Genomic DNA, 57671 nt, shown 5'->3' on the forward strand with positions numbered 1-57671 from the left:
GGCCGGGCAGCCGGGTGAAGCGGGTACAGCGGGCGCGGTGACTCTTCAGCGGCTGTAATCCAGGCAAATTGTGGGAGCAAGCCTGCTCCCACACACATCGAAGTTAACCGTCAGACTCAGAAACCCGGCCGTGCCGCTGCAATGGCCACCAGTGCCAGGCCCACAAGCAGGTTGCACCCCACCAGTCGCCGGATCCGGCCCATCACCGCTGCGCCTTCTGCCCACGCCTGGGTCTCTACGGCCTTGCGCAATTCAGGCAATTGCAGCGACTGGATCCGGATAAACAGCGCCACCATCACGATGTACAGCCCCATCATGATCTGTACGTAGCGCGGAGCCGTTTCAAAACCGTTGAAGCGCATCTGCAGCAGGCCGACACCGCTGATCGGCAAAATCACCACCGCGACCCATACCCAGACAAAAAAACGTTGAAACACTTCAACCCACAGTTTTAACCGCGCAGGGCCTTCCAGGGCTGCGATTGCCGCCGGGCGCAGGATCATCCAGGCGAAAAACATGCCGCCCACCCAGATCAGGGCGGCCAATACATGCAGGCTGTAGGCGAGGGCAAAGGCGGTCATTGGGGTACTCCGTTCGGCGCGGGATGAATTAGCGGGGTATGATAGCGGCCATTCGAACCACTGAAAATTTATCCAGCGTTTCTTGCGCCCGAAGAATCATGATTAGTACCGAACTCAAAACCCAGATCCAGGGCGCTTATTCGCGTTTTCTCGAATCCAAAAGCCTTAAGCCCCGTTACGGCCAGCGTTTGATGATCGCTGAAGTGGCCAAGGTGCTGGGTGATATCGACACCGACGAAGAGAACCACCGCAGTGGCGATCCGGCTGTGGTCGCTGTAGAAGCGGGCACCGGCACCGGTAAAACCGTGGCCTATTGCCTGGCGGCCATTCCAGTGGCCAAGGCGGCAGGCAAGCGACTGGTAGTCGCCACCGCCACCGTCGCGCTGCAAGAGCAGATCGTCTACAAGGACCTGCCGGACCTGATGCGCAACAGCGGGCTGAATTTTACCTTCGCGCTGGCCAAGGGGCGTGGCCGCTACATGTGTCTGTCCAAACTCGACATGCTGCTGCAAGAGGGCCACGCGCAAACCGCGACGGCGCAGCTGTTCGAAGAAGAAGGCTTCAAGATCGAAGTCGATGAGGCCAGCCAGAAGCTGTTCACCAGCATGATTGAAAAACTGGCCGGCAATAAATGGGACGGCGACCGCGACAGCTGGCCCCAGGCGCTGGAAGACCAGGACTGGGCACGCCTGACCACCGATCACAGTCAATGCACCAACCGTCATTGCCCCAACTTCGGACAGTGTGCCTTTTACAAGGCCCGCGAAGGCATGAGCAAGGTGGACGTCATTGTCACCAACCACGACATGGTCCTGGCTGACCTCGCCCTGGGCGGTGGCGCTGTATTGCCTGACCCCCGAGACACGGTCTACGTGTTCGACGAAGGTCATCACCTGCCAGACAAGGCTATTGGCCATTTCGCCCATTACACCCGTTTGCGTTCAACGGCCGACTGGCTGGAGCAAACCGCCAAAAACCTCACCAAACTGCTTGCCCAACACCCATTGCCGGGCGACCTGGGCCGTTTGCTGGAGCAAGTGCCGGAGCTGGCCAAAGAGATCAAGGCCCAGCAGCAGTTCATGTTCGCGGCGTGTGAGCAAATTGCGGACTTTAAAGTGGGTGAAGAGCCAGAGGGCCGTGAGCGGCCCCGCCACCGCTTTATCGGCGGGTTGATTCCCGATCACATGCGTGAAATGGGTATCGAACTGAAAAAAGGCTTCTCGCGCCTGACGGATCTGTTCACCCGCCTGACCGAAATCCTCAAGGACGGCATGGACGGTGAGGTCAATATCGGCATCACCAGCAACCAGGCTGAAGAGTGGTATCCACTGTTTGGCAGCTTGCTGTCCCGTGCCCAGGGCAACTGGGAATTGTGGACTGCCTTTACCGTCGAAGACCCTGAAGACAACCCGCCAATGGCGCGCTGGCTGACCCTGGCTGAAAGCGGTTCGCTGTTTGATATCGAGGTCAATGCCAGCCCCATCCTTGCCGCTGAAATGCTGCGTCGCAACCTGTGGAACGTGGCTTATGGCGTCCTGGTGACATCGGCCACCCTGACCGCACTGGGCACGTTCGACCGTTTCCGCATGCGCGCAGGCCTGCCGAAAGCCGCCGTTACCGCCGTGGTGCCAAGCCCCTTCCATCACGCGGATGCGGGCGTATTGCGGGTGCCGGACCTTAAAGCCGATCCGCGTGACGCGACGACCCACACGGCGGCGATCATTCGTGAGCTGCCGGCACTGGTCGAAGGTTCGCGGGGCACCCTGGTGCTGTTTTCATCGCGCAAGCAAATGCAGGATGTGTTCGACGGCCTGGAGCGGGACTGGCGCAAGCAAGTGTTTATCCAGGGCAACCTGTCCAAGCAGGAAACCCTCAATAAACACAAGGCCCGGGTCGACGGTGGAGATTCCAGCGTATTGTTTGGCCTGGCCAGCTTTGCCGAGGGTGTGGACTTGCCCGGCGCCTATTGCGAGCACGTGGTCATCGCCAAAATCCCGTTCTCCGTGCCCGATGATCCCGTCGAGGCGGCGCTGGCGGAGTGGATCGAAGCCCGTGGCGGTAATCCCTTCATGGAGATCTCGGTGCCCGACGCTTCGCTGAAGCTGGTGCAGGCTTGCGGGCGGCTGCTGCGAACCGAACAGGATCGCGGCACGATCACTTTGCTGGACCGGCGACTGGTCACCCAGCGCTACGGCAAAGCCATCCTTAATGCATTGCCGCCTTTCAGGCGCGAAATTTCTTAAGTGCGAGTCGGCGTTATTGCCGACTTTGCTGTCTATGCTTTGACCTTCACCACCTCACAGGCCCGTTTTCGGCCGTTTGGGAGAGCCAGATCCATATGATTCGCCGTTCGCTGTCTGCTGTTTTTGCGTTGCTGGTTACGACCCCGCTGTTGGCGGCGCCTGCCGGTCAACAAACCCTGTTCAATTTCGTTCGCCCGGCAGATGTGGTGCAAGTGGCGACTACGGATGCGAGCTTGCCGCAATACAATGCGGAGCAAACGGCGGAAGGCGAAGTGCTGCGCCGCGTGATCTTCAACCCGGCCGCCGCGCCGAGCCTGCGGTTGACCCCGCAAACCGGAGTATGGGACTGGTCCCAGTCGGGGATGATGACCCTGCGCATCCAGAATGCGATGAACTGGGCGCTGACCCTGGACGTGACCGTGCAGAGCAGTAACGGCCAAACCCTGACCAGCCGTGTCGCACTGCCAGCAGGCCCGGCGCAGACTCTGCTGTTGCCATTGAAGGCCAATTCGCCTCGCAGCCAGGGCATGCGAGCCGGCCCGCCAATGCCGATGACAGTCGATGGCCAGCGCATCTTGCTGGCCGCCAGCACGGGTGACATCGATCTGAGCCAAGTGGTCTCGGTGAGCCTGTCGATCCCGCAACCGGCTGCTGCGCAAAGCATTCTGCTGGAGCGCTTCGGGGTGCAGGACGGTGAGGGCGTGATCAAAGCTGTTTATGGCTCGATCGTCGATGGCTACGGCCAGTCGACCCGTGCCAAATGGCCGGAGCGTGTGGCTAACGACGAGCAGCTCAAGGCGGCGGCAGCCAAGGAACAGCAACAACTCAAGGGCTGGCTGGCCGGACGTGCTGACCAGGATAAATATGGCGGCTGGCTCAAGGGACCAGGGTTTGAGGCGACCGGTTTTTTCCGCACCGAAAAACGTAACGGACGCTGGAACCTGATCACCCCCGAAGGTCATCCCTTTTACTCCTTGGGCCTGAACGCCGTGACGGCCAACGACAGTCAGACCTACGTCGCAGGCCGTGAGTGGATGTTCACCGACTTGCCCAAGGACGGCGCTGCGCTGGCCAGCTATTACGGTACCGCGGACAACAACAGCGGCAATGCGTCCACTCAGGGCAGGGGCTTCAACGCAGGTCGCTGGTACAACTTCTACGGTGCCAACCTGCAACGGATTTACGGCGAACCTTGCCCGTTGGCAAAAACCGAGCTAAAAACCGAGCCGGGCAGCGCCCCCGCCATTCCTTGTGCGCCTGAGGCCTTCGATGCCAAGCGCTGGCAAACCCATACCCTGGATCGACTGCAAGCCTGGGGGTTCAACACCATCGGCAACTGGAGCGACCCGCAGTTGGGCCTCAATGATCGCGTGCCGTATACCTTGCCGCTGTCGATTGTGGGTGACTACACCAGCATCAGTACCGGCGCCGACTGGTGGGGCGGCATGCCCGACCCGTTCGACCCGCGCTTTGCAATGGCCACCGAGCGCGCCGTGGCCATTGCTGCCCGTGACCATCGTGACGACCCGTGGTTGATCGGCTATTTCGCCGACAACGAACTGGCGTGGGCAGGCCCGGGTGATGATCCGAAATCCCGTTATGCGTTAGCCCTCGGCACGCTGCGCATGACCACCGACGCACCGGCCAAGCGCGCATTCCTCAAGCAATTGCGGGACAAGTACCGCAACCAGCAGGGCCTGTCCAAGGCCTGGGGTGTGGATATTCCGGCGTGGGAGCTCATGGAAGACCCGGGCTTCGAGGCGCCTTTGCCTAACGCCGAACACCCGGAAATCGAAGCCGATTACCAGTATTTCCAGAAAGTCTTCGCCGACACCTACTTCAAGACCATTGCTGACTCGCTGAAATGGCATGCCCCCAATCACTTGCTGCTGGGCGGGCGTTTCGCCGTCAGCACGCCAGAGGCCGTGGCATCCTGCGCCAAGTACTGCGATGTGCTGAGTTTCAACCTCTACACCCTGCAACCGCAGGACGGTTATGATTTTGCCAAGCTGCGCGAACTGGACAAACCGGTGATGATCACCGAGTTCAACTTTGGCTCCCGTGACCGCGGCCCGTTCTGGGGCGGTGTCACCGAAGTGGCCAACGAAGAGGCTCGCGGTCCGGCCTACAGCAAGTTCCTCAAACAGGCCGTGGCCGAGCCATCGATTGTCGGTGTGCACTGGTTCCAGTACCTGGACCAGCCGGTAACCGGTCGCCTGCTGGATGGCGAGAACGGTCACTTCGGCATGATCGGTATCACCGATTTGCCGTTTACCGGATTTGTCGACAGCGTACGCAAGTCCAACCTGCAAGCCCTCGACCAGTTGGGCCAGGAAGCGGCCAAAGCCCGGGCCGAGGAAGAAAAAGCCGCCAAGGCCCCCGTGCATGCAACCGACGACGGCAGCGGCGGACGCTCTGGCACAGGGCATGCGGGCGGTCATTCCGGCAAAGGTCACTGAGAGGTCAAACCCGATGGGCGGCGAAGTATTTCATCGCCCTGAAGGGTTTCTGCCTGTTCAATTCCCACTTTAAAACTAAGGTCCTTCACTCAACTGAATGGAGTCTTGGTCATGGAAGCTAAAGGGAAGTGTGCAAGTGGATTTGAGGCCGTTCAGCAAGCCTTCGAGGCGATCTTTGACGATCCGCAGGAACGTGGGGCAGGACTCTGTGTGCAGGTCGGTGGCGAGACGGTTGTCGATCTGTGGGCGGGTGTGGCGGACTTGGAGGGGCACAAGCCCTGGCGTCACGACACGCTGGTCAACACCTATTGCGGCATCAAGCCTTTCACCGCCATCGCGGCGCTGATGCTGGTCGAGGAGGGCAAGCTGGAGCTGGATCAGACGGTTGCCCACTATTGGCCGGAATTTTCCCAGGGCGGTAAAGGGCGCATCACATTGCGCCAGGTGCTGTGTCATACCTCCGGCATCCCCGCGCTGCGTTTGCCTAACCGCACGCCCATCATGTACGACTGGGATGCCATGGCCGAGGTCGTGGCAGCGGAGCCGCTGTGGTGGGAGCCCGGGACCGATGTAGGCTACGGCGCCACCACGTATGGCTGGATCGTTGGCGAATTGATACGCCGGGCCGATGGGCGAGACCCCTGCAGGTTTATTCGTGAACGGATTTCTGAGCCCAATGCTTTGGAAGTGCATATGGGCGTTGATTCGGAGCACTTTCATCGCATTGCTGCTTTTGAACGCGCTGAAGGGAGAACGGGCGATAACTACGCGCAAGACCTGCGCACCGTGATGGTCAGCGAGCCCGAGCATGTCGCGACCCTTGCCTTTACTAACCCCTCCAACGCGTCGAGGCAAACGTCGGACCCCCGTTGGTGGGCTTATCGCCATCCCGGTGTGAATGGCCACGGCACCGCTCATGGCCTGGCCGGGTTTTACAGTGCGTTGATGGGGGGGCGGCTGGTGGGGCCTGAACTGCTTGAAGAATTCACCCGCGAGCACAGTAACGATATAGACCGTACCCTGCTGCGGCCCATGCGCTATGGCCTGGGCTGCATGATGGAACAACCGGCCGATCCGGGAGCGTCACATCGCATGGGGCCAAAGGCTTTCGGCCATGTGGGGCTGGGTGGGCCGATATCCTTTGCCGACCCTGAGCGGGATGTAAGCTTTGGTTTCGTGACCACCACCATGGGCAGTCATGTGCTGATGGACCCGCGCGTGCAAAAACTGGCGCCTTTGGTCTACGCGGCACTTTAGGCCGGGTTGGCGATGTGTAGCCTCTGCCTTCTGCAGTGGCTACAAGCGTTCTATTTCACAAAAAATCCACTTTGGCGCTGATACTTTCAGCGCCGATTCAATAACGCCCAAAAATTGTGCGTCCAGAGCGCGTTGCTCTGTTTCAAAATCCTACCGGTGCTGGAACAATGCACGCCTTGTAGAGCCATGCAGATCCAGGAGGTGCGGGTGCAGATTCAGGGTTTTCACGACCTTAAGTTCGAAGCAGTACGCGAGGCGTTTGCTGATCTTTTCAATGATCCGCAAGAGCGCGGTGCGGCACTGTGCATCCAGATCGGTGGCGAAACGGTACTTGACGTGTGGGCCGGTACGGCTGACAAGGACGCAGAGCAACCGTGGCACACAGACACCATTGCCAATCTGTTTTCGTGCACCAAAACCTTTACGGCTGTCACCGCGCTGCAACTGGTGGAAGAGGGCAAGCTGGAACTTGATGTGCCCGTTGCCCGTTACTGGCCTGAGTTTGCGGCAGCGGGTAAAGAATCCATCACGTTGCGCCAGCTACTGAGCCATCGGGCCGGTTTGCCGGCGTTGCGTGAATTGATGCCGCCAATGGCATTGTATGAATGGCAGACCATGGTCGATGCGCTGGCCGCTGAAGCGCCCTGGTGGACACCAGGCGAAGGCCACGGCTATGCCGCGATCACCTATGGCTGGTTGGTGGGCGAGTTGATTCGCCGTGCCGACGGCCGCAGTGCGGGCCAGTCGATCATGGCACGAACGGCCAGGCCGCTTGGGCTGGACTTTCATGTCGGGCTGGCGGATGAAGAGTTTTACCGGGTGGCCCATATCGCCCGCAGCAAGGGGACGATGGGGGATGCGGCGGCGCAGCGTCTGCTGAAGGCGATGATGAACGAGCCCACCTCCATGAGCACACGGGCATTCACCAATCCGCCGTCGATCATGACCAGTACCAATAAGCCCGAATGGCGCCGGATGGAACAGCCTGCGGCCAATGGGCACGGTAACGCCCGCAGCCTGGCCGGGTTCTACAGTGGCTTGCTCGATGGCAGTCTGCTTGAAGCCGAAATGTTCGAGCAACTGACCCGCGAGCACAGCCTGGGCGAGGATAAAACCTTGCGCACCCAGACCCGTCTTGGATTGGGTTGCATGCTGGATCAGCCGAGCGTGCCTAACGCGACCTTCGGTTTAGGGCCCAAAGCCTTTGGCCATCCAGGTGCTGGCGGGTCGGTTGGCTTTGCCGACCCGGATTGTGAAGTGGCCTTTGGTTTTGTGACCAACACCATGGGGCCTTATGTTTTGATGGACCCAAGGGCTCAAAAGCTGGTCAAAGCCCTGGCGACGTGTATCTAGTCGGGTATTTGTAGGCCGTAGGTCGGAACCCTGTAGCTTTTATGAGTGCAACGTTTTTTTATGTAGGCTTATTGCCTCTTTATTCCTAATTCATTGTGTGGATATTCAATGTCATCTAATAAGACCCTAGCTCTGGCTCTCTGCCTGGCCATTACCGGTTGCGCACAAACTCCACAGAATGACGCCGAAGGTGGCCATAAGTGGTGGCAGTTGGGCTCATCCGACCAGGCGTCGACGCCTGCCGATAAAGGCACCAGTGCTGCGGCCAAACCGGCAGACGCCAAAGTAACGCCGCCCGTGGCCAAAGCTGCAGCTCCCGCTGCCAAGGCTCCGACGCCAGCACCGGCTGCCAAAACACCCGCTCCAGCTGCCGCTGCCGTTGCCCAAGACAGTGGCTCCAGCTGGTGGCCATTCGGTTCTGACTCCGCCAAGAAAGACGCCCCGGTTGAAAAGGAAAAAGTGGCAGCCGTTGTCGCACCTGCTGGCGCGTCAACCTCTACCAAAAATTGGTGGTGGCCGTTCGGTGGCGATGACAAAGCGTCCAAAACTGCCCCGGTTGGCGTGATCCCGATGCCAGACCCGAAAATCACTCAAGCCTGGCTGGATGAATACGAGCCGCGCCTGCGTGTCGCGATCAAGGACACCAACCTGCAACTGGAACGCCGTGAAAACCTGCTGATCATCGTGGCTTCGGCTGACAGCTCGTTCAAGGCGACCCGTCCTGACTTGCTGATGCCGTCGATGCTGGGCCCGTTCACTCGCGTTGCCAAAGTCGTTGAAGGCGATCCAAAAACTGCCGTGTTGGTGTTGGGGCATGCGGACTCTGCAGGCGCTATGGCCGCCAATACCCGTTTGAGCCTGGATCGCGCCAAGTCAGTGGCCGCCATCTTCCGCATGAGCGGTTTGCAAGGTAACCGCCTGACTTTGCGTGGCATGGGTTCTGTGATGCCGCGCGCAGCCAACGACAGTAATGAAGGTCGTGCGTTGAACCGTCGGGTTGAAATCCTGATGACGCCGCAAGCCACGATGGTCGCGCTGGTCAGCAAATACAGCCAGCCAGCCTTGTCGCCCGCTGAACTGGTTGCTGTGCAGCCTGCAGTTCCACCTTCTGTAGCCAAGAAGAACGCAGCGGCACCGGCCAAGAAAGGCGTTGTAGCCAAGAAGGCGGCACCGGCCAAAAAAGCAGTGAAGCCAGCGCCAGCCAAGAAGCCGGTCGTGGCTAAAGCCAAAGCGGCTGCGGACAAGAAAGTTGCCGCCAACGATCAGACCAAGAACTGATTGATTCAGGGAAGGATTGCGGCATGACTCAAGCATTGGCAGATATGCGACGTGATTACACCCGTGACGGGCTGGCCGAGGCTCAAGCCCCGGCCGAGCCCTTCGCGCTGTTTCATCAGTGGTTCAACGACGCGGTCAAAACCGAACAGCCACCGGTCGAGGCGAATGCCATGACCCTGGCCACCGTCGATGCCGAGGGGCGTCCGCATTGCCGTGTGCTTTTGCTCAAAGGTCTGGATGAACAGGGATTTACCTTTTTCACCAATTACACCAGCGCCAAAGGCCAGCAACTCGCTGAGCGCCCGTTCGCGGCCATGACTTTTTTCTGGCCAACCCTGGAGCGTCAAGTGCGCATCGAGGGGCAAGTGGTCAAGGTCACGCCCCAAGAGTCCGATGCCTATTATCAGGTTCGACCTCTAGGCAGCCGGATCGGAGCCTGGGCTTCGCCGCAAAGCCAGGTGATTGCGGATCGTGACGAGCTGGTCGGTTTGCTCAAGGCCACCGAGGCGCGGTTCAGCGACACCCAGCCCCATTGCCCCGAGCACTGGGGCGGCTACCGGTTGTTGCCCCAGCGCATTGAATTCTGGCAGGGGCGGCCAAGCCGTCTGCATGATCGCCTTAACTATCGGCGTGAAGGGACTGAGTGGACTCGAGAGCGCCTGGCGCCTTAACGACGTTACTTGCGAGGGTGGCGCGCAATGCAAGATGATTATTTCGCGCTACTCTTTGCTGAAGTTTTGAAACGGCGAAACGGTTCTGTTTTTACTGTACAGACGCTGAATAAAGCCTTTTTACCCGCGCTGTACCGTGACAGGTCCCCGGCTGCGGAGTTTAATGAATCCCTGATCTTTTGGAGTTGATCCTATGCGTAAGTCTGTTCTGTTGGTTGCCGCTTTTTCTACCATGACTGTCTTGTTGGGCGGCTGCACCTCCAACCTGACCGGCGATACCTACTCCCGTGACGAAGCTCGACGTGTACAAACCGTTCGTATGGGCACCATCGTTGCCTTGCGTCCGGTGCAGATTGAAGGCACCAAGACTCCGATCGGCGCTGCAACCGGCGCTATCGTGGGCGGTGTGGGCGGCAGCGCCATCGGCGGTGGCCGTGGCAGCATCGTGACAGCTGTTATCGGCGCAGTAGCCGGTGGCCTGCTGGGTTCTGCGGCCGAATCGGGCCTGACCAAGACCCAGGGCGTAGAAATCACCGTACGTGAAGACGACGGCAGCACCCGTGCCTATGTGCAGCAGGTTGAGCCGAACCAGGTGTTCCGTACCGGTGAGCGCGTGCGCATCATGACCGTTGATGGCACCAGCCGCGTTACCCAGTAAACCGGGCGGCAGCGCTAAAACAAAACCCCGGCCAGTGCGAACTGGCCGGGGTTTTTTCATGTCCGCTGATTCAACTCAGGACGAGTGCCTGAAGGCCTGGTCGGCCCCCGACAGCGTTATGGCGATGTGATCCAGCAAGCGTTCTGCCGTGTACTTGGGCATGGCGTCGAACGCCAGCACCACTGCCAGGCCCATCACCAGCGCTGGCCGTGGAACCTTGCTGAGGTTGTATTGCTTGACGCTAAACAAAAACACACACGCGGCAACCGAACCTATCAGTGCGCCTGCGATAGCCTCCGGCAATGGGTGAATGGTATGGGCAACGTAATGGATGGCAAACCACCAGGTCGCCACTAAACCGGCTCCCAGTACTGGCCAGCGCAAACGTTGATCGAGCTGTTGGCACAGCAGATTCAGCATCACGGTGAAGACCAGGCAAGCGTTCATCGCGTGTCCGCTGAAGACGGCAATGCCCAGGTCATGCAGGCCAATGCCCCACCCCTTGAACAGGATCTTGCTCGCGCCCACGATGAAGTAGGCACACACCAGCACGCCCAACCATAGACACGCGATTTTTTTCGACGCACCAACCCATAACCAGGCAGCAATGACCAACGCTGCCGGGAACATCACGGTGATGCCCGCGTATTGCACAATCTGAAATTTATCGACCACGTTTCCCTCTTTTGGCGGTTCAGTCGCGACAAAGGCAACGCAGATGATCTGCGTTGCCTTTGTCCGGGCCAGTCCGCTCCCGCATTAAAGCAGGGTCACGCTAATGATTGTTTGCGGCTGAAGAACAGTGTGACGCCATAGCCGATCAGCGCCGCCAGGATGGAGCCGGTCAGGATGCCCATGCGGTCCATGCCCACATACTCGCTACTGCCTGCTACGAACGCCAGTGACCCCACGAACAGGCTCATGGTGAAGCCGATGCCGCACAGGATGGCGACGCCCAGCACCTGGCCCCAGTTTGCCCCAGCGGGCAGGGATGCCATGCCGGTCTTGATGGCGATCCAGGTCAAGCCGAACACGCCCACGGTCTTACCGATCAGCAAGCCCGCCGCAATGCCCATCGGCACGTGACTGACGAAACTGTGCAGGCTGACACCCGCCAGCGATACACCGGCATTGGCGAAGGCAAACAACGGCAGGATCGCGTAAGCCACCCACGGATGCAGTGCATGCTCAATGGTCATCAATGGTGACGGTTCTGAGTTCTTGGTCCGCAGCGGGATACAGAACGCCAGCGTTACACCCGCCAGCGTGGCATGCACACCACTTTTGAGCACGCACACCCAGAGGATCAGGCCGATGATCATATAAGGCGCAACTTTGATCACGCCCATGCGGTTCATCGCAATCAGGGCAATCAGGCATGCCGCTGCCAGCAGCAGCGACAGGCCGGACAGCTCGCTGGAGTAGAACACCGCGATCACGATGATCGCCCCCAGATCGTCGATGATCGCCAGGGTCATCAGGAACAGCTTGAGAGACACCGGTACGCGTTTGCCGAGCAAGGCCAGCACGCCGAGGGCGAAGGCGATGTCAGTGGCCATGGGGATTGCCCAGCCGCCCAGCGCGTCGGGGTAGTCTTTGTTGATGTACCAGTAAATCAGCGCAGGCACGACCATCCCGCCGATGGCCGCGGCCCCCGGCAGCACCACTTGCGAGGGCTTGGACAGCTGGCCTTCGAGCAGTTCGCGCTTGACTTCGAGGCCGATCAGCAGAAAGAACAAGGCCATCAGGCCATCGTTAATCCACAGCAGCGAAGGCTTGGCAATTTGCAGGGCGCCGATTTGTACCGCTACCGGCACGTCCAGAAAGGCCGTGTAGTAATGGGAAAGCGGTGAGTTATTGATGATCAAAGCCAGAGCGGCCGCGGCAATCAACAGCAGACCGCTGGCAGCTTCCAACTGAAAGAAACGAGTGAAAGTACTACGCAGAGGCAAGGTCGCTCTCCATCGATTAAGTAAAAGGTGCGACACCCTAACCTGTGGGGTTAGGGGTTAAAACAAAAACTATATTCTTTTTTGTTATAAGCAGGGGTTTGCTCTCGCATCGCCAAAGAGCCTAGCAGTTGTGTGTCAAATTGAGACAGTTCTGTGCCTGTGGCGACTGTAGGAAATGTCTTAGGATTGGTCGTTGCACACCGCACGCACATGCTGTGCTTTCCCTTTTGCTATCACGAGCCACCCTCCATGAACCAAGACCGCCAGTGGGCACGCGAAGCCATTCGTACGATTGAAGCAGACTTTCAGCGCTGTGCTGACACCCATCTGATTCCTGTGTCGCTGCCGGGTTTTGCGGGTATCGAGTTGTACTTCAAGGACGAGTCAAGCCACCCGACGGGCAGCCTCAAGCACCGTTTGGCGAGGTCATTGTTTTTATATGCGTTGTGTAATGGCTGGCTAAAGGCCGGCTCACCGGTGATCGAAGCGTCCAGCGGTTCGACGGCAGTGTCTGAAGCCTATTTCGCCCGATTGCTGGGTTTGCCCTTTATTGCCGTGATGCCTGCCAGCACCTCGCCTGCCAAGATCGAGCAAATAGCCTTTTATGGTGGCCAAAGCCATTTGGTGGAAGACCCTACCCGGATCCATGCCGAGTCCGAGCGGCTGGCCCGGGAAACCGGTGGCCATTTCATGGACCAGTTCACCTATGCAGAGCGGGCTACGGACTGGCGAGCGAACAACAACATCGCCGAGTCGATCTTCCAGCAACTGCGTTATGAACGTCACCCGGAGCCGAGTTGGCTGATCTCCAGCCCGGGCACGGGCGGTACGACCGCAACTCTGGGGCGCTATGTCCGATATCGCCAGCACAACACCCGCGTGCTGTGTGCCGACGCCGAACGTTCGGTGTTCTTCGACTTTTACCTGAGCGGTGATGCCAGTTTGCGACTGGACTGCGGCTCGCGCATTGAGGGTATCGGCAGGCCCAGGGTCGAGGCCTCATTTTTGCCGAAGGTGATCGACGCGATGGTCAAGGTTCCGGATGCCTTGTCATTGGCGGCCATGCACTACTTGGCGCAGCGCATGGGGCGACGGGTCGGAGGATCGAGCGGGACGAATCTGATTGGCGCATTGATCGCGGCGCAGCAGATGGTTGCCAACGGTGAAAGCGGCTCGATCGTTGCGATTTTGTGTGATGGCGGTGAGCGGTATGCCACGACCTACTACGATGCGCAGTGGCTCAAGGCTCAGGGTTATGAACTGGACGCGTTGATCGGTGCAGTCAAAGCCTGCGTGGAGCAGGGCGCTGCGTTGCCTGAAGGGGTGTTGCGGGCAGGCCTCTGATGCGGGGTTTGTGGGAGGGGGCTTGCTCGCGATGCAGGCGCTGCGGTTTGTCAGGCAAACCGCAGTGATGCAATCGCGAGCAAGCTCGCTCCTGCTGCGTCAAAAACCTACGCTTCGATACCCAGAATGTCGCGAGCGACAGCCTCGGCAATCCGGATGCCGTCGACACCGGCCGACAGAATGCCACCTGCATAGCCTGCGCCTTCGCCTGCCGGGAACAGGCCCTTGACGTTGAGGCTTTGCATCGACGCATCACGGGTCATGCGCAGAGGCGACGAGGTACGGGTTTCGATCCCGGTCAGGATCGCATCATGCATCGAGAAGCCCTTGATCTGCTTCTCGAACGCCGGCAAGGCTTCACGGATGGCTTCAATGGCGTAGTCCGGCAAGGCCAGGGCCAGATCACCCAGGGATACACCCGGTTTGTAGGACGGCTCGACGCTGCCCAGGGCCGATGAAGGTTTGCCCGCAATGAAGTCACCCACCAGTTGCGCCGGTGCCTCGTAATTGCTGCCACCCAACACGTAGGCGTGGGCTTCCAGGCGTTCCTGCAGTTCGATACCGGCCAATGGCCCACCTGGATAGTCCTCAGGTGTGATGCCGACCACGATGCCCGAGTTGGCGTTGCGTTCGTTACGTGAGTACTGGCTCATACCGTTGGTCACAACACGACCCGGCTCGCTGGTAGCCGCAACCACGGTGCCGCCTGGGCACATGCAGAAGCTGTAAACCGAACGGCCGTTTTTGGCGTGGTGAACCAGTTTGTAGTCGGCGGCGCCCAGTTTCGGGTGGCCCGCGTACTTGCCCAGGCGTGCGCTGTCGATCAACGACTGCGGGTGTTCGATCCGGAAACCTACCGAGAACGGTTTGGCTTCCATGTACACGCCACGACCGTGGAGCATGCGGAACGTGTCACGGGCGCTGTGGCCCAGGGCCAGGATCACGTGGCGCGAGTTCAGCTGTTCGCCGTCGGCCAGTACCACGCCGGTCAACTGGCCGTCGTCGATCAGGACGTCAGTCACACGCTGTTGAAAACGGACTTCACCGCCCAGCGCGATGATCTGCTGGCGCATGTTTTCGACGACACCGGTCAGACGGAACGTACCGATATGCGGCTTGCTGACGTAGAGGATCTCGTCCGGGGCACCGGCTTTGACAAACTCGTGCAGCACTTTACGGCCGTGGTGCTTGGGATCCTTGATCTGGCTGTAAAGCTTGCCGTCCGAGAACGTGCCTGCGCCGCCTTCACCAAACTGTACGTTGGACTCGGGGTTGAGTACGTTTTTACGCCACAGGCCCCAGGTGTCCTTGGTGCGCTGGCGAACTTCGGTGCCGCGCTCAAGAATGATCGGCTTGAAGCCCATTTGTGCCAGCAGCAAGCCGGCGAAAATACCGCACGGACCAAAACCCACCACAATCGGGCGCTGGCTCAAGTCTTGTGGGGCCTGGCCGACGACTTTGTAGCTGACGTCTGGCGCTGGATTGACGTTACGGTCGTCCGCGAACTTGGCCAACAGCGGCGCTTCATCGCGCACACTCAGGTCGATGGTGTAGATAAAGCACAATTCGGACGATTTTTTACGCGCATCGTAGCTGCGCTTGAACAAGGTGAAATCGAGCAGGTCATCACTTTCGATGCCCAGGCGCTGCAGGATGGCAGGGCGCAGGTCTTCTTCGGGATGGTCGATCGGCAGCTTGAGTTCGGTAATTCGTAACATGACAGTGTCCAGTATCGGGGGGCCAGGTAAACCCTGGCAGAACCGCCAATTGTAAGCTGCTTCGGGGCACTATGCGGCAACAGTTGTCGGTTAGTCGTTGCGTGCGCCACCAAAATAGCCACAGCCGCGCTGGACCTGACCGTTGATCCGCAGCTCTGCACCCAGATGCTGCACGCTGCCGTCGACACTGTCAGTGCAACGTTGTGGGGCAACCCACAGTTCTATGCGTTGATTGTTGGCTTCAGTGGACAGCGAAAAACGACCGTCACCGATCTGTTCTTCAACATAAGGCAGTGCCAGGTCCGGCTGACCTTCGCGTTTAAGCACCATGCCCTTGCCGCCGGCCTGTACTTCCCATGCCGGGCCATTGCCGTTGGCGTGTACGGTCAGTTGCTTGAAGTTAAGGTCCTGGCAGGCGTTGCTGTTGCGTTCCAGGCGATAGAGCTGTTGCACCTGGACTTCACCGTCCGCACCGGGGGTTTTGCTGGCGACAAAACTGCCGCGAATATCGGCGAACAACTTGCCCGGTTTATTGGGCATGTAAGAAGCGTCCTGCACCAGGGTGGTGTTGTCGCCGTCGCGCACTTCATAGCGCTGCTGGCCGACGCACGGTTGGAACACCAACTGATCACCGGATGAAACCAGCTCACCTTGCAGGCGGGTCAGGCCGGCGGTGGTGTCAGCTGGCTTGCTGTTGAGCAGTTGGCAGCCCGCAAACAGGGGCAGCAGGGCAAACAAAACCAAGGGACGAACAGCACGCATCGTTGGGACTCCTGACTAGAGCCGCCACGTTACTCAGGCTGGCGGTGCATCACAAGAGGTTCACCTTCTGTAGTCGCTGCCGCAGGCTGCGATTGGAACTGTGGGTTCTTCAAGAAAACGGCTTGCTTCGCAACCCTTCGCAGCCTGCGGCAGCGACTACAGAGCTCGGCTCAACCCACGATGTAGGTTTGCCCGGTTTGCAGGCCTTCGACACTTTTGGCGTAGGCCAGAGCCACGTCGGCGCCTGCCACCGGCTTGAAACCGCGGAAGTACGGCGCGTACTTGCCCATCGCCTCTTCCAGTACCGTAGGGCTCACCGAGTTAACCCGCAGCCCCCGTGGCAGCTCGATGGCAGCCGCTTTTACAAAGCCGTCGAGTGCTGCGTTGACCAGTGCCGCCGAACTGCCCGTGCGAATCGGTTCGCGATTGATGACACCGCTGGTGAAGGTGAACGAGGCGCCATCGTTGGCAAACTCGCGACCGATCAGCAGCAGGTTGACTTGCCCCATCAACTTGTCCTGCAGGCCCAGGGCGAAGTCGCTTTCGCTCATGTCTTCCAGTGCGGCGAACTTGACGTTGCCAGCGGCACAGACCAGCGCGTCGAAGCGTCCGGTCTGTTCGAACAGGTTGCGAATCGATGAACTGTCGCTGATATCGACCTGAAAATCGCCGCTATTGCGGCCAATACGCACGATCTCGTGGCGCGACGACAGCTCGCGATCAATGGCTGAACCAATGGTGCCGTTAGCGCCGATCAACAGGATTTTCATGGGGTGTTCCTTGCAGGAAGAGGTGAGTGCTTAGTCTAGTGGTGGTTTTTTACCGGGATAAGCGCACTAATAGGCAACCTTTGGTTTTCATATGGAAACAATCCATGAGCGAAATGGATGACTTGGCGGCGTTCGCGGTGTTGATCGACGCGGGGAGTTTTACCTTGGCCGCCCAGCAGCTGGGTTGCAGCAAAGGGCAATTGTCCAAACGCATCAGCCTCTTGGAGGCTCAGTTTGCGGTGGTGTTGCTGCACCGCACCACACGGCGTTTGAGCCTGACGGCTGCTGGCGCAGCGTTACTGCCCCAGGCCCGGGCATTGGTCGTGCAAGTGGAGCGGGCGCGTCAGGCATTAGCCCGACTCAAGGACGATATGGCAGGCCCGGTGCGTATGACCGTGCCCGTATCCTTGGGCGAAACATTTTTTGATTCGCTGCTGATGGAATTTTCCCGCGAATACCCCCAGGTGCAGATCGAGCTGGAACTCAACAACAGCTACCGCGACATGGCACGGGAGGGCTTCGATCTGGCGATCCGTTCTCAGGTCGCCAATAACGAGCGACTGGTGGCAAAACTGGTGCTCAACTGGCAGGAGATCACCTGTGCGAGCCCGGCCTACCTTGAGCAATACGGCGAGCCAGTCACCCCGCAGCAACTGGTCGAGCACCGTTGCCTGCTCAACAGTCACTACAGCGGCCGCGAAGAGTGGCAGTACCACCTCCAGCACGAACTGCACCGTGTGCGGGTCTCGGGGCCGTTTGCCAGCAATCACTACAGCTTGCTGAAAAAAGCCGCGGTGATCGGTGCCGGTATCGCCCGCCTGCCTTCATACATGCTCAATGCCGAACTGGCCGATGGACGATTGCGCGCGTTGCTGCGTGACTATCAGACACGCAGTAACCCCATGTACCTGGTTCACCCCTATCAGGGCGGTTTGCCGAAACGCACGCAGGTTTTGGCGGATTACCTTGCAGGCTGGTTCCGGCGCAGCGGTGAGGCCATTGACGCGCGGTAACGAAAACGTCTGGCGATCAGGTGATCAATCGACAACGCACCGGGGCCTCTGGCCATCAGGTACAACAGAATCGCGATCCATGTCCCATGAGTGGGGTAGGCGTCCGGGTACACGAATAACTGAATGGTCAGCGTCATCCCCAGCAGTGCCAGTGCCGAAAAACGGGTGGCAAGCCCCAGCAGGATCAGCAGCGGGAAGACGTGTTCACTGAAAGCTGCTGCGTACGCGGCAATGTCCGGGGGCAGCAGCGGGAGTTTGTATTCCGTACTGAACAAGTACACCGCAGAGTCGGCCAAGTGTGGGGCATTGAGTTCAAAGGTGCCGTTCACCAGGTCGATCGCCAGGCCCTCGACTTTGGTCTGGCCGGACTTCCAGAACACCGCAGCGATAGAAAACCGTGCGACAAAGGCTATCAGCGTGTGGGGGATACGTTGCATCAGTCCGATTAAACGGCGTATCTGGCATGTGGGCGTTGCATGGGTGTTCATGGCGAAACCTCTGCGGTGGGGTGTAGGCCGGTGATGGCGTCATGGGTGATCAGCAGCGCCAGGGCCTGGCCCAGATCAAAATCAGGGGCGGCTTCCAGAGCCTGGCAAGCGGCCAGTTCCAGGGGCCGGCCTTCCTTGAGCCCGTCCACGAACGCTGCACACCCGCAGCCGACCGCGAACACTTCCACCCGTAATCCGTTGCGCAGCACCACGGCGCTTTGTGGCTGATGCGGGTCTAGGCCCTGAATTTGGCCCTGGTGTTGATGTGCGGTCCATAGAGCGGCTATGGCGTAGGGTGAATTCAGGCTTGCGACGCCGGGATGCAGTTGCAGGCACAACTGGCCAAGCCTGCCGGGGTTGTTGAGCGCGCGGATCAATAAGTGCGTGTCCACTGCGCAGGCGTCTGCGGCGTGAAAGGCCTGGACGCACAAACGTTCCAATCGTGCGACATCCGCCAGGTAAGGCACGCTGCTGGCAGGTGCGAAACCCTTGACAAAATCTGCGAACTGGACGCCATAGGTGCTCATTACAGGGCTTTTGGGCGGGAAATCTTGAATAAAAGCCCGCGCCATTGCCTGAAAGAAAACGTCGCCAACCAGCTGCGAAACGACCGGGTAGCTCGTGGCCAGTGCGTTGATCAGGCCACTGTGGACATTGTTGCGATAAACCGCAAAACGACGCTCAATGTCGCCGTTATGGCAGGAAATACCTTGCGGGTAAGGCGTATCAGGATCGAGCAGCGCTGCGCTGAAAGCCTCTTGCATATTCATGGTTGCACCTGTGTGCTGCTCAGGTAGTGCTCGGCAAGTCGTGCTTCCTTGACGAGTTCGGTGAGTGCAGGCAGATGGTTGTCGCGCTCGATCAGGGTGGCCATTGGGCCCGTTCGCTTCAGTGCTTGTCGGTACAGCGTCCACACGGCTTGATCGACGGGTGATCCGTGGTTGTCGATAAGCAGTCGCTCGCCAAGGCTGTCGGACTCTTCGGCAAAACCTGCCAGATGAATCTCTCCAACAGCCCGCAGCGGCAAAGCATCGAGGTAGGCCAGGGGATTACGGGCGTGGTTGATGCAGGACACGTACAGGTTGTTAACGTCCAGTAATAGGCCACAACCACTGCGGGTGATGACTTCGTGGATGAAGTCGGCCTCGTCGAAATGGGCCTCGTCGAACTCAATATAGGTTGCGGGGTTTTCCAGCAGGATCTGGCGCTGCAACAGGTTCTGGACCTGATCAATGTGCGCGCATACCCGCGTCAGCGTGGCGGTGTCATAACGCAAAGGCAGCAGGTCGTTCAAAAAATACGGCCCGTGGGAAGACCATGCCAGATGTTCGGAAAACATCTGGGGCCGGTAGCGGTCGAGCAATGTGCTCAAGCGTTGCAAATGTTCGGGATTGAGCGGGCTTTGGCCCCCGATCGACAGACCGACGCCGTGAATCGACAGGGGATACTGATCGCAAATCAGGCTCAGGTAGTGGTGGAACGGGCCTCCGGCAACCATGTAGTTTTCGGCGTGTACTTCAAAGAAGCCGACGTCAGGCCGGGTGGCGAGTACATCCTGGAAATGTTCGGCCTTGAGCCCCAGCCCCGCACGCGGCGGGAGCAGGGGCGCACGAGGCGCGATGAGCGAAGCAAGCGGGCTGTGCATCATCAGCACTCAGTGTGCGAATCAGGATTTGGCTTTGTAGGCAGCCATTTGGCCAAAGCCGGTAGGCGAGGTGCTGCTGGAGGTTGTTTCGCAGGTGCCTTTTGGTACGAGCTTCCAGGCATTGGCCTGATTGTCTACCTTGGCGGTTCCTGCACAGGTAGTGCCTGCCCCTGCGGCGCAATCGTTATGGCCTTTCATGGCAACCCCGAAGCACTTCTCCATATCGCCAGCAGCCTGAGCGGGCAGGGCGGCGATGCTCAGGGCGGAACCCAGAGCAAGTGTCAGTGCAGCGGCGGACAGGGTGCGGGTAGTTTTGCTGTTCATGGTGATTCTCCAGATCCCGGTAGCGATTGCTGCCGGCTTACCCAACTAGAGAAACGAGGGGGGCAGTTATTACAGCGCACCTGAATTATTTTTTGGTTTTTAACTGCAACCTCCCCCCGTTCCTACGGCAGCTACTACAGAAAGCCCGGTAGGGGGCAATAAAAAACGGCCCCGAAGGGCCGTTTTTTGTGTCGCAGGCAGCATTAGCCACCCAGATAGGCGTCACGCACTTTTGGATCGTTGAGCAGTTGCTCGCCGGTGCCTTGCATGACCACCCGGCCGTTTTCCAGCACGTAGGCGCGGTCAGCGATTTTGAGCGCCTGGTTGGCGTTTTGCTCCACCAGAAACACCGTTACACCCTCATCACGCAGCTGTTCGATGATGTCGAAAATCTGTTGAATGATGATCGGGGCCAATCCTAGCGATGGTTCATCCAGCAACAGCAGCTTGGGCTTGCTCATCAGCGCACGGCCAATGGCGAGCATTTGCTGCTCACCACCGGACATGGTGCCACCCCGTTGTGTGAAACGTTCTTTCAGACGCGGGAACAAGTGCAGAACCTTATCCATTTGCTCTTCGTATTCCTGCTTCTCGGTAAAGAATCCGCCCATGGCGAGGTTCTCTTCCACAGTCAAACGAGCAAACACCCGGCGCCCTTCAGGTACAACAGCGATGCTTTTGCGCATGATCTGCGCCGAGCTCAACCCCACCAGTTCCTCGCCCAGATAACGAATGCTGCCGCTCTGGGCTTGCGGGGAACCGCACAAGGTCATCATCAGGGTCGATTTGCCAGCACCGTTGGCGCCGATCAGGGTGACGATCTCGCCCTGGCGCACTTCGACGTTGACGCCGTGCAGGGCCTGGATCTTGCCGTAAAAGGTCGAAACGTTTTCAAATTGCAGCATTTTACGCTTCCCCCAAATAGGCTTTGATCACTTCAGGGTTGTCGCGGATCTGTTCCGGCGTCCCGTCAGCCAAAGGCGTGCCCTGGTTGATCACCACGATATGGTCGGAAATGCTCATGACCAGTTTCATGTCGTGCTCAATCAACAGCACGGTAGCGTTGTGCTCATTGCGCAAAACGCTGATCAGCGCTTTGAGGTCTTCGGTTTCCTTGGGGTTCAGCCCTGCCGCCGGTTCGTCGAGCATGAGGATGCGCGGACGCGTCATCATGCAGCGGGCGATTTCCAGGCGTCGTTGCTGGCCGTATGCCAAGGTGCCCGCCGGGCGGTTGGCGAACTCGGTCAGGTTGACCTTGTCCAGCCAGTACGCGGCGTAATCCAGGGCCTCACGTTCGCTTTTACGGAATGAAGGGGTTTTGAACAGGCCCGACAGAAAGTTGGTGTTGAGGTGGCGATGCTGGGCAATCAGCAGGTTCTCAACGGCTGTCATGTCTTTGAACAGGCGCACGTTCTGGAAGGTACGAACCACGCCTTTGCGCGCGATTTCATGACCCGGCAGGCCTTCAATCGACTCACCATCGAGCACGATGCTACCGGCAGACGGCTTGTAGAAACCGGTCAGGCAGTTGAAGACCGTGGTCTTGCCGGCACCGTTAGGGCCGATCATCGACACAACCTGTTTTTCCTTGACGGTCAGGGCCACGCCATTCACCGCCAACAAGCCGCCAAAGCGCATGCTCAGGCCGCTGACTTTCAGTAACTCGCGGCTCATTTTCGCAGCTCCAGGTGAGGACGTTGCATGGGCAGAAGACCTTGCGGGCGCCAGATCATCATCAGCACCATCAGTGCTCCGAACAGCAGCATTCGGTATTCGCTGAATTCACGCATCATTTCTGGCAGCAGGATCATCACCACGGCTGCCAGGATCACGCCCAGTTGCGAGCCCATGCCACCCAGTACCACGATGGCCAGAATGATCGCCGACTCAAGGAAGGTGAACGACTCAGGCGTCACCAGGCCCTGGCGTGCAGCAAAGAAGCTGCCGGCGAAACCTGCGAAGGTAGCGCCCAGGGTGAAGGCGGAAAGCTTGATCACGGTCGGGTTCAGGCCCAGAGCGCGGCAGGCGATTTCGTCTTCACGCAGTGCTTCCCATGCGCGACCGATTGGCATGCGCAGCAGGCGGTTGATCACGAACAGCACCAGCAGTACCAGCACCAACGCGATCAGGTACAAGAAAATGACCTTGTTGATCGAGTTGTAAGCGATGCCAAAGTACTCGTGAAAGGTTTGCATGCCTTCGGCAGCGGTTCTGTCGAAGCTGAGGCCGAACAACGTTGGTTTCGGGATGTTGCTGATACCGTTGGGGCCGCCAGTGAGATCGGTCAGGTTACGCAGGAACAGACGGATGATTTCACCGAAGCCCAGGGTCACGATGGCCAGATAGTCACCGCGTAAGCGCAACACCGGGAAACCGAGCAGGAAGCCAAAGGTAGCGGCCATCAACCCGGCCAGCGGCAGGCAGATCCAGAAGCTCAGGCCGAAGTAATGGGCGAGCAGCGCGTAGGTGTAGGCACCCACGGCATAGAACCCGACATAACCCAGGTCAAGCAGACCGGCCAGCCCGACCACAATGTTCAGGCCCAGGCCGAGCATCACGTAGATCAGGATCAGCGTGGCAATGTCCACGGCACCGCGCGAACCATAGAAAGGCCAGATCAGGGCAATCACGACCAGACCGAGAATGATCCAGCGCTGGGTGCTGGGCAGGGTCAGGAAGTTGGTGGCCTTGACAGGCACTTTTGGCAGGCTGGGAGAGTTCTTCCAGGCCGAGGTCAGTTGCTGGTTGAACAACACGCGCACAAACATCAGCAAGGAGCAGATCGCAATCACGCTCAGGATCAAGGGGCTGGTGTTGTGAACTTCGATGTTGATCCCGACGATAGTCAGTTTCAGGCCGAGTACCGGGTAGGCGACGGCCCAGACCAACAAGGCGCTGAAGAGCGCCGACTTTAGATTCCTAGTCATACTTTTTCAATCTCCGGACGCCCCAGAATGCCGGTCGGACGGAACAGCAGCACCAGCACCAGCAAGCCAAAAGCCACTACGTCTTTGTACTGGTCGCCGAAGATATCGGCACCAAAGGCTTCAGCTACACCGAGTACCAGGCCACCGAGCATCGCGCCAGGAATGCTGCCAATACCGCCCAATACCGCAGCGGTGAAGGCTTTAAGGCCCACCAGGAATCCTGCGTTAGGGTTGATTACGCCGTACTGGACACTGATCAACACCGCCGCAACGGCTGCCAGGGCAGCACCGATCACGAAGGTCAGCGCAATGACGTTGTTGGTATTGATACCCAGCAGGTTGGCCATTTTCATGTCTTCGGCACAGGCGCGGCAGGCGCGGCCCATGCGTGAGCGAGAGATGAACAGGGTCAGGCCAAGCATTGCGAGGAAGGTGACGACGAAAACCACGATTTGCATGTAGGAGACGATAACTTCACTAGCGCCTCCAGGACCAAAGGTGAAGCCGCCGGGGATCAGGTTAGGGATCGATTTGTCTTTTGAGTCCTGTGCCAGTAGTACGGTGTTTTGCAGGAAGATCGACATGCCGATGGCGGAAATCAACGGGATAAGGCGGTTACTGCCGCGCAAGGGACGGTAGGCAACCCGCTCGATGCTGTAGCCGTAGGCGCTGGTGACCACGATGCTGGCGATAAACGCGGCAGTCAGCAGGAGTGGCACGCTGTCCAGACCCATCATGGTCAAGCCTGCGATGGCGATGAACGCAATATAGGAACCAATCATGTACACCTCGCCGTGGGCGAAGTTGATCATTCCAATAATGCCGTAAACCATCGTGTAGCCGATGGCGATCAGGGCATAAGTGCTGCCAACGTTGAGGCCGTTAACCAGCATTTGGAAGAAGTGATAGATGTCAGGCATTACAAAGCTCCTAAAAACCTGAGACGCATTTCACTGGTGGAGTCATTTTCCGGCCCGGGCTGTATGGGTATTCACCCACTTGGAGCACGGGTCTTCTGCCAGCGAACCGCTGGTGACGGTTTTAAAGATTTTCAGGTGGGCAGACTTTCGGATCACGAAAGCGCAGCCCCATTTCCACGAACCAAGGACCCGTAAAACAAAACCCACCGCTTGTGCAGTGGGCTTTGTTGTCAGGTCGGGAACCGACCCTTACTGAGGGCTTACTTCAGTTTTAGGCTTGCCGAAGTGCCATTCGTAAACCACGAACTTGAAATCTTCCACGTCGCCTTTGGCGTCAAATTTCAGGTTGCCGGTTGGGGTTTTGTAAGTGCCTTTGTGGATAGCTTCAGCGACTTTGGTTGGGTCTTCGCTTTTGGCTTGCTCGATACCGCCGGCAATCACTTCAACCGCTGCGTAAGCCGGGAACACGAATGGGCCGGTAGGATCTTGTTTCTTGGCAGCAAAGGCATCAACCAGAGCCTTGTTGGCCGGGTCGGCGTCGAATGCTTTTGGCAGGGTAACCAGCAGGCCTTCGGAAGCGCCCTGGGCGATTTGCGAGATGGACTCGTTGCCCACGCCTTCTGGGCCCATGAACTTGGCGTTCAGGCCTTTCTCTTTGGCCTGGCGCAGGATCAGACCCAGCTCAGGGTGGTAGCCGCCGTAGTAGACGAAGTCGACGTTGGCTTGCTTGAGCTTGGCAATGACAGAGGAGTAGTCTTTTTCGCCAGCGTTGACGCCTTCAAAGACAGCGACCTTGACGCCTTTGTCTTCCAGGGTCTTTTTAACGGCGGAGGCGATGCCTTCACCGTATTGCTGTTTGTCGTGCAATACCGCGACGATTTTCGGTTTCACGTGATCAGCGATGTAGTTACCGGCTGCAGGGCCCTGGGCGCTGTCCAGACCGATGGTACGGAAGATCATTTTGTAACCGCGGGCGGTGATTTCCGGGCCGGTGGCGGCCGGGGTAATCATGATGATGCCTTCGTCTTCGTAAATGTCCGAAGCAGGCTGAGTGGAGCTGGAGCACAGGTGGCCGACTACAAATTTGATGCCGTCATTGACGACTTTGTTGGCCACGGCAACCGCTTGTTTCGGGTCGCAGGCGTCATCGTAGTCAACGGCTTCAAGTTTTTTGCCATCAACACCGCCTTTGGCGTTGATTTGTTCGATGGCCATTTTTGCGCCAGCAAACTGCATGTCGCCGTACTGCGTCAGAGGCCCGGTTTTAGGGCCGGCGATACCGATCTTGATGGTGTCTGCGGCAAATGAATGGCTGGCAAACCCGGCCAAAACCATAGCGGCAAACAGTTTAGTAATCTGCTTCGTAGCCATCTTTATTGGTGCTCCACTCTTCTGTTGTAATTTTTATAGTCCTGGAAGCCAAGGCAGCCGGACCGGGTCTTCTTCTTAGCGAAATGCCCGGTCAATCCCCCCTGCAACTGTACCGGTACAGTGTAGAGCGCCGGTTTAGCGCTTGAATAGCGGGCTGCCGGGGGAATAAACAGGAAATGTCGCTTAAACGTAAGAAAGAGACAGAATAGCGGCGGATTAGGCTGTTGATAGTTATCAGAATGTTGCCAGATCAACGCGGCGGTCCTGTGCCTTCTGCTCTTTCTTCGTTCCTTTGCCTGAAAAACCGGGTTTTTCTACCGGGTGTGCGGCGTTATCATTGCGCCGATTTTTTTTCCCGGTGAAACCCATGAACGAAGAACCTAGCACCCTCTATGCCAAGCTGCTTGGCGAGACCTCAACTATTGAATGGAAAGCCTTGCAGCCCTTCTTCGCCAAAGGTGATTTGCTGTGGGTTGAACCTGAGCTGGACTTGATTGAAGCGGCGCAGGCCGTGACTCAGGATGATGCAGAGAAAGTCGCGGCCTGGATGGCGTCTGGTGTTCTAGGCAAGATGACTGAGGCGCAGGCGCTAGACGTTCTTGAACGTGACCCGCAGCTCTGGGCAGTCGTGGTTTCACCTTGGGTGATGGTCCAGGAAAGGGCGAAAAAATAGCTGTGCGCACCAAGCTGGGGCAATTATTTGCACTGATTTGAAGAGCCCGGAGTGTGTAGCTGAGTAACCCGGCGACAGGTAGTGGCAATTTGCCGTAGAGAAACGCCACAGTTGGTACTGTGGCGTTTTTTTTTGGCTGCAGGGCAGCTGTGCTGCTACTGGCCGGTGAATACAAATGTGGTGTGGTCCGGTGCGCGCACCGGGCGTTTGTCGAGCTGTTCGAGAGTCTCTTGCAGTGCCTCGAAGGGGACGGGGCGACTGAGCAGATAGCCCTGGATAAAGTCGCAGCCGAACTGTTCAAGAAACTCGAACTGCTGGGTGGTCTCCACACCTTCGGTGACGACTTGCAGGTGCAGGGTGTGGGCCATGAGGATAATGGCCTGGACGATTTCCATGTCCTGGCTGGAGCTCGGTATGTCCTGGATAAACGAACGGTCAATTTTCAAGGTGTTGAGTGGCAGGCGCTTCAGGTAGGCCAGGGATGAATAACCGGTGCCGAAATCATCAATGGACAGTGACACGCCAAGCGCCCGGATCTGTCGCAACAGCTGGGAGGTGCTGCTCAGGTTGCACATCAGGGCGTTTTCCGTGACTTCCAGTTCCAGTCGATGGGCAGCAATGCCTGATGTGCGAAGAGCGCTTTCGATTTCGTCTGCCAGCTCAACCCGCACCAGATTGCGCGCCGAACAATTCACGGCAATCCCCAAATGTGCCCACCCCTGGCGGGAAAGGGCGGCAAGGTCATGACAGGCTTTGCGCAGTACCCAGTGGTCCAGTTCGGCGATCAGCCCGTTGGCCTCGGCGATGTTGATAAAACGGTCCGGACCGAGCAAGCCATGTTCGGGATGCTGCCAGCGCACCAGGGCCTCGAGTTTGGCGACGCGGCCATGCTTGAGGTCAAAGATGGGCTGGTAATGTAGAAGCAGCCCTTTGTCTTCATTGAGCGCGTTACGCAGTTCTTCCTCGATCTGCAGTTCCAGCGAGGCACGGGTTTTAAGATTAGGGCTAAAAAAGTTCAGGTTGTTACGCCCGCACCCCTTGGACTGATAAAGCGCCAGGTCGGCATGCTTGAGCAGTTCGGCACAGTTTGTTCCGTCATCCGGAAACACACTGATGCCAATGCTGGTGGTCATCACCATCTGTCTTCCTGACAGCTCGATGGGCTCTTTGAGTTTGAGCATGATGCGCTGGCCCATGCTTTGCGCTTCTTCGCGGTGGCTCAGGTTGATCAAAATACAGAACTCGTCACCGCCAAAGCGCGCAACGACGTCATTGTGGCTGCGGGTGGCATGTTTGATGCGCGCGGCGATGACCTTCAGCAATTCGTCGCCCGCATCGTGGCCCAGGCTGTCATTGATGCGTTTGAAGTGGTCAATGTCGAGGAACATCACGGCCAACTTGCTGGTATTGGCAGTGCACTCAATGAGCTTTTCAGCAAATAGCTGGTTGAAACCACGTCGATTGATCAGGTTGGTCAACGGATCGTAATGGGCCACTTGCTGCAATGACGCACGCGCCTGGTCGAGTTGACTGAGCAATGCGTTGACCCGCCTCAGGTCGCGCTCCTTGAGTTGCAGCTTTTTGTCGACGATCGCGGCACTGATGCAACTGCCAATCAACAACAGGGCAATCAGGGCAGCCACCAGCGCCAGTTGCCAGTTCTTGCTGTCCGTACCTGAATGGCTCACCACCGGGTCGCCCACGGCCGACATGCTGATGAAGTAAGCGCAGAGCAGGGTGCCTGCTGCCGTCATGCACAAGGCAAATTTGGTCAGTTGATGCAGCAAGCCGCTACGTGAACGCCAGATCGTGATGCGAGTGAAAACGTTCACGATCACCAGGGCCGCGAGCAGGGATATCACTAAGGAGCCAATGGCTATTGCGAGGCTGTAGCGAGATTCAAGAGGGGACGACTCCAATGCCAGCAGGCAGATGGTGTACATGGCCCATATGCCGGTCGCCAGGCAACCGACACTGATCCAGCGCCAAAGGGTCTTGGCAGCGGTTTTTTCTGCATGGGCGCAGCGGTCGAGCAGATCCAGCGTGGCCAGGCAGGCAGTACAGGCGACCAGCCAGGCGACGAATACCAGATAGGGGCTATAGCCGCCGATTAACAGCAGTTGCGCGTTTTCTGAAGGCTCAACCACAAGTTGCAACCCTAGCCTTTCCATTGCACGCCTCGGCAATCCTGATGTGCTAGTCGAAAGTTGCTAGCTTGGGATCGAGTATAGAGGCTGGATAGAGCGAGGCAGGTGTGATGGCAAAATGATAGCGATCATTTTGTTATTAGGGCGGGGGTTTATAGTCAGTTACGTCAGATCGGAACTGTCAAAGATGTGGGAGCGGGCTTGCTCGCGATAGGATCAACGCGGTGATTCAGTTTCACCACATTGATCCTATCGCGAGCAAGCCCGCTCCCACAGGTCTTGGGTTTTTAACCCGCTACCAGCACGCGAATGGCTTCAAGGCGCAGGGCTGCTTTTTCGAGCATGGCCAGGCTTTGTTCGCGTTGCTTGCGCAAGGCAACCAGCTCGCTGTCCCGAACGCTAGGGTTGACCGCTTGCAGGGCAGTCAAACGTGCCAGTTCTTCTTCGGTATCGGCTGCCAGGCGGCGTTGCGCTTCGGCCACGCGCTCTGCGTGACGGGGGGCGATCTTGGCTTCACCGGCGTTGATCTTCGGCGTCAGCTGGTCGCGCTGGGCCTGGACGAACTTGTTGGCGCTGGCACGGGGCACGCTTTCCAGTTGCTCGTTGAGCGTGTCGAACGCCACGCGTGACGACAGGTCATTGCCGTTGGCGTCGAGCAGGCAGCGCAGGGCCGCGGGGGGCAGGTAGCGACCCAATTGCAGGGAGCGCGGGGCAACCACTTCGCTGACGTAAATCAGCTCCAGCAGCACGGTGCCAGGCTTGAGGGCCTTGTTCTTGATCAGGGCGACGGCGGTGTTGCCCATCGAGCCTGACAGTACGAGGTCCATGCCGCCTTGCACCATCGGGTGTTCCCAGGTGATGAATTGCATGTCTTCGCGCGACAGTGCCTGGTTGCGATCGTAGGTGATGGTGACACCTTCGTCGTCGCCCAGCGGGAAGCTGGCGTCGAGCATTTTTTCGCTTGGCTTGAGGATCAGCGCGTTCTCGGAATGGTCTTCGCTGTCGATGCCAAAGGCGTTGAACAGGGTTTCCATGTAGATCGGCAGGGTGAACTGGTCGTCTTGTTCAAGAATCGCTTCAACCAGGGCTTCGCCTTCACCCGAGCCGCCGGAGTTAAGCTCAAGCAAGCGGTCACGGCCAGTGTGCAGCTCCTGTTCGAGACGCTCGCGTTCAAGGCGTGCTTCGTCGATCAGCGCTTGCCACTCGTGATCGTCCGCAGCTTCAAGCAACGGCAGCAGGCGTGGGCCGAACTGGTGTTGCAGGGCGTTGCCGGTCGGGCAGGTATTGAGGAAGGCATTCAGCGCTTCGTGGTACCACTGGAACAGGCGCTGTTGCGGGCTGGTTTCAAGGTACGGCACGTGCAGTTCGATAATGTGCTTCTGACCGATACGGTCCAGACGGCCGATACGCTGCTCCAGCAAGTCCGGGTGGGACGGCAGGTCGAACAGCACCAGATGGTGGGCGAACTGGAAGTTGCGACCTTCACTGCCGATTTCGGAACAGATCAGTACTTGAGCGCCGAACTCTTCATCTGCGAAGTAGGCTGCAGCGCGGTCGCGCTCAAGAATGTTCATGCCTTCGTGGAAGACCGTTGCAGGAATGCCGGAACGAACGCGCAGGGCGTCTTCCAGATCCATTGCGGTTTCGGCGTGGGCGCAAATGACCAGCACTTTGGTGCGCTTGAGCATTTTCAGGGTGTCGGTCAGCCACTCGACCCGAGGATCAAAGCGCCACCAGCGCTCTTCATCGCTGGCGTCAGGCTGGGACTGGAAGCTGACTTCCGGGTACAGCTCGGCGTGTTCGCCCAGCGGCAGCTCCAGGTATTCGGCCGGGCACGGCAGCGGGTAAGCGTGCAGTTTGCGCTCCGGGAAGCCCTGGATGGCAGCGCGGGTGTTACGGAACAGGACGCGGCCGGTGCCGTGGCGGTCAAGCAGCTCGCGCACCAGGCGGGCGCTGGCCTCTGCATCGCCATCATTGACGGCGGCCAGCAGGGTATCGCCTTCGGCACCAAGGAAGCCGTGGATGGTCTGGTGGGCTTCAGGTGACAGGCGGCCCTTATCCAGCAGCTCCTGTACGGCTTGAGCAACCGGGCGATAGTTTTCGCTCTCGGCGCGGAAAGCGGCCAGGTCGTGGAAGCGGTTAGGGTCCAGCAGGCGCAAGCGCGCAAAGTGGCTGTCCTGACCCAGTTGCTCTGGCGTTGCGGTAAGCAGCAGTACGCCCGGGATTACGCCGGCGAGCTGTTCAACCAGGCCGTACTCGGGGCTGACGTTGTCTTCATGCCACACCAAGTGGTGCGCTTCGTCGACCACCAGCAGATCCCAGTCGGCATCAAACAGCGCAGCCTGGGCCTTGGGATCGTCAACCAGCCATTCCAGGGCAATCAGCGCCAGTTGGCAGTCTTCAAACGGGTTGCTGGCATCGCTTTCGATAAAGCGTTCTTCATCGAACAGCGCTACTTCAAGGTTGAAGCGGCGACGCATTTCAACCAGCCATTGGTGCTGCAGGTTTTCCGGGACTACGATCAAGACGCGGTTGGCGCGGCCACTGAGCAGTTGGCGGTGAATCACCAGACCGGCTTCAATGGTTTTGCCCAGGCCCACTTCGTCAGCCAGCAAAACCCGTGGAGCGATGCGGTCAGCCACTTCGCGGGCAATGTGCAGTTGGTGTGCAATGGGTTGCGCACGTACGCCACCCAGGCCCCACAGCGGCGATTGCAGCTGACGGCTGGTGTGCTCAAGGGTGTGGTAGCGCAGCGAGAACCAGGACAGCGGGTCGATCTGGCCGGCGAACAAACGGTCGCTGGCCAGGCGGAACTGGATAAAGTTCGACAGTTGGGTTTCTGGCAGGGTGACGGCTTCGTTTTGCTCATTGAGGCCGTGGTAGACCATCAGGCCGTCAACGTCCTCGACTTCGCGCACGGTCATCTTCCAGCCTTCGAAGTGGATGATGGTGTCACCTGGCGAGAACCGAACACGCGTCAGCGGTGCGTTGCGCAGCGAATATTGGCGGGTTTCGCCAGTGGCCGGATAGAGCACGGTCAACAAGCGACCGTCCTGTGCCAGAACGGTGCCTAAACCTAGCTCTGCTTCGCTGTCACTAATCCAGCGTTGCCCCGGTTGATACTGCTGCGCCATGCTGCCTGACTCCCGCTTTGAAAAAGCCGAGTATATTAACGGATCAGTGGCCCCAGTCCAAAGGACTCTCATAAAAAGCTGCCCGGCACAAAAGAAGCCCCGGCAGTTATCGACGAACGGCTCACCTCGACGGGTTGTCGCCGACAGCCTGAAGACAGGAGAACAATCACCATGTTGCCGTCCATCTTGCCCCTTGGCGTTGTACCCGTGACCTCCGGACAGGACCCTGTACGTCCTCGCCCCGAGATTCCCCCCGTTGCACCTGCGCAAGCCAGTTCCAGTGAATGTGCAATTGACCTGAAGAACAGCGATGCCGATCAGACCACGCTGCTGTTGCGCGAGGAGCAACAACGTCAGCATGACAAGCGTCGTCGTGAAGCGCGTGAACAGGAAGGCGCGGCGCAAGAAAACGCTGATGACAGTGCGCCGGTAGCGCCCGTGATTGATGGCATGCAGCGTCAGGGGTTGTGGGTCGATATTAAGGTGTAGGAGGTTTTTTCTGGTCAGCGCTGAGCTTGCATCGCATTATTGGCGTACTGAAACACACTGACAGTGGTCTGATTTTTTATGAGCCAAGACACCAAACTGGTCGATCTGGGCGCCGAGCGCGCCAAGCGGGTCCACGACCTCAATGAAAAGCGCTTGAACGAAGTGCGCAATGCGTTCGAACAGGCAATGCCGTTGGCAAAAGCTGCGAAAAAGCCGAAGAAAAAACCGAAAAAGCGCTGAACTGCCCGTTTTCGATGATCTGAGTCAACCAAGCCCCTCAATTGACAGCTGGCCGTGGATCACTATTGATCCCGGTCAAGTTGTGCGCCTGCGCGAGTGGTTAATCTAGCTTCAACAGACAAGCAATCAGACTTGCGCAGGAGGCCGTCATGTTTCTCGATAATGTGGTTATCGCCGGAGTTCTTACCGTCGGCCTCATGGTTTTGTTTTTCGCAGGTCTGGGCATTTTTATCTGGAAAGACTCCCAGAAGCGCAAATAGCGCCGAGTCTTAACAGAGCATGAGCACGCAAGGCATTTTGGGCGACTTCGGTCGCCTATTTTTTTGCCTGTAAAAAGACCTTCTCCTGGAGGATGACTGTGGGAGCAGGCATAAAAAAAGGTACGGCCCGCAAGGGACGTACCTTTTTTGTTCGGCGCAGAATCAGGCGAGTGCTTTGGAAGCCAGCCAGAACAGCGTCGCAGACAGAGCGATGGTGGCCGGTAAGGTCAACACCCACGCCATCAGGATGGTCTTGATCGTGCCGCCTTGCAGGCCGCTTTTGTTGGCGACCATCGTGCCCGCCACACCCGACGACAGAATGTGTGTCGTCGATACAGGCAGGGCGAAGATGTTGGCCATACCGATGGCAAAGGCAGTGGTGATCTGAGCCGCCATGCCCTGGGCATAGGTCATGCCTTGCTTGCCGATCTTCTCGCCGATGGTTTTAACCACGCGTTTCCAGCCAACCATTGTGCCCAGGCCCAAGGCCAGTGCGACAGCCAGAATTACCCAGAACGGGGCGTATTCTGTGGTGGCGGTCAGGTCTTTACGCAGTTTTTCGAGGTCCGCTTTTTCGCGGGAATCAAGCGCTGGCAATTTGCTGACTTTTTTCGCGGTGTCATCCAGGCAAAGCAGGTAGCGGCGGATCTCGATACGTTTTTCAGCTGGAATCGAGTGGTAGTCCGCCACGCCTTTAAGCGAGGTCAACAGAGCAGCGATGGTCGGTTCGGTCTGCTGCGGGTTGCAGCTGAACTGATCCGGGAGGTCGCCTTTGACGCTTTTGCCCAGCGCCAGGAACTCGGCCAGCGAAGCGTTGTTACGCTCGTAGAACTGGCTCAGGTGCAAGGTGGCGTCGCGAGTACGCTCGATCTGGTAGGTGGTGCTGTTCAAGTCCAGAACGAAAGCGCTTGGCACGATGCCGATCAGAACCAGCATGATCAGGCCGATGCCTTTCTGGCCATCGTTGGAGCCGTGAACGAAGCTTACGGCCATGGCCGAGATCACCAGGACCAGGCGGTTCCAGAAGGGCGGGTGCTTTTTGTCGTCCAGCTTGCGGCGTTGTTCCGGGGTCTTGTGCATCTTGGATGCAGGACGCCACCACTTCAGGGCAATCAACACCAGGCCTGCAACCAGGAAACCGGCCATTGGCGAGAACACCAGCGAGGCGCCAATGTCGATCGCCTTCTGCCAGTTAACCCCTTCACTTACCGGAATGCCGCTGATCAGGGCATTGGCCAGGCCTACGCCCAGGATCGAACCGATCAGGGTGTGAGAGCTTGACGCCGGAATCCCGAAATACCAGGTCCCGAGGTTCCAGGTGATGGCCGCTGCAAGCAATGAGAACACCATGGCCAGGCCATGTCCGGTGTTTACATTGACCAGCAGCTCTACCGGCAGCAGGTGGACGATGGCATATGCCACGCCGACCCCGCCCAGCAGAACGCCGAGGAAGTTGAATACACCGGAAAAGAACACCGCCAGGTGAGGCGGCATGGCTTTGGTGTAGATGACTGTCGCAACCGCGTTCGCGGTGTCATGAAAGCCGTTGATGAACTCAAACGCGAGAACAAAGGCTAGGGCGAAGAAGAGGCTGATAAGAACCCAGGCGTCCAATCCGCTTAATAGATCGATCATGAAGGTTTTCTGACACGGTCATAAAGGGGGGCGGATTATGCCAGAAAACCCCGCTAATCAATGCACTAGCTGCCCGTTGGTAACATCTATAAATGAAAAAGCTCGTAAAGGTCTTCCGCAAATGAGCGTAGGAAACTTCCCTCAAACCACTGATACCAAAGGCTATAGGGGGGTTCGAGGGGCACGCTCATGCGCTTGCGCAGGTCTGATTCGGCTACATGAAATTTATCAAATCAGACGTGGTTGCAGGATCGGTTTGTGCTCTGGCATAGCCAACAGCCACATCCGCTCATGCAAATGGCGGGTGCGCAAGGGGCAATCTGGGGTTGCCTGTGCTGATTTTCAGGCGCAGGTCATGGCTCTTCTGCTTTGAGTTCTTTTTCAATTTTCTGGATTTCTTGGGAGAAAGCCTGGTCGAGCAGACTGGCACGTTTGCGCCAAGGTTTACGCCCGGGCTCTGACTGAGCGGCGTAGGTCGTCACTTCACCACCATAAACATCCTTGAAACGTTGTTCCTGACGCTCAAGTTCTGCGCGCAGTTCGTCTTTCGTCACTGTGTTACCTAATTGAGTTGAGATTAAACCTGGTGAATCACCGTGCCGGGAGGCTGATTCATATGACGAATGATAGACCATAAGGCAAGTGCCTATTAATAACGTCACGCTTAAATACACCACGCCATGCACTCGGCCACGTCATCAACTAAAACATGAACGCCGCCGTTGGTAAGTGTTCACCCCAAAGGGAAACAACACACGATGCACTTTACGGTTGAGCCGCGAGTACCTATTGAACTCAACGAGTTGGTTGGATCCAATCTTTCGCACAGGCTTGACCTTGTGCACTCAATCACTTCCTGCCCTCAAGGGCTGAGGAGTACCACTACTATCGCTGAATAACTTTACGCCCGTCAACTTCCAAGTGAGTGAGGTGTTATGAATTATCGAATACCTGCGTCGAGACACTCTATTAATATGGTGCCCGAGTAGTTGGCCCATCAAGTTATTTAACCCGGTGGCTGAACTTAACCTGAATACATATAAAACAGACGTTTTCTATCATTGATCCGACTGTTTAGCAGGGCGCTTGATTTCAATTAAAGGCGGGTGCAAGGATTACGGGCTAACTATGGGCTGTCGTCGGAACGGTCTTGAGGGTTGAGATTGCGATTATCGGCCAACGGTTCGATAATCGCCCGGCGTATCATAACTATAAATAGCTGAAGCTGGGGGTTGGGAATGAATGATCAACTGCGCAATGGTGTAGCCAGTATCGCGCCACCGATTGTGGCGTCACCGGCCAAGCGTATTCAGGCGTTTACCGGCGATCCTGACTTCATGTCGTCACTGGCCCGGGGCCTGGCGGTCGTGCAGGCGTTTCAGGAACGCAAGCGGCATCTGACCATTGCGCAGATCAGCCATCGCACTGAAATCCCGCGGGCCGCAGTGCGCCGCTGCCTGTACACCCTGATCAAGCTCGGTTATGCGACCACCGATGGCCGAACCTATTCCTTGTTGCCCAAAGTGCTGACCCTGGGTCATGCCTATCTGTCGTCGACGCCGCTGGCGGTAACGGCCCAACCGTATCTGGACCGCATGAGTGAGCAATTGCACGAGGCGTGCAACATGGCGACCCTCGAAGGCGATGACATCCTCTACATCGCCCGCTCGGCAACGACCCAGCGTCTGATCTCGGTAGATCTGTCGGTAGGTGGCCGTCTGCCTGCCTATTGCACCTCGATGGGACGCATCCTGCTGGCAGCGCTGGATGATGTGACGCTGCACGAATACCTGGCCCACGGTGAGTTCCAGGCTAAAACCAGCCGTACCCTGCACACACCCGAGGCCTTGCTTGAATGTTTGCAGCAAGTGCGGGAGCAAGGCTGGTGTGTGGTCGATCAAGAACTGGAGCAAGGCCTGCGCTCGATTGCCGTGCCGGTGTATGACGCTTCAGGGCAGGTTCTGGCAGCCTTGAACGTCAGCACCCACGCGGGTCGCGTTACCCGCACCGAGCTTGAACAGCGTTTTTTGCCGATCATGCTCAGCGCCAGCCGCGAGCTGAGTACCCAGCTGTTCAGTTGATGAAGCGGCTACTAAGCGTTCGATAAACGCACACTTAAGCGTTTATCGAATTGCGTGCTGGCAGTGCGCTGCTTAATGTCGCCTCAGCGCCCTGTTCGAAGTCCGCTGCGCGTTCTTCAGCACCTGGCCAAAATAATAATGAAGAGGCTACACGCCATGAGCACCCCCATCTGTCCGTCATTGACGCAGTCACTGCGCAGTCGCTCGAAAATTCGCTGATCCCCCGATAGTTTTTAGTGTGAGCCGCCAGCCTCTGGCCGGTTTTTGTTCGCCCTGGTTTTTACTCGGTATAAAAATAATGAATTCACCCCAGTCTTCCGTCGGCAACTGCCTTGATGTGCAGTCCTTCATCAATGCTCAACCCTTGTTACGCTACCAGTGGCGCGTCGTGATCCTGTGTTTTCTGATTGTTTTCCTAGATGGCCTGGACACCGCTGCAATGGGCTTTATTGCACCGGCGCTGTCTCAGGACTGGGGCATAGACCGCGCCAGCCTGGGGCCGGTCATGAGTGCCGCCCTGATCGGCATGGTGTTTGGTGCGTTGGGTTCGGGGCCGTTGGCGGACCGTTTTGGTCGCAAAGTGGTGTTGGTGGTCGCGGTACTGGTTTTTGGCGGGTTCAGCCTGGCGTCGGCCTACAGCACCAACGTGGATCAATTGCTGGTATTGCGGTTCTTGACCGGTTTGGGCCTGGGGGCCGGGATGCCCAATGCCACCACGTTGCTGTCGGAGTACACCCCTGAACGCCACAAGTCCTTGCTGGTGACCGGCATGTTCTGCGGCTTTAACCTGGGCATGGCCGCAGGCGGGTTTGTCTCGGCCAAGCTGATCCCTGTGTATGGCTGGCACAGCCTGCTGCTGATCGGCGGGGTGTTGCCGCTGATCCTGACCCTGGTTTTAATGGTGTGGCTGCCTGAGTCCGCGCGTTTTCTGGTCGTACGCAATCGCAGTATTGAGCTCGTGCGCAAAGCCTTGTCTCCGATCAACCCGGCAGTTGTGGCTCAAGCTGCAAGCTTCAGTGTGCCGGAGCAAAAGACCGTCAAGGCCCGCAACGTGTTTGCGGTGATTTTTTCCGGCACCTACAGCACGGGCACCTTGTTGCTGTGGCTCACCTATTTCATGGGGCTGGTGATTGTGTATCTGCTCACCAGCTGGCTACCGACGTTGATGCGTGACAGTGGCGCAAGCATGGAGCAGGCGGCATTCATTGGCGCACTGTTCCAGTTCGGCGGGGTACTGAGTGCGGTAGGAGTGGGTTGGGCGATGGACCGATTCAATCCGCACAAGGTGATCGGCATTTTCTACCTGCTGGCCGGGGTGTTTGCCTACGCTGTGGGCCAGAGCCTGGGCAACATCACGCTGCTCGCCACCCTGGTGCTGGTGGCCGGTATGTGTGTGAACGGTGCGCAATCGGCAATGCCTTCTTTGGCTGCGCGTTTCTACCCGACCCAAGGCCGCGCCACGGGGGTGTCCTGGATGCTTGGCATTGGCCGCTTCGGTGCCATTCTGGGGGCCTGGATGGGCGCGACGCTGCTGGGACTGGGCTGGAACTTCGAGCAAGTGCTGACCGCCCTGGTGATTCCAGCGGCCCTGGCAACGGCTGCGGTACTGATCAAGGGCATGGTCAGCCATGCGGACGCAACCTGATCGTTGTCGTGCTAACTATGTGTTCGATTAACGAACAGATAGTCGATTATCGGATTGTTTGGGCGAAAGCTGCGGCTTAATCTGCTGAACATCCGGTGTCGCGCTGGCGCACCTTCTACAACCGCAGTGGCTTACAAAAAACGGGAGCTACCCCAGATGGCAGAGATAATTTCCTTACACGACGCGGTGAAACAATTTGTGAGCGATGGCGACACCGTTGCCCTTGAAGGTTTCACCCACCTGATCCCGACTGCAGCGGGTCATGAAATCATCCGCCAGGGCAAGAAAGACCTGACCCTGGTGCGGATGACACCTGACCTGGTCTACGACCAGTTGATCGGCGCCGGTTGTGCACGAAAATTGATCTTTTCCTGGGGTGGTAATCCGGGCGTTGGTTCGCTGCACCGTCTGCGCGATGCCGTTGAAAAGCAGTGGCCGCAGCCGCTGGAAATCGAAGAGCACAGCCATGCCGACCTGGCCAACGCCTACGTGGCGGGTGCCTCGGGCCTGCCGTTCGCCGTGCTGCGCGCCTACGCCGGTTCTGATCTGCCCAAGGTCAACCCGCTGATCAAGACAGTGACTTGCCCGTTTACGGGTGAAGTCCTGGCCGCTGTGCCGGCGGTACGCCCGGACGTGACGGTGATTCATGCGCAAAAGGCTGACCGCAAAGGCAACGTGCTGCTGTGGGGCATTTTGGGTGTACAGAAAGAAGCGGCGTTGGCGGCCAAGCGCTGCATCGTCACGGTTGAAGAAATCGTTGATGACCTGCAAGCCCCGATGAACGCCTGTGTATTGCCAACCTGGGCACTTAGCGCTGTATGCCATGTACCGGGTGGCGCGCATCCTTCCTACGCTCACGGCTACACCGAGCGCGATAACCGTTTCTATCAGGCGTGGGACCCTATCGCCCGCGACCGCGAGACCTTTACGGCCTGGATCAACGAATACATCCACGGCACTGCGAATTTCAGCGAGTTCCAGGCCAAGCTGGCCCGCGCTTCGGAGGCAAAATAATGACTTACTCCACCAACGAAATGATGACCGTCGCCGCCGCTCGCCGCTTGAAAAACGGTTCTGTGTGTTTTGTCGGGATCGGCCTGCCTTCCAAGGCGGCCAACCTGGCACGCCTGACTTCATCGCCTGATGTGGTGCTGATCTACGAATCCGGCCCGATTGGTGCCAAACCGGATGTATTGCCGCTGTCGATTGGTGACGGTGAACTGGCTGAAACCGCCGACACGGTCGTATCCACCAGCGAAATCTTCCGTTACTGGCTGCAAGGCGGCCGGGTCGATGTGGGCTTTCTGGGCGCGGCCCAGGTCGACCGCTTCGGCAATATCAACACCACAGTGGTCGGCGACTATCACCAGCCAAAAGTGCGCTTGCCAGGTGCAGGTGGTGCGCCGGAAATCGCCGGGTCGGCGAAAAGCGTGCTGATTATCCTCAAGCAGTCGGCCCGTTCATTTGTCGACAAGCTGGACTTCATCACCTCGGTCGGTCATGGCGAAGGCGGCGACTCGCGCAAGCGTCTGGGCCTGCCAGGTGCCGGTCCTGTCGGGATCATCACTGACCTGTGCACCATGGAACCTGAAGAGCAGACCAACGAATTCGTGGTCACTGCGCTGCACCCGGGTGTGACCCGCGAGCAAGTCATCGCGGCCACCGGCTGGGCCATTCGCTTTGCCGATAACGTGCAGCAGACGGCGGCACCGACCGACGTGGAGCTGACGGCCTTGCGCGATCTGGAAGCACGCACTGCACTGGCCCACGGCCAGGCACCGGGAGAAGCGTGATGCGTGAAGTCTTTATCTGTGACGCGATTCGCACCCCTATTGGCCGTTTTGGCGGTGGCCTGGCAACGGTTCGTGCGGATGACCTGGCTGCAGCACCAATCAAGGCACTGATCGAGCGCAACCCTGGCGTGAAATGGGACGAAGTCGACGAAGTGTTTTTCGGCTGCGCCAACCAGGCCGGTGAAGACAATCGCAACGTGGCCCGCATGGCTGCGTTGCTGGCCGGGCTGGCGCCAACCATTCCCGGCGTGACGCTCAACCGCCTGTGTGCCTCGGGCATGGATGCCATCGGTACGGCGTTCCGCGCCATTGCCAGCGGTGAAATGGAGCTGGCGATTGCTGGAGGCGTTGAGTCCATGTCACGCGCGCCCTTTGTGATGGGCAAGGCCGATGCGGCGTTCTCGCGCAACATGAAGCTGGAAGACACGACCATCGGCTGGCGCTTTATCAACCCGCTGATGAAAGCCCAGTACGGTGTCGATCCGATGCCACAGACGGCGGACAACGTGGCCGACGAGTACAACATTTCCCGCGCCGACCAGGACGCTTTCGCCCTGCGCAGCCAGCAACGTACTGCGGCTGCCCAGGCTGCAGGTTACTTCGCCGAAGAAATCGTGCCGGTACGTATCGCCCATAAAAAGGGCGAAACCATCGTTGAGCATGATGAACATCCCCGTGCGGATACCAGCCTCGAAACACTGGGCAAACTCAAGCCGGTCAACGGCCCTGACAAGACCGTCACTGCGGGCAATGCCTCGGGGGTAAACGACGGTGCTGCGGCGCTGATTCTGGCGTCGGCCGAGGCGGTCAAGCGTCATGGCCTGACCGCTCGCGCCCGAGTCCTGGGCATGGCCAGCGCCGGTGTGGCGCCGCGTGTCATGGGCATCGGCCCGGTGCCTGCGGTACGCAAGCTGGTTGAGCGCCTGGGTCTGGCGGTCAGCGATTTTGATGTGATCGAACTCAACGAAGCGTTCGCCAGCCAAGGCCTGGCCGTATTGCGGGAATTGGGCCTGGCTGACGACGCGCCGCAGGTTAACCCCAACGGCGGGGCAATTGCCCTGGGCCACCCGCTGGGCATGAGCGGGGCACGAATTGTGATGACCGCCCTGCATCAGTTGGAAAAAACCGGCGGCAAGAAAGGCCTGGCCACCATGTGCGTGGGTGTTGGGCAAGGTCTGGCATTGGCGATAGAACGGGTCTGATAGCGCTGGAGTCAAAGCCGGACGACTGCAGCCTCAGTCGTTCGGCTTATTGCGGTTGCGGCGCTATATGTTGCAAGGTGTGTCTGATTGCAACTAAAACCTGATGAGTAAATAAACATGACAACAGAAACTCACTACACAGGAGAGGAACGTAAAAAAAGGATCTTTGCGATTGTCGGTGCGTCTTCCGGCAACCTTGTCGAATGGTTCGACTTTTACGTTTACGCCTTCTGCGCGATTTACTTTGCGCCTGCTTTTTTCCCTTCAGATGACCCCACGGTGCAGTTGCTCAACACCGCCGGTGTGTTTGCGGCCGGTTTTCTGATGCGCCCCATCGGTGGCTGGCTGTTTGGCCGGGTCGCCGACAAGCACGGGCGAAAGAATTCAATGATGATCTCGGTGCTGATGATGTGCGCCGGCTCGCTGGTGATTGCCTGTTTGCCTACCTACGCTTCGATCGGGGCCTGGGCACCGGCCCTGCTGTTGATGGCGCGACTGTTTCAGGGGCTGTCGGTGGGGGGCGAGTACGGGACCACGGCGACTTATATGAGTGAAGTGGCGCTCAAGGGCCAGCGTGGCTTCTTTGCCTCTTTTCAGTATGTAACGCTGATCGGCGGCCAGTTGCTGGCTGTACTGGTCGTGGTGATTCTTCAACAGTTCCTGTCAGAAGATGAGCTGCGGGCCTGGGGCTGGCGTGTACCGTTTGTAATCGGTGCCATTGCAGCGCTGATTTCGTTGATGCTGCGTCGCACCCTTAAAGAAACCACCAGCGCCGAAACCCGTCAGGACAAGGATGCTGGCAGTGTGAGGGCGTTGTTCCGCGACCATAAAGCGGCGTTTATTACCGTGCTGGGTTACACCGCCGGCGGCTCGCTGATTTTCTACACCTTTACTACCTATATGCAGAAGTACCTGGTGAACACGGCTGGCATGCATGCCAAAACCGCCAGTTACATCATGACCGGCGCGCTCTTTCTTTATATGTGCATGCAGCCGCTGTTCGGCATGCTGGCGGACAAGATCGGTCGACGTAACAACATGCTCTGGTTTGGTGCGTTGGGTACGCTGTGTACGGTACCGATCCTGCTGACCCTGAAAACCATCAGCAGCCCGTTTCTGGCCTTTGTGCTGATTACGTTGGCGCTGGCGATTGTCAGCTTCTACACCTCGATCAGCGGCCTGGTCAAAGCCGAGATGTTCCCGCCGCAGGTGCGTGCGTTGGGCGTGGGGCTGGCGTATGCGGTGGCCAACGCGATCTTTGGTGGATCGGCGGAATATGTGGCGTTGGGGCTCAAGTCGATGGGCATGGAAAACAGCTTCTACTGGTATGTGACGGTCATGATGGCCATTGCTTTCCTGTTCAGCTTCCGCTTGCCCAAGCAGCCCAAGTACCTGCACCACGATCTGTGATGTACCCGCGCGCGCCATCGGTGGCGCGCGCTTTCTAAGGAAGGTTTATGAGTCATCAGCTTTTCGATGCGTACTTTACGGCCAAGGCCATGGGCGAGGTCTTTAGCGACCAAGGCCGGGTCCAGGCCATGCTCGACGTCGAAGCGGCCCTGGCCCGGGCGCAGGCCGGGGTCGGGGTGATTCCTCACGCTGCGCTCGCGCCGATTACAGCGGCGTGTCGCGCTGAACTCTACGACTTCGAGGCCCTGGGCCTGGCGATCGTCAGTGCCGGGAATTCGGCGATCCCCCTGGTCAAAGCCCTGGGGAAACAGATTGCCAGTACCGCGCCCGAGGCCGAGCGTTATGTGCACTTGGGCGCCACCAGCCAGGATGTGATGGACAGCGGCCTGGTGCTGCAATTGCGGGCGGCTCTGGGGCTGATCGAGCGCGACTTGACGCAATTGGCGGATATCCTCGCCGAGCAGGCTCAGCGGTATGTCGCTACGCCTTTGGCAGGGCGTACATGGCTGCAGCAGGCCACGCCGGTCACACTGGGGATGAAGATCGCCAGTTGGTTGGGCGCCGTTACCCGCAACCGCCAACGCCTTGATGAGCTGAAACCGCGTTTGCTGTGTCTGCAATTTGGTGGCGCCTCGGGCACCCTGGCGGCCCTGGGCGATCAGGGGATGCCGGTGGCACAGGCGCTGGCCAACGAGTTGGGGCTCAACCTGCCTGAGCAACCCTGGCATACCCAGCGTGATCGTCTGGTGGAGTTCGGTGCGGTTCTAGGCTTGATCGCCGGTGGTCTTGGCAAGATAGGCCGGGATATCAGCCTGCTGATGCAAACCGAGGCCGCTGAAGTGTTTGAGCCGTCGGCGCCGGGCAAGGGTGGTTCTTCAACCATGCCCCACAAGCGCAACCCCGTGGGCTCAGCGGTGTTGATCAGTGCCGCGACACGGGTGCCGGGGCTGCTCAGTATCCTGTACAGCGCCATGCCCCAGGAGCACGAACGCAGCCTGGGCCTGTGGCATGCCGAGTGGGAAACCCTGCCTGAAATTTGCTGCGTGGTGTCCGGTGCGCTGGTACAGGCCTTGAACATTGCCCAAGGACTGGAAGTGGACCGCGAGCGCATGGCGCGCAATCTTGACCTGACCCACGGGCTGGTGCTGGCCGAAGCGGTGAGCATCGTGCTGGCCCAGAGGGTAGGGCGCGAAACGGCGCACCATCTGCTGGAGCAGTGTTGCAAGCGTGCAGTGGCCCAACAGCGTCACTTGCGAGCGGTATTGGGTGATGAGCCGCTAATCACCGCACACCTGAGTGCAGACGAACTGGATCGCTTGCTCGATCCGGCCCATTACCTTGGCCAGGCGACGACGTGGGTCGAGCGTGCGCGGGCTGAACATTTTGCGTTGGTCCTCTAAAGGAGAAGCTCGTGGGACGTGTACAACTCGCTGAAGGTGAACTCAACTACCGGCTGGACGGTCCGCAAGGCGCGCCGGTGCTGGTGTTGTCCAACTCCCTGGGGACTGATCTGGGGATGTGGGATACGCAGATTCCGGCATTCGCCGAGCATTTCCAGGTAGTGCGTTACGACACCCGTGGTCATGGCCAGTCTCTGGTGACCGAGGGCCCTTACAGTATCGAGCAACTGGGCGGCGACGTTCTGGAACTGCTGGATGCACTGCATATCGAACGGGCGCACTTTTGCGGGCTGTCGATGGGGGGGTTGATTGGCCAATGGCTGGGGATCAATGCCGGTAATCGTTTGCACAAGCTGGTGGTGTGCAACACCGCTGCCAAAATTGGCGAGCCTTCGGTATGGAACCCGCGAATCGAAATGGTCTTGCGAGACGGCGCACAGGCGATGGCCGGGCTGCGTGACGCCTCGATTGCACGCTGGTTTACCCCTGATTTTGCCCAGGCCAATCCCGGGCAGGCCAAGCGTATAACCGACATGCTCGCCGCGACCTCGCCACAGGGTTACGCCGCCAACTGTGCCGCTGTGCGCGATGCAGACTTTCGCGATCAACTGGGTGCCATAGAGGTGCCCATGCTGGTGATTGCGGGCACTGAAGATGCGGTCACGCCGCCTGCGGGCAGCCATTTCATTCAGGAACAGGTGCGAGGCGCGCAGTACGCCGAATTTTATGCCGCGCACCTGTCCAACGTGCAGGCGGGCGATGCGTTCAGCCAGCGCGTGCTGCAATTTTTGTCAGCGGTCTGAGGAGCTTTTTGTGGACGAGAAACAACGTTACGACGAAGGCATGCAAGTACGCCGGGCAGTGTTGGGTGATGCCCATGTCGATCGCAGCCTCAACGCCCTGACCGAGTTCAACAGCGAGTTCCAGGAAATGATCACCCGCCATGCCTGGGGTGACATCTGGACCCGCCCGGGTTTGCCGCGCCATACCCGCAGCCTGATCACCATCGCGATGCTGATCGGCATGAACCGCAATGAAGAGCTGAAACTGCATTTGCGTGCTGCGGCCAACAATGGCGTGAGCCGTGCCGAGATCAAGGAAGTGATCATGCAGAGCGCCATCTACTGCGGCATTCCGGCGGCCAATGCGACGTTCCACCTGGCCGAGTCGGTGTGGGATGAATTGGGGGTCGAGTCGCGGGTGTAATCGATACAGGGGGAGCGGGCTTGCTAGCGTTGCAGGCTTCACGGTTTGCCAGGCGAACCGAGGTGATGCCATCGCGAGCAAGCCCGCTCCCACAGGGACATAAACAACAAACCCGCCTATTGGCGGGTTTGTTGTTTAACCGTTACGCATCAAGCCTTCGGTGGCTGATCCGAAACAGGGCGGTCTTGCCCGGTCTGTTCGAACCAGCCGCCACCCAATGCCTTGTACAGCGTGACTTCACTGGTCAGCTGCGAAAGACGATCGGTGATCAGTGATTGCTGGGCGCTGAACAACGAGCGCTGGGCATCAAGGAACGTCAGGTTGCTGTCGATCCCAATCCGATAACGACGTTCGGCTAACCGGTAGTAATCCTGGTTGGCGTTGACGAAATCGGTTTGTGCCTGCAACTGCTGGTTGTAGGTCTGACGCGCAGCCAGGCCGTCAGAGACTTCCTGGAAGGCGGTCTGGATCGTTTTCTCATACTGAGAAACGGTGATTTCCTTCTGGATCTTCGAGTAGTCCAGGCTGGCGCGCAAAGCCCCTGCGTTAAAGATCGGCAGGTTGATCTGCGGCGAAAACAGCCAGGTGCCCGAACCACCCTTGAACAGCCCCGACAGGTCAGGGCTCAAGGTCCCGGCATTGGCCGTGAGGCTGATGCTGGGGAAGAACGCAGCCCGTGCCGCGCCGATGTTGGCGTTGGCCGCCAACAGCTTGTGCTCGGCTTCGAGGATGTCCGGACGACGCTGCAGCAAGTCTGATGGCAAGCCAGCAGGTACTTCGCTCAACAGGTCGGCTGCCAGCGGCTTGGCGGCCGGCAGGTTGTCCGGGATGGTGGTGCCAAGCAGCAGTGCCAGGCTGTTCTGATCCTGAGCCACCTGACGGGTGTACCTGGCCAGCTGGACCTTGGCGTTTTCCACCGAGGTACGGGACTGGCTCACATCCAGCGCCGAGGCCACACCCACTTCATTGCTGCGCAAGGTGAGCTTGTAGCTCTCATCGAACGTCTTGAGCGTGTCTTCGGTCAGTTTCAGCAGCTCTTTGTCAGCCTGCCAGGTCAGGTAGGCATTGGCGACACTGGCGACCAGACTGATCTGGGTGCTGCGTCGGGCTTCTTCGGTTGCAAAGTAGTTCTGCAGAGCCTGATCGCTCAGGCTGCGAACCCGTCCGAACAAGTCCAGCTCATATGCGCTGACCCCAAGGGTCGCCGAATAACTGCTGGTGATCCCCGATTCGCCGGTTTGCGACATGCGCGCCGGAGTGCGCTGGCGGCTGCCGCTGGCAGTGGCCGAGACGGCCGGGAACAGATCGGCACGTTGAATGCGGTACTGCGCGGCATAGGCGTCAATGTTCAGCGCCGCGACCCGCAGGTCGCGGTTGTTCACCAGCGCGGTTTGAATCAGTTGCTGCAGTGCCGGGTCATGGAAAAACTGACGCCAGCCTTGTTCTGCAGCGGCCTTGTTGGCCGCCTCGGTTGGCGAGTAGGCCGGGCCTTGCGGGTATTGCGCCGCTACCGGCGCTTCAGGGCGCTGGTAGTCGGGGATCAGCGAGCAGCCGCCCAGCGTGAACGCTGCGACAGCTACTGCGAGAAGCGACTTGCTCATTGGCCAGCCTCTTGGTTTGGAGTTTTAGTCAGATCCACTTTCGTCTTCGACTCTTTTTTGCTGCCAATGGACGATACGGCCACAAAGAACAGCGGTACCCAGAACACGGCCAGTACGGTAGCGGTGATCATGCCACCGATAACACCGGTACCAATAGCGTGCTGGCTGCCCGAACCTGCGCCCGTGGAAATGGCCAGGGGGATCACACCCAGTACAAACGCCAGCGAGGTCATGATGATCGGCCGCAGACGCATGCGGCACGCTTCGATCGCAGCCTCCGTCAATGTTCGTCCTTGTTCATGCAGTTCCTTGGCAAACTCGACGATCAGAATGGCGTTTTTCGATGCCAGACCGATGGTCGTGAGCAAGCCCACCTGGAAGTACACGTCGTTGGACAACCCTCGCAGGCTGGTCGCCATCAGTGCCCCGATAATCCCCAGAGGCACAACGAGCATGACTGCAATCGGGATCGACCAGCTTTCGTACAGTGCGGCAAGGCACAAGAACACCATCAGCAAGGAGATTGCGTACAGGGCAGGTGCTTGCGAACCTGACAGACGTTCCTCAAATGACAGCCCCGTCCAGGAAATACCAACACCTGGCGGCAGTTTTTTCGCCAGGGCTTCGACTTCGGCCATGGCTTGACCGCTGCTGTAGCCAGGAGCCGGAGAACCGAGGATTTCCATCGCTTCTACGCCGTTATAGCGCGACAGCTTCGGAGGGCCGTAGATCCATTTGCCTTTGGCGAATGCCGAGAACGGCACCATGGTCCCTTCACTGTTACGCACGAACCACTTCTTCAGGTCTTCCGGGTTCATCCGCGAGTCCGCTGCACCTTGCAGGAACACCTTCTTCACACGGCCGTGGTCGATGAAGTCGTTGACGTAGCTGGCACCCAGGCCGATCGAGAGCGTGTTGTTGATGTCACTCAGCTCGACGCCCAGGGCGCGTGCGGCTTCATCGTCGATTTCCAGTTGGTACTGCGGCTCATCGTTCAAGCCGTTTGGACGTACGCCTGCCAGGATCTTGCTTTGTGCAGCCATCCCCAGGAACTGGTTACGGGCGGCCATCAGCTTCTCGTGACCGATACCGGAGCGGTCCTGCAGGTAAACGTCAAAACCGGTGGCGTTACCCAATTCCATAACAGCCGGCGGAGCAAAGGCGAACACCATTGCGTCGCGGAAGGTAGAGAAGTGCGCCTGAGCACGGGCAGCCAGTGCAAACACGCTGTTGTCCGCATCTCGCTCGCCCCAGGGCTTGAGCATGATGAACGCAAGGCCCGAGCTTTGACCGCGACCGGCGAAGTTGAAGCCGTTTACGGTGAACACGGAAGACACCGCTCCCGACTCGTCTTTCAACAGGTACTCACGCATCCTGTCGATCACATCCTGAGTGCGTTCTGCCGTGGTGCCCGCGGGGGTTTGTACCTGTGCAAACAGTACGCCCTGGTCTTCTTCCGGAAGGAATGAAGTAGGAATACGGGTAAACAGGAACACCATGCCGACCACGATCAGTACGTAAGCCAGCAGGTACGGAGCCTTGTGGCGCAGGATGCTGCCTACACCTTTCTCGTAGCGTTTGACGCCACTGTCGAAAGTGCGGTTGAACCAGCCGAAGAATCCGCGCTTGTTCTCACCGTGATCACCCTTCTGGATAGGCTTGAGCATGGTGGCGCACAGCGCCGGGGTGAAGATCAATGCAACCAGCACCGACAGGCCCATCGCCGAAACGATCGTGATCGAGAACTGTCTGTAAATCACACCGGTGGAGCCGCTGAAGAAGGCCATTGGCAGCAGTACCGCCGACAGCACCAGAGCGATACCCACCAGGGCACCCTGGATTTGCTCCATGGATTTCTTGGTGGCTTCCTTGGGCGGCAGGCCTTCTTCGGCCATTACCCGCTCGACGTTTTCCACCACCACAATCGCATCGTCCACCAGCAAGCCGATGGCCAGGACCATGCCGAACATGGTCAGGGTGTTGATGCTGAAACCTGCAGCGGCCAGGATGCCGAACGTACCGAGCAATACAACGGGCACCGTCATCGTGGTGATGATGGTGGCGCGGAAGTTTTGCAGGAACAGGAACATCACCAGGAACACCAGTACGACGGCTTCAACCAGGGTTTCAACAACGCCCTTGATCGATGCGGAGACCACTGGAGTGGTGTCATACGGGTAAACGACTTTCATGCCTTGCGGAAAGAACGGTTCCAGGTCTTCGATGGTCTTGTGCAGTGCTTTTGCGGTGTCCAGAGCGTTGGAACCCGGTGCCAGCTTGATCGCCAGGCCCGAAGACGGCTTGCCGTTGAACTGTGCGCTGATGCTGTAGTTCTCACCACCCAGCCCAACCTCGGCCACATCGCTCAGGCGAACCTGGGAGCCGTCGGAGTTGACCTTGAGCAGGATCTTTTTGAACTGCTCGGCGGTTTGCAGGCGGGTTTTACCGATGATGGTTGCGTTCAGCTCCTGACCTTTGACGGCAGGCAGGCCGCCCAGTTGTCCGGAGGACACCTGTACGTTCTGCGCGCTGATGGCGGATTTAACGTCCACCGGGGTCAGGTTGTATTTGTTCAGCTTGGCCGGGTCGAGCCAGATACGCATGGCGTACTGGGCACCGAACACCTGGAAGTCGCCCACACCTTCGGTACGGGAAATCGGGTCCTGCATGTTGGAGACGATGTAGTTCGACAAGTCGTCCTTGTTCATGCTGCCGTCTTCGGACACCACGCCGATGACCATCAGGAAGTTTTTAACCGCCTTGGTCACACGGATACCTTGCTGCTGAACCTCTTGAGGCAGCAGTGGGGTCGCCAGGTTGAGCTTGTTCTGTACTTGAACCTGAGCGGTGTCAGGGTCTGTACCTTGCTCGAAGGTGGCGGTGATGCTCATGCTGCCGTCGGAGTTGCTTTCAGACGACACATATCGCAGGTGGTCAATACCGTTGAGCTGTTGCTCGATCACCTGAACCACGGTGTCCTGCACGGTTTGCGCCGAAGCGCCCGGGTAGGTCACGGAGATCGAGATGGCCGGTGGCGCAATGCTCGGGTATTGGTTGATCGGCAGTTTGAGGATCGATAGAGCCCCGACCAGCATGATCACCAGGGCAATTACCCAGGCGAAAATCGGACGGTCGATAAAAAATTTCGACATGGTTTACTCCCCTTTACTGCCTGCAGCTTTTTCTGTTGCCGGGGCAGATGCCGGGGTTTCGCCTTGTGGCTTGTCCATGATCTTGACTTCAATGCCAGGCTTGATGAACTGCAGGCCGTCGGTAATCAAACGGTCGCCCGGGTTCAGGCCTTTCTCAACCAGCCAGTCGCTGCCGACCGTGCGTGAAGCTTGCAGTACACGCATTTCAACCTTGTTGTCGGGACCCACGATCAAAGCCGTTGGTTGGCCCTTGAGGTTGTGGGTCACGCCGATCTGAGGCGCCAGGATCGCATTGCTGTCGATGCCTGCTTCCAGTTGCGCGTGGACAAACATGCCCGGCAGCAGGGTTTCGTCAGGGTTCGGGAACACGGCGCGCAAGGTCACGGAGCCAGTGGCTTCATCGACCGAGACTTCGGAGAACTCAAGGCGACCTTCTTGCGGATACTCGCTGCCATCTGGAAGGGTCAGCTTGACCTTGGCGGCGTTGTCACCGGCTTTCTTCAGGCGGCCGCTGGCCAGATCGCGGCGCAGTTCGAGCATCTCGACCGAGGACTGCGTGACGTCGACGTAGATCGGGTCCAGTTGGGTGATCACGGCCAATGCGTTTGCCTGGCCACTGGTCACCAGTGCGCCTTCAGTGAACAACGAGCGACCAATACGACCGGTCAGCGGAGCCAGAACCTTGGTGTAACGCAGATTGACCTGGGCCGTGTTCAGCGCGGCCTCGGCTTCGAGGCGTGCAGCTTGGGCGTTGTCGTATTCCTGGCGGCTGACGGCTTGCTCGGCGACCAATTGCTTGTAGCGATCAGCCAGGGATTTGGCCGATTGCAGCGTGGCGCGGGCGCTCAGTACGGCGCTTTCATAGATCGCTGGATCGATTTGATACAGCTGCTGGCCGATTTTTACGTCGCTGCCTTCTTTAAAGAGGCGCTTGAGGATGATGCCATTTACCTGGGGCCGAACTTCTGCCGAGCGATAAGACGCGGTGCGGCCTGGCAGGTCGGTGGTCAAGGTAAAAGGCTGGGTTTTCAGCGTGACGACGCCGACCTGAGGGATTTGCGGGGCAGGTGCTGCCTCTTCCTTTTTGCATCCGCTGAGCAGCGAAGCTAGGGCGATGGCAGCAACCAGAGCGGTAACAGCTGGCTTGAATTGCATGAAAATCCTCGGGTCAGGCACGCGAAAGCGCACAAGAATAGTGGAAGGGTAAAGAAAGCTGTTCCGGGTGGATAAGTAGCTTGCTAAGGAATATACTTACATTCATGTCTGTTTGTAAATAGCGGGACACTGTCTCGCCAGGCATTACAGGGCCACTTTTCAAGCCTGAAGTAGACCGGGATAAGGCAAAACAAACGCCACCCGATGTTGGTCCGGACGAGTGATCGCAGCGGCCCGGATCCTCCTGATTGAGGTTGTAATTGCCATGGTGCGTCGTACCAAAGAAGAAGCGCTTGAAACCCGGAGCAAAATCCTCGAAGCGGCCGAGCAGGCCTTTTATGAGCGAGGTGTTGCACGCACGACGCTGGCAGATATTGCCGCGCTGGCGGGCGTCACCCGTGGTGCAATTTACTGGCACTTCAGCAACAAGGCCGAGCTGGTCCAGGCCATGCTCGACAGCCTGCATGAGCCGTTGGATGAAATGGCCAAAGCCAGTGAAAGCGAGAACGAAGTTGATCCGCTTGGCTGCATGCGCCAACTGTTGATTCATTTGTTTCGCCAAGTTGCCACTGATCCGAAAACCCGGCGTATCAATGAAATTTTGTTTCATAAGTGCGAATTCACTGACGAAATGTGTGATTTACGAGCTCAGCGTCAGGTAGCGATGGTCGATTGCAACAGCAGGATTGAGCTTGCCCTGAACAATGCCATTCACCGTCAACAACTCCCTGAAGATCTGGATGCGCGCCGTGCTGCTATCTGTTTGCATGCCTATGTCGACGGAATTCTCGGACAATGGCTGCTGGTTCCCAACAGTTTCGATCTTTACAACGAAGCTGAATCCTGGGTCGACACCGGGCTGGATATGTTGCGTTTAAGCCCGACACTGCGAATCTGCGGCGATATCCGAAAGGGAGTCTAGTAGGCTCAAGCCATATGGCGAGTGAAGTTTTCCCCCTCTGGGCCATTTGATGGCAGCAGGCAGTTATATACGTCTAGCTCGCGGGTTTAAAGTTAGCGAGCTACGTATTTTGTAGTTAAATTGTTATCGCTTGGTTAAACCTCCTACGGCCACGGGCGAATGACCCTAAGCCAAAGCGGTTGAGTGGAGGCTGAACGGCGACATCCTTTCTGGTTATTTCTTTCAATCAACCCTTCCTGCGTCGGCTGCCCTACACTTGAACGACGCTTTGGCTGCACGCCAGAGCAGCCAGAATCGGGGAGCGGGCGACTGCCAACGTGTTTGTCCTCTCTCGACTAAAGCAAACAGACCGCGATGGAGTGGTGTGTCGTGGGGAATTCGAGGAATAACAATAGTGAACAAGATTTACTCGAGTGCTGAATCCGCTTTGCAGGGGCTGGTCGAAGACGGCATGACCCTGGCAGTGGGCGGTTTTGGATTGTGCGGGATTCCAGAGGCGCTGATTGCGGCCTTGCGTGACACCGGCAAGCGCGAGCTGACGGTCATCAGTAACAACGCCGGGGTCGACGGTTTCGGGTTGGGGCAACTGCTGACGACGCGCCAGATCCGCAAAATGATTTCTTCCTATGTGGGGGAGAACAAAGAGTTCGAACGCCAGTACCTGGCCGGCGAGCTTGAGCTGGAGTTCACCCCTCAGGGCACCCTCGCGGAAAAACTGCGGGCGGGCGGGGCGGGTATCCCGGCTTTTTTCACCAAGACCGGTTACGGCACGCTGGTGGCTGAAGGCAAGGAAACCCGTGAGTTCGATGGCGAGTGGTACGTCATGGAGCGTTCGTTGCGCGCCGATGTAGCCTTGGTCAAGGCCTGGAAAGCCGACAAGTCCGGCAATCTGCTGTTCAACAAAACTGCACGTAACTTCAACCCGTTGGCAGCAATGGCGGCCAAGGTGTGTGTGGTGGAAGTGGAAGAAATCGTTGAAATCGGCGAGATCGAGCCTGATCAAGTTCATTTGCCCGGGATTTACGTGCAGCGGCTGGTGCTCAACGCTACTCCGGAAAAACGTATCGAACATCGCACTGTGCGGAGCGCCTGATCATGGCCTGGACTCGTGAAGAAATGGCGCAGCGCGCCTCCCAAGAACTGCAGGACGGCTTTTACGTCAATCTCGGTATCGGCTTGCCTACGCTGGTGGCCAACTACATTCCCGAGGGGATGGACGTGTGGTTGCAAAGTGAGAACGGTCTGCTGGGCATAGGCCCGTTCCCCGCCGACGATGAAGTCGATGCCGACCTGATCAACGCGGGCAAGCAAACCATTACGACCTTGCCGGGCAGCAGCTTTTTCAACAGCGCTGATTCGTTCGCAATGATTCGCGGCGGCCATATCAATCTGTCGATTCTGGGGGCGATGCAAGTCTCCGAGAAAGGCGACCTGGCCAACTGGATGATCCCCGGGAAGATGGTCAAGGGCATGGGCGGTGCTATGGATCTGGTGGCCGGAGTCAAGCGGGTGGTGGTGCTGATGGAGCACACGGCCAAGGGCGGCACCCATAAACTGCTCAAGCAATGCGACTTGCCGTTGACTGGCGTGGGCGTGGTTGACCGGATCATTACCGATTTGGCCGTGCTGGATGTGACCGGGCAGGGGCTCAAGCTGGTCGAGCTGGCAGCGGGCGTCAGTCTTGAAGAGCTGAAAGCGGCCACCGGCTGCGAAATCAACGCTTGAGTCTGTGGGAGCAGGCTTGCTCGCGATGCCCGCGCCGCGGTTTAACTGCCAAACCGCAGTGATGCCATCGCGAGCAAGCCCGCTCCCACAGAAAATTGATGCTGCAAAACGCAAAAAGCCCCTCGCGGGGCTTTTTACTCAAGCGTGAATCAGCGTTCCAGGTCGGCGATCTTGCCTGGGGTGCCATCCCACTCGGCCGCGTCCGGCAGAGGGTCTTTGCGTTCAGTGATGTTGGGCCAGATTTCAGCCAGCTCGACATTCAACTGAATAAAATTCTCCATGCCAGCAGGCACTTCATCTTCAGAGAAGATCGCCTGTGCAGGGCATTCAGGCTCACAAAGCGCGCAGTCAATGCACTCATCCGGGTGAATCACCAGGAAGTTCGGGCCTTCGTAAAAGCAGTCCACCGGACAGACTTCTACGCAGTCGGTGTACTTGCACTTGATGCAGTTGTCGGTGACGACGAAGGTCATTTCTAATTCTCTCCTCAGGCGGCGGCAGCGAAGCCCTTCCAGAACGGGTTCGCCGGGTTCGGGAGTGATATCTACAGACCAGGCTAAAAGGTCAGTAGCATCCCGAACCGCGCGCGATTCTAGCAGCTTTTAAAGGCGTGTCTTTAATGTGTAGAGCAAATCAAGTGCTTTACGCGGCGTAATGTTGTCCAGATCCAGCCTGGAAAGGTCATCCAGCACCGGGTGAGGGAGGCTGGCAAACAGGTCGCTTTGCTGCGGTGCCGACTTTTTGCCAGGGGTCGCCGGGGGTACTTCGTGGGGCAGGCTGGTGGTCTCCAGACGGCTCAAATGCTCGCGGGCACGGGTGATGACATTGGCTGGAACACCCGCAAGCTGTGCCACTGCCAAGCCATAACTCTGGCTCGCAGGGCCAGGCAACACATGGTGCAGGAACACAATGCGTTCGTTGTGCTCGGTTGCGCTCAAGTGCACGTTGGCGACCAGCGGTTCGTTCTCGGGCAGTACCGTCAACTCGAAGTAATGGGTGGCGAACAAGGTGTAGGCCCGTAATTGGGCGAGACGTTCTGCCGCAGCCCACGCCAGCGACAAGCCGTCGAAGGTGCTGGTGCCGCGACCGACTTCATCCATCAGCACCAGGCTGCGGTCGGTGGCGTTGTGCAAGATGTTGGCGGTTTCGCTCATCTCGACCATAAAGGTCGAACGGCCGCCCGCCAGGTCATCGCTGGAGCCGATCCGGGTGAAGATACGGTCAACCAGCGACAGCTCGCAGCTGGCTGCCGGAACAAAACTGCCGATGTGGGCCAGCAGGACAATCAATGCGGTCTGGCGCATGTAGGTCGATTTACCGCCCATGTTCGGGCCGGTGATCACCAGCATGCGCGTGTTGTCATCCAGCGCCAGATCATTCGCCACAAATGGGGTGGTCAGTACTTGCTCGACCACCGGGTGACGACCCTGGCTGATGCGCATGCACGGCTCGTCCACAAAGCGCGGGCAGTTCAAGTCCAGGTTCAGTGCACGCTCGGCCAGGTTGCTCAGCACATCCAGCTCGGCCAGTGCGGCGGCGGTGTCTTGCAGCGGTGCAAGGTGGCTGATCATTTCTTCGAGCAGTGCTTCGTAGAGCATCTTCTCGCGGGCCAGGGCCCGACTTTTGGCCGACAGGGCCTTGTCTTCGAAGGCTTTGAGCTCCGGGGTGATAAAGCGTTCGGCGCCCTTGAGCGTTTGGCGGCGGATGTAATCAGCCGGTGCCTGCTCGGCCTGCTTGCTTGGCAACTCGATAAAGTAGCCGTGTACCCGGTTGTAACCGACCTTGAGGTTGGCCAGGCCAGTGCGGGCTTTTTCCCGGGCTTCCAGATCAATCAGGAACTGCCCGGCGTTTTCGCTCAGTGACTGCAGCTCATCGAGCTCGGCGTCGTAACCGGTTTTCAATACGCCGCCATCGCGGATCACGGCTGGCGGATTGTCGTTGATTGCTTTTTCCAGCAGGGCTCCCAGCTCGGGGTAGGTGCTGGTAGTCGTGGCCAGTTGTTGCAGATGCGGCGCTTCGAGTCCGATCATTGCATCTTGCAGTTCAGGCAATGCGTTCAAGGCATCGCGCAGGCGTGCCAGATCGCGGGGGCGAGCATTGCGCAGGCCGATACGGGCCAGAATACGCTCCAGATCGCCGATTTCCTTGAGCTGTGGCTGCAGCTTTTCGAAGCGATAGCCGTCCAGCAAGCAGGTGATCGATGACTGGCGAGCCAGCAGCACGTTGAGGTCGCGCAACGGACGGTTCAGCCAGCGGGTCAGCAAGCGGCTGCCCATCGAGGTCTGGCAGCGGTCGACCACCGACTGCAAGGTGTTGTCGCGTCCGCCCGCGAGGTTGGTGTCCAGCTCCAGATTGCGTCGGCTGGCGCCGTCCAGTACGACGGTGTCGTCCAGGCGCTCATGGCGCAGGCTGCGCAAGTGGGGCAGGGCCGTGCGCTGGGTTTCCTTGGCGTAGCTGAGCAGGCAACCTGCGGCGCCAATGGCCAGGGTCAGGTTTTCGCAGCCAAAGCCTTTAAGGTCTTGGGTCGAAAACTGCTGGCACAGACTTTTCAGGGCCGAGTCGCGTTCAAAATCCCACGGCGCGCGGCGACGAACCCCACGACGTTTTTCGGCCGGCAGGCCTTGTGGCCAGTCATCGGGAATCATCAGCTCGACCGGGTTGATGCGCTCAAGCTCTGCCAGCAGGTTTTCCCAGCCCTTGATCTCCAGTACCGAGAAGTTGCCGCTGGTGATGTCCAGAACGGCGAGGCCAAACAAGCGCTCATCGCCGAGCACGGCGGCAATCAGGTTGTCGCGGCGCTCATCCATCAGTGCCTCATCACTGACCGTCCCCGGCGTGATGATACGCACGACCTGACGATCAACCGGCCCCTTGCTGGTGGCCGGGTCGCCGACCTGCTCACAAATCACCACCGACTCGCCAAGCTTGACCAGCTTGGCCAGATAGCCTTCAGCTGCATGGTAAGGAATCCCGCACATCGGGATCGCCTGACCTGCAGACTGACCGCGTGCAGTGAGTGTGATATCCAGCAATTTGGCGGCTTTCTTCGCGTCTTCGTAGAAGATTTCGTAGAAATCGCCCATGCGATAGAACATCAGCTGATCAGGGTGCTGATTCTTCAGGCGCCAGTACTGCTGCATCATCGGCGTGTGGCTGGACAGGTCGGAAGTATTTTTACTCATCAGGGCTTAGGCGGATTCGTTCAGAAGTGGGGGAAAGGCAGGCCGTGGCCTGAGGTTTTCGCAATGGGCGCAAGGTTAACATGTCAGCCCCTTGCATCTACAGGTGCGCAAGGAGGGGCGCTTGCGCGTGGCTATAAATAGAAGAAATAGCATTTGCCATCAATAAACACGGCCAGCACTATTGCCGTCATGTCCAAACGAACTGTTTCAACCGTCCTTAAAGAGCTGCTTGCCCGGCACGGAATCAGCGCGATGGCGCTGCACCGTAGCACTGGGGTGCCGCAGCCCACGTTGTCACGTATTTTGAGCGGTAAAATTGTCGACCCTTCCGACAGGCATATCTCCAAAATCGCCGAGTACTTCCACATCAGCACCGATCGTCTGCGTGGCCGGGATGACCCCTGTACGTTTGCCGCGTCAGAAGCCGGCTTGCATCACCCTGAGCTGCGCGATATTTGCCTGTGGGACGACGATACCCCGGTGGCGGACGATGAAGTGTCCATTCCGTTTTTGCGCCAGGTCGAACTGGCAGCGGGCTCCGGGCGTTTTGCCATTGAAGAGAGCGAGCGCGCCAGGCTGCGTTTCGGCAAACGCAGCCTGCGTCATAACGGTGTGGAATTCGATCAGGCCAAATGCGTGACCGTGCGCGGTGACAGCATGCTGCCCGTTCTGCGCGATGGCGCTACGGTCGGGGTCAATGCTGGCAAGCGTACGCTGGAGGAAGTCATTGATGGCGATCTCTATGCGGTCAATCACAATGGTCAGTTGCGGGTCAAACAACTGTATCGCCTGGCGGGAGGGCTCCGTTTGCGCAGCTTCAATCGCGATGAGTTTCCCGATGAGGATTACGCCTACAACGATATGGAGGATGAGCAGTTGGTGATC

Annotated in this window: 53 protein-coding genes (2 of these 53 only partly in view); 28 read left to right on the top strand and 25 right to left on the bottom strand. The window is 58.5% G+C overall.

Translation table 11 applies throughout. From position 1 onward, the window contains the following. On the top strand, nt 1–58 hold the 3' end of the coding sequence (locus VSQ83_RS04570) for a collagen-like protein (protein ID WP_133075868.1). 701 nt of this gene lie to the left of the window's left edge; 58 of the gene's 759 nt are visible here — the last part of the coding sequence; the start codon falls outside the window, past its left edge; the stop codon is at nt 56–58. A 58-nt stretch (nt 59–116) separates the two neighbouring features. Here the strand turns inward: VSQ83_RS04570 and VSQ83_RS04575 are convergent, their stop codons facing one another. After that, nucleotides 117–581, bottom strand: coding sequence for a CopD family protein (locus tag VSQ83_RS04575; RefSeq protein ID WP_133075867.1), 465 nt, complete (start codon nt 579–581; stop codon nt 117–119). 98 nt (nt 582–679) lie between these two features. Between VSQ83_RS04575 and dinG the strand changes: the two genes are divergently transcribed. From dinG to VSQ83_RS04615, 8 genes are all read left to right on the top strand, one after another. Next, nucleotides 680–2824, top strand: coding sequence for an ATP-dependent DNA helicase DinG (gene dinG, locus VSQ83_RS04580; RefSeq protein ID WP_326425466.1), 2145 nt, complete (start codon nt 680–682; stop codon nt 2822–2824). Nucleotides 2825–2919: 95 nt separating this feature from the next. Beyond that, complete coding sequence (locus VSQ83_RS04585; protein WP_219260800.1) at nt 2920–5283, top strand: beta-galactosidase; 2364 nt, start codon at nt 2920–2922, stop codon at nt 5281–5283. A 111-nt stretch (nt 5284–5394) separates the two neighbouring features. Then, nucleotides 5395–6540, top strand: coding sequence for a serine hydrolase domain-containing protein (locus VSQ83_RS04590; protein WP_326425468.1), 1146 nt, complete (start codon nt 5395–5397; stop codon nt 6538–6540). A 207-nt stretch (nt 6541–6747) separates the two neighbouring features. Continuing rightward, nucleotides 6748–7893, top strand: a complete 1146-nt coding sequence (locus VSQ83_RS04595) for a serine hydrolase domain-containing protein (RefSeq protein WP_326427682.1) — start codon at nt 6748–6750, stop codon at nt 7891–7893. Nucleotides 7894–8001: 108 nt separating this feature from the next. Then, a complete protein-coding gene (locus VSQ83_RS04600; RefSeq protein WP_326398385.1) occupies nt 8002–9171 on the top strand; it encodes an OmpA family protein in 1170 nt (389 codons plus the stop codon). A gap of 23 nt (nt 9172–9194) precedes the next feature. After that, nucleotides 9195–9842, top strand: a complete 648-nt coding sequence (pdxH, locus tag VSQ83_RS04605) for a pyridoxamine 5'-phosphate oxidase (protein ID WP_326425470.1) — start codon at nt 9195–9197, stop codon at nt 9840–9842. Between the two features lie 27 nt (nt 9843–9869). Further along, nucleotides 9870–10031 (top strand): hypothetical protein, encoded by a 162-nt coding sequence (locus tag VSQ83_RS04610; protein WP_219260795.1) that lies wholly within the window; start codon nt 9870–9872, stop codon nt 10029–10031. A 4-nt stretch (nt 10032–10035) separates the two neighbouring features. Then, complete coding sequence (locus VSQ83_RS04615) at nt 10036–10500, top strand: glycine zipper 2TM domain-containing protein (protein WP_133075861.1); 465 nt, start codon at nt 10036–10038, stop codon at nt 10498–10500. Nucleotides 10501–10575: 75 nt separating this feature from the next. Here the strand turns inward: VSQ83_RS04615 and VSQ83_RS04620 are convergent, their stop codons facing one another. Next, complete coding sequence (locus VSQ83_RS04620; protein ID WP_133075860.1) at nt 10576–11175, bottom strand: hypothetical protein; 600 nt, start codon at nt 11173–11175, stop codon at nt 10576–10578. A 95-nt stretch (nt 11176–11270) separates the two neighbouring features. After that, nucleotides 11271–12452: a Na+/H+ antiporter NhaA gene (nhaA, locus tag VSQ83_RS04625; protein WP_133075859.1), complete on the bottom strand. Its 1182-nt coding sequence runs from the start codon at nt 12450–12452 to the stop codon at nt 11271–11273. Between the two features lie 249 nt (nt 12453–12701). Here nhaA and VSQ83_RS04630 point away from each other — a divergent pair, with 249 nt between their 5' ends. Further along, nucleotides 12702–13796 (top strand): PLP-dependent cysteine synthase family protein, encoded by a 1095-nt coding sequence (locus VSQ83_RS04630; protein ID WP_326425473.1) that lies wholly within the window; start codon nt 12702–12704, stop codon nt 13794–13796. 107 nt (nt 13797–13903) lie between these two features. Here the strand turns inward: VSQ83_RS04630 and VSQ83_RS04635 are convergent, their stop codons facing one another. The 3 genes from VSQ83_RS04635 to VSQ83_RS04645 form a co-directional block, all read right to left on the bottom strand. After that, nucleotides 13904–15514 carry an NAD(P)/FAD-dependent oxidoreductase gene (locus VSQ83_RS04635; RefSeq protein WP_133075857.1) on the bottom strand — a complete coding sequence of 537 codons (1611 nt, stop codon included), beginning with the start codon at nt 15512–15514 and terminating at the stop codon, nt 13904–13906. A gap of 90 nt (nt 15515–15604) precedes the next feature. After that, a complete protein-coding gene (locus VSQ83_RS04640) occupies nt 15605–16276 on the bottom strand; it encodes a COG3650 family protein (protein ID WP_219260790.1) in 672 nt (223 codons plus the stop codon). 170 nt (nt 16277–16446) lie between these two features. Then, nucleotides 16447–17046 carry a short chain dehydrogenase gene (locus VSQ83_RS04645; protein ID WP_133075855.1) on the bottom strand — a complete coding sequence of 200 codons (600 nt, stop codon included), beginning with the start codon at nt 17044–17046 and terminating at the stop codon, nt 16447–16449. A 104-nt stretch (nt 17047–17150) separates the two neighbouring features. Between VSQ83_RS04645 and VSQ83_RS04650 the strand changes: the two genes are divergently transcribed. Continuing rightward, nucleotides 17151–18059, top strand: coding sequence for a LysR family transcriptional regulator (locus tag VSQ83_RS04650; protein ID WP_219260789.1), 909 nt, complete (start codon nt 17151–17153; stop codon nt 18057–18059). Here the strand turns inward: VSQ83_RS04650 and VSQ83_RS04655 are convergent. The 10 genes from VSQ83_RS04655 to VSQ83_RS04700 all read right to left on the bottom strand — a co-directional run bounded on the left by VSQ83_RS04655 (nt 18008) and on the right by VSQ83_RS04700 (nt 26103). Next, a complete protein-coding gene (locus VSQ83_RS04655; protein ID WP_219260788.1) occupies nt 18008–18547 on the bottom strand; it encodes a DoxX family protein in 540 nt (179 codons plus the stop codon). The two genes, VSQ83_RS04650 and VSQ83_RS04655, sit on opposite strands and share 52 nt — an antisense overlap. Then, a complete protein-coding gene (locus tag VSQ83_RS04660) occupies nt 18544–19317 on the bottom strand; it encodes an HvfC/BufC N-terminal domain-containing protein (RefSeq protein WP_219260787.1) in 774 nt (257 codons plus the stop codon). The genes VSQ83_RS04655 and VSQ83_RS04660 overlap by 4 nt, the downstream gene beginning before the upstream one ends. Further along, entirely contained in the window at nt 19314–20192 is an 879-nt protein-coding gene (bufB, locus tag VSQ83_RS04665) for an MNIO family bufferin maturase (RefSeq protein WP_219260785.1), read from the bottom strand. The genes VSQ83_RS04660 and bufB overlap by 4 nt, the downstream gene beginning before the upstream one ends. Nucleotides 20193–20213: 21 nt before the next feature. Beyond that, nucleotides 20214–20516, bottom strand: a complete 303-nt coding sequence (locus VSQ83_RS04670; RefSeq protein WP_133075850.1) for a BufA1 family periplasmic bufferin-type metallophore — start codon at nt 20514–20516, stop codon at nt 20214–20216. A gap of 203 nt (nt 20517–20719) precedes the next feature. After that, entirely contained in the window at nt 20720–21421 is a 702-nt protein-coding gene (locus VSQ83_RS04675; RefSeq protein WP_133075849.1) for an ABC transporter ATP-binding protein, read from the bottom strand. 1 nt (nt 21422) lies between these two features. After that, on the bottom strand, nt 21423–22190 hold the full coding sequence (livG, locus tag VSQ83_RS04680; RefSeq protein ID WP_133075848.1) for a high-affinity branched-chain amino acid ABC transporter ATP-binding protein LivG: 768 nt from the start codon (nt 22188–22190) through the stop codon (nt 21423–21425). Then, nucleotides 22187–23443 carry a high-affinity branched-chain amino acid ABC transporter permease LivM gene (locus VSQ83_RS04685; protein WP_133075847.1) on the bottom strand — a complete coding sequence of 419 codons (1257 nt, stop codon included), beginning with the start codon at nt 23441–23443 and terminating at the stop codon, nt 22187–22189. The genes livG and VSQ83_RS04685 overlap by 4 nt, the downstream gene beginning before the upstream one ends. Beyond that, nucleotides 23440–24363 carry a high-affinity branched-chain amino acid ABC transporter permease LivH gene (gene livH / locus VSQ83_RS04690; protein WP_016779736.1) on the bottom strand — a complete coding sequence of 308 codons (924 nt, stop codon included), beginning with the start codon at nt 24361–24363 and terminating at the stop codon, nt 23440–23442. Before livH ends, VSQ83_RS04685 begins: the two co-directional genes overlap by 4 nt. A 249-nt stretch (nt 24364–24612) precedes the next feature. Beyond that, nucleotides 24613–25740: a branched-chain amino acid ABC transporter substrate-binding protein gene (locus VSQ83_RS04695; RefSeq protein WP_133075846.1), complete on the bottom strand. Its 1128-nt coding sequence runs from the start codon at nt 25738–25740 to the stop codon at nt 24613–24615. A gap of 228 nt (nt 25741–25968) precedes the next feature. After that, a complete protein-coding gene (locus VSQ83_RS04700) occupies nt 25969–26103 on the bottom strand; it encodes a hypothetical protein (RefSeq protein WP_257622696.1) in 135 nt (44 codons plus the stop codon). Between VSQ83_RS04700 and VSQ83_RS04705 the strand changes: the two genes are divergently transcribed. Then, entirely contained in the window at nt 26102–26407 is a 306-nt protein-coding gene (locus VSQ83_RS04705) for a DUF2288 domain-containing protein (protein WP_133075845.1), read from the top strand. The two genes, VSQ83_RS04700 and VSQ83_RS04705, sit on opposite strands and share 2 nt — an antisense overlap. A gap of 155 nt (nt 26408–26562) precedes the next feature. On the opposite strand, the gene VSQ83_RS04710 is transcribed toward VSQ83_RS04705, so the two are convergent. Together VSQ83_RS04710 and rapA are read right to left on the bottom strand one after the other, a co-directional pair. Then, complete coding sequence (locus tag VSQ83_RS04710) at nt 26563–28578, bottom strand: putative bifunctional diguanylate cyclase/phosphodiesterase (protein WP_326398376.1); 2016 nt, start codon at nt 28576–28578, stop codon at nt 26563–26565. A 263-nt stretch (nt 28579–28841) separates the two neighbouring features. Then, entirely contained in the window at nt 28842–31688 is a 2847-nt protein-coding gene (gene rapA / locus VSQ83_RS04715) for an RNA polymerase-associated protein RapA (protein ID WP_133075843.1), read from the bottom strand. A gap of 171 nt (nt 31689–31859) precedes the next feature. Between rapA and VSQ83_RS04720 the strand changes: the two genes are divergently transcribed. The 3 genes from VSQ83_RS04720 to ccoM all read left to right on the top strand — a co-directional run bounded on the left by VSQ83_RS04720 (nt 31860) and on the right by ccoM (nt 32677). Next, nucleotides 31860–32177 (top strand): aspartate-semialdehyde dehydrogenase, encoded by a 318-nt coding sequence (locus tag VSQ83_RS04720; RefSeq protein WP_326398375.1) that lies wholly within the window; start codon nt 31860–31862, stop codon nt 32175–32177. 78 nt (nt 32178–32255) lie between these two features. Then, entirely contained in the window at nt 32256–32417 is a 162-nt protein-coding gene (locus VSQ83_RS04725) for a hypothetical protein (RefSeq protein WP_219260784.1), read from the top strand. A gap of 149 nt (nt 32418–32566) precedes the next feature. Further along, nucleotides 32567–32677 carry a cytochrome c oxidase subunit CcoM gene (ccoM, locus tag VSQ83_RS04730; protein WP_016779744.1) on the top strand — a complete coding sequence of 37 codons (111 nt, stop codon included), beginning with the start codon at nt 32567–32569 and terminating at the stop codon, nt 32675–32677. Between the two features lie 162 nt (nt 32678–32839). Here the strand turns inward: ccoM and VSQ83_RS04735 are convergent, their stop codons facing one another. Continuing rightward, nucleotides 32840–34312 (bottom strand): inorganic phosphate transporter, encoded by a 1473-nt coding sequence (locus VSQ83_RS04735; protein ID WP_133075841.1) that lies wholly within the window; start codon nt 34310–34312, stop codon nt 32840–32842. 353 nt (nt 34313–34665) lie between these two features. Continuing rightward, entirely contained in the window at nt 34666–34866 is a 201-nt protein-coding gene (locus VSQ83_RS04740; protein WP_133075840.1) for a hypothetical protein, read from the bottom strand. Between the two features lie 684 nt (nt 34867–35550). On the opposite strand from VSQ83_RS04740, the gene pcaR reads away from it, so the two are divergent. The 9 genes from pcaR (at nt 35551) to pcaC (ending at nt 45049) form a co-directional block, all read left to right on the top strand. Beyond that, on the top strand, nt 35551–36393 hold the full coding sequence (pcaR, locus tag VSQ83_RS04745) for a pca regulon transcriptional regulator PcaR (protein ID WP_019827874.1): 843 nt from the start codon (nt 35551–35553) through the stop codon (nt 36391–36393). Nucleotides 36394–36691: 298 nt separating this feature from the next. After that, a complete protein-coding gene (locus tag VSQ83_RS04750) occupies nt 36692–38038 on the top strand; it encodes an MFS transporter (RefSeq protein ID WP_326425482.1) in 1347 nt (448 codons plus the stop codon). A 156-nt stretch (nt 38039–38194) separates the two neighbouring features. Further along, a complete protein-coding gene (locus VSQ83_RS04755; protein WP_133075838.1) occupies nt 38195–39052 on the top strand; it encodes a CoA transferase subunit A in 858 nt (285 codons plus the stop codon). Then, nucleotides 39049–39831: a CoA-transferase subunit beta gene (locus VSQ83_RS04760; RefSeq protein ID WP_219260992.1), complete on the top strand. Its 783-nt coding sequence runs from the start codon at nt 39049–39051 to the stop codon at nt 39829–39831. Before VSQ83_RS04755 ends, VSQ83_RS04760 begins: the two co-directional genes overlap by 4 nt. Further along, nucleotides 39828–41033, top strand: coding sequence for a 3-oxoadipyl-CoA thiolase (gene pcaF / locus VSQ83_RS04765; protein ID WP_219260782.1), 1206 nt, complete (start codon nt 39828–39830; stop codon nt 41031–41033). Before VSQ83_RS04760 ends, pcaF begins: the two co-directional genes overlap by 4 nt. Nucleotides 41034–41150: 117 nt before the next feature. Then, nucleotides 41151–42443 (top strand): MFS family transporter, encoded by a 1293-nt coding sequence (locus tag VSQ83_RS04770; protein WP_019827869.1) that lies wholly within the window; start codon nt 41151–41153, stop codon nt 42441–42443. Between the two features lie 47 nt (nt 42444–42490). Beyond that, entirely contained in the window at nt 42491–43843 is a 1353-nt protein-coding gene (locus VSQ83_RS04775; RefSeq protein ID WP_133075835.1) for a 3-carboxy-cis,cis-muconate cycloisomerase, read from the top strand. Nucleotides 43844–43854: 11 nt separating this feature from the next. Further along, a complete protein-coding gene (pcaD, locus tag VSQ83_RS04780; protein WP_133075834.1) occupies nt 43855–44646 on the top strand; it encodes a 3-oxoadipate enol-lactonase in 792 nt (263 codons plus the stop codon). A 10-nt stretch (nt 44647–44656) separates the two neighbouring features. Further along, a complete protein-coding gene (gene pcaC / locus VSQ83_RS04785; protein ID WP_133075833.1) occupies nt 44657–45049 on the top strand; it encodes a 4-carboxymuconolactone decarboxylase in 393 nt (130 codons plus the stop codon). Nucleotides 45050–45198: 149 nt separating this feature from the next. On the opposite strand, the gene VSQ83_RS04790 is transcribed toward pcaC, so the two are convergent. From VSQ83_RS04790 to VSQ83_RS04800, 3 genes are read right to left on the bottom strand one after another with little or no spacing between them, the layout of a single operon-like run. Next, on the bottom strand, nt 45199–46650 hold the full coding sequence (locus VSQ83_RS04790; RefSeq protein ID WP_133075832.1) for an AdeC/AdeK/OprM family multidrug efflux complex outer membrane factor: 1452 nt from the start codon (nt 46648–46650) through the stop codon (nt 45199–45201). Beyond that, nucleotides 46647–49802: an efflux RND transporter permease subunit gene (locus VSQ83_RS04795; protein WP_133075831.1), complete on the bottom strand. Its 3156-nt coding sequence runs from the start codon at nt 49800–49802 to the stop codon at nt 46647–46649. Before VSQ83_RS04795 ends, VSQ83_RS04790 begins: the two co-directional genes overlap by 4 nt. 3 nt (nt 49803–49805) lie before the next feature. Continuing rightward, a complete protein-coding gene (locus VSQ83_RS04800) occupies nt 49806–50957 on the bottom strand; it encodes an efflux RND transporter periplasmic adaptor subunit (protein ID WP_219260780.1) in 1152 nt (383 codons plus the stop codon). A gap of 265 nt (nt 50958–51222) precedes the next feature. Here VSQ83_RS04800 and VSQ83_RS04805 point away from each other — a divergent pair, with 265 nt between their 5' ends. The 3 genes from VSQ83_RS04805 to VSQ83_RS04815 all read left to right on the top strand — a co-directional run bounded on the left by VSQ83_RS04805 (nt 51223) and on the right by VSQ83_RS04815 (nt 53604). Beyond that, nucleotides 51223–51879, top strand: coding sequence for a TetR family transcriptional regulator (locus VSQ83_RS04805; protein WP_326425486.1), 657 nt, complete (start codon nt 51223–51225; stop codon nt 51877–51879). A 394-nt stretch (nt 51880–52273) separates the two neighbouring features. Continuing rightward, nucleotides 52274–52972, top strand: coding sequence for a CoA transferase subunit A (locus VSQ83_RS04810; RefSeq protein ID WP_019827861.1), 699 nt, complete (start codon nt 52274–52276; stop codon nt 52970–52972). A 2-nt stretch (nt 52973–52974) separates the two neighbouring features. Continuing rightward, a complete protein-coding gene (locus VSQ83_RS04815) occupies nt 52975–53604 on the top strand; it encodes a CoA transferase subunit B (RefSeq protein ID WP_133075829.1) in 630 nt (209 codons plus the stop codon). A 149-nt stretch (nt 53605–53753) separates the two neighbouring features. Here the strand turns inward: VSQ83_RS04815 and fdxA are convergent, their stop codons facing one another. Further along, on the bottom strand, nt 53754–54077 hold the full coding sequence (fdxA, locus tag VSQ83_RS04820; protein ID WP_133075828.1) for a ferredoxin FdxA: 324 nt from the start codon (nt 54075–54077) through the stop codon (nt 53754–53756). A gap of 129 nt (nt 54078–54206) precedes the next feature. Continuing rightward, on the bottom strand, nt 54207–56786 hold the full coding sequence (gene mutS / locus VSQ83_RS04825) for a DNA mismatch repair protein MutS (RefSeq protein WP_326425488.1): 2580 nt from the start codon (nt 56784–56786) through the stop codon (nt 54207–54209). Nucleotides 56787–56975: 189 nt separating this feature from the next. On the opposite strand from mutS, the gene VSQ83_RS04830 reads away from it, so the two are divergent. Further along, nucleotides 56976–57671 carry the 5' portion of a LexA family transcriptional regulator gene (locus VSQ83_RS04830; RefSeq protein WP_133075826.1) on the top strand. 39 nt of this gene lie beyond the right edge of the window, so the window shows 696 of its 735 coding nt (coding positions 1–696); its start codon is at nt 56976–56978; the stop codon falls past the right edge of the window.

This window comes from Pseudomonas sp. DSV-1 (genome assembly GCF_035830915.1).
Classification (GTDB): domain Bacteria; phylum Pseudomonadota; class Gammaproteobacteria; order Pseudomonadales; family Pseudomonadaceae; genus Aquipseudomonas.

Excerpts from the sequence above, each read along its gene's own strand:
- VSQ83_RS04640 (WP_219260790.1), bottom strand. The coding sequence starts at position 16,276 with ATGCGTGCTGTTCGTCCCTTGGTTTTGTTTGCCCTGCTGCCCCTGTTT.
- VSQ83_RS04670 (WP_133075850.1), bottom strand. The coding sequence starts at position 20,516 with ATGAACAGCAAAACTACCCGCACCCTGTCCGCCGCTGCACTGACACTT.
- VSQ83_RS04610 (WP_219260795.1), top strand. The coding sequence starts at position 9,870 with ATGCAAGATGATTATTTCGCGCTACTCTTTGCTGAAGTTTTGAAACGG.
- VSQ83_RS04775 (WP_133075835.1), top strand. The coding sequence starts at position 42,491 with ATGAGTCATCAGCTTTTCGATGCGTACTTTACGGCCAAGGCCATGGGC.
- dinG (WP_326425466.1), top strand. The coding sequence starts at position 680 with ATGATTAGTACCGAACTCAAAACCCAGATCCAGGGCGCTTATTCGCGT.
- VSQ83_RS04590 (WP_326425468.1), top strand. The coding sequence starts at position 5,395 with ATGGAAGCTAAAGGGAAGTGTGCAAGTGGATTTGAGGCCGTTCAGCAA.
- VSQ83_RS04615 (WP_133075861.1), top strand. The coding sequence starts at position 10,036 with ATGCGTAAGTCTGTTCTGTTGGTTGCCGCTTTTTCTACCATGACTGTC.
- VSQ83_RS04790 (WP_133075832.1), bottom strand. The coding sequence starts at position 46,650 with ATGAGCAAGTCGCTTCTCGCAGTAGCTGTCGCAGCGTTCACGCTGGGC.
- pcaR (WP_019827874.1), top strand. The coding sequence starts at position 35,551 with ATGAATGATCAACTGCGCAATGGTGTAGCCAGTATCGCGCCACCGATT.
- pdxH (WP_326425470.1), top strand. The coding sequence starts at position 9,195 with ATGACTCAAGCATTGGCAGATATGCGACGTGATTACACCCGTGACGGG.
- ccoM (WP_016779744.1), top strand. The coding sequence starts at position 32,567 with ATGTTTCTCGATAATGTGGTTATCGCCGGAGTTCTTACCGTCGGCCTC.
- mutS (WP_326425488.1), bottom strand. The coding sequence starts at position 56,786 with ATGAGTAAAAATACTTCCGACCTGTCCAGCCACACGCCGATGATGCAG.
- VSQ83_RS04705 (WP_133075845.1), top strand. The coding sequence starts at position 26,102 with ATGAACGAAGAACCTAGCACCCTCTATGCCAAGCTGCTTGGCGAGACC.
- VSQ83_RS04710 (WP_326398376.1), bottom strand. The coding sequence starts at position 28,578 with ATGGAAAGGCTAGGGTTGCAACTTGTGGTTGAGCCTTCAGAAAACGCG.
- VSQ83_RS04700 (WP_257622696.1), bottom strand. The coding sequence starts at position 26,103 with ATGGGTTTCACCGGGAAAAAAAATCGGCGCAATGATAACGCCGCACAC.
- VSQ83_RS04600 (WP_326398385.1), top strand. The coding sequence starts at position 8,002 with ATGTCATCTAATAAGACCCTAGCTCTGGCTCTCTGCCTGGCCATTACC.
- bufB (WP_219260785.1), bottom strand. The coding sequence starts at position 20,192 with ATGCACAGCCCGCTTGCTTCGCTCATCGCGCCTCGTGCGCCCCTGCTC.
- VSQ83_RS04645 (WP_133075855.1), bottom strand. The coding sequence starts at position 17,046 with ATGAAAATCCTGTTGATCGGCGCTAACGGCACCATTGGTTCAGCCATT.
- VSQ83_RS04585 (WP_219260800.1), top strand. The coding sequence starts at position 2,920 with ATGATTCGCCGTTCGCTGTCTGCTGTTTTTGCGTTGCTGGTTACGACC.
- VSQ83_RS04650 (WP_219260789.1), top strand. The coding sequence starts at position 17,151 with ATGAGCGAAATGGATGACTTGGCGGCGTTCGCGGTGTTGATCGACGCG.
- VSQ83_RS04635 (WP_133075857.1), bottom strand. The coding sequence starts at position 15,514 with ATGTTACGAATTACCGAACTCAAGCTGCCGATCGACCATCCCGAAGAA.
- livH (WP_016779736.1), bottom strand. The coding sequence starts at position 24,363 with ATGCCTGACATCTATCACTTCTTCCAAATGCTGGTTAACGGCCTCAAC.
- VSQ83_RS04630 (WP_326425473.1), top strand. The coding sequence starts at position 12,702 with ATGAACCAAGACCGCCAGTGGGCACGCGAAGCCATTCGTACGATTGAA.
- VSQ83_RS04725 (WP_219260784.1), top strand. The coding sequence starts at position 32,256 with ATGAGCCAAGACACCAAACTGGTCGATCTGGGCGCCGAGCGCGCCAAG.
- VSQ83_RS04675 (WP_133075849.1), bottom strand. The coding sequence starts at position 21,421 with ATGCTGCAATTTGAAAACGTTTCGACCTTTTACGGCAAGATCCAGGCC.
- VSQ83_RS04755 (WP_133075838.1), top strand. The coding sequence starts at position 38,195 with ATGGCAGAGATAATTTCCTTACACGACGCGGTGAAACAATTTGTGAGC.
- livG (WP_133075848.1), bottom strand. The coding sequence starts at position 22,190 with ATGAGCCGCGAGTTACTGAAAGTCAGCGGCCTGAGCATGCGCTTTGGC.
- VSQ83_RS04655 (WP_219260788.1), bottom strand. The coding sequence starts at position 18,547 with ATGAACACCCATGCAACGCCCACATGCCAGATACGCCGTTTAATCGGA.
- VSQ83_RS04800 (WP_219260780.1), bottom strand. The coding sequence starts at position 50,957 with ATGCAATTCAAGCCAGCTGTTACCGCTCTGGTTGCTGCCATCGCCCTA.
- VSQ83_RS04685 (WP_133075847.1), bottom strand. The coding sequence starts at position 23,443 with ATGACTAGGAATCTAAAGTCGGCGCTCTTCAGCGCCTTGTTGGTCTGG.
- rapA (WP_133075843.1), bottom strand. The coding sequence starts at position 31,688 with ATGGCGCAGCAGTATCAACCGGGGCAACGCTGGATTAGTGACAGCGAA.
- VSQ83_RS04575 (WP_133075867.1), bottom strand. The coding sequence starts at position 581 with ATGACCGCCTTTGCCCTCGCCTACAGCCTGCATGTATTGGCCGCCCTG.
- VSQ83_RS04805 (WP_326425486.1), top strand. The coding sequence starts at position 51,223 with ATGGTGCGTCGTACCAAAGAAGAAGCGCTTGAAACCCGGAGCAAAATC.
- VSQ83_RS04795 (WP_133075831.1), bottom strand. The coding sequence starts at position 49,802 with ATGTCGAAATTTTTTATCGACCGTCCGATTTTCGCCTGGGTAATTGCC.
- VSQ83_RS04720 (WP_326398375.1), top strand. The coding sequence starts at position 31,860 with ATGTTGCCGTCCATCTTGCCCCTTGGCGTTGTACCCGTGACCTCCGGA.
- VSQ83_RS04770 (WP_019827869.1), top strand. The coding sequence starts at position 41,151 with ATGACAACAGAAACTCACTACACAGGAGAGGAACGTAAAAAAAGGATC.
- VSQ83_RS04815 (WP_133075829.1), top strand. The coding sequence starts at position 52,975 with ATGGCCTGGACTCGTGAAGAAATGGCGCAGCGCGCCTCCCAAGAACTG.
- VSQ83_RS04735 (WP_133075841.1), bottom strand. The coding sequence starts at position 34,312 with ATGATCGATCTATTAAGCGGATTGGACGCCTGGGTTCTTATCAGCCTC.
- fdxA (WP_133075828.1), bottom strand. The coding sequence starts at position 54,077 with ATGACCTTCGTCGTCACCGACAACTGCATCAAGTGCAAGTACACCGAC.
- VSQ83_RS04660 (WP_219260787.1), bottom strand. The coding sequence starts at position 19,317 with ATGAATATGCAAGAGGCTTTCAGCGCAGCGCTGCTCGATCCTGATACG.
- VSQ83_RS04750 (WP_326425482.1), top strand. The coding sequence starts at position 36,692 with ATGAATTCACCCCAGTCTTCCGTCGGCAACTGCCTTGATGTGCAGTCC.